The sequence below is a fragment of the Enterobacter cloacae complex sp. IR5402 genome, assembly GCF_049238125.1.
In the GTDB taxonomy this organism is placed as follows: domain Bacteria; phylum Pseudomonadota; class Gammaproteobacteria; order Enterobacterales; family Enterobacteriaceae; genus Enterobacter; species Enterobacter hormaechei_C.
The window spans coordinates 55,767-105,845 of sequence record NZ_JBMKHO010000014.1; the positions used below are offsets into that span (position 1 = coordinate 55,767).

Genomic DNA, 50,079 nt, shown 5'->3' on the forward strand with positions numbered 1-50,079 from the left:
CGGTCGCGATAAACCAGTCAGCCATATTTGCTCCCTTACTGAAAAATCCCGCCGGTCATACTGACGCAGCGTCTTCACGGAACGGCTCAAAGGCCAGCAGGGCGTCAGCCCTGGAGGCCAGCTCGGTACAGTCCCCGCGCTGCGGGTCGATCTCTTCATCTATGGCCTCGTTATACCGCATGCGCAGCCGCCATCCCGTCACGGGAGGTGCGTTCTGTATGGCCAGCACCATCCCTTCCGGCGACAGCAGTTCGCGGAGGGTGTAGCAGGCGCCGATCCGGGTCGAGTCCCGCAGCCACATCACGGGGTACTCGCTGACCAGCTGGTCATACACGCATTCCGGCGTATGGAAGTAATTCCCGTCCGCCCTGCATAAATCACACATAATCCTTCCTTAACTGAGAATTCCGCCTGCAAGCCTTGTGAAGCCATCACCAGAACAGTAAACCATTCGTTTTAAAAATCTTATCGATGAGGCAGGCTTTCCACGGCGGACAGCTGTGTTCATACTGCGGCAGATGGTAATCACCGGTGAGCACCCAGAAATCAGGCTGGCCTGATTGTTCTGCCACCATTCTGCCGTTTCGTTTGAGAATTTTTGGAGATCGCCATTCCTGACGCCGGCGGGCTGTCTCGACTGGGCAGTCCTCATTAAGGCCAGAGTAAAGCCACAGCTCTTGATGGCCATATACATCCTCAAGCTCCCGGACCACATCGTAAAATGATCTAAATGTTGGTTTCCCCATACCTCGCCTCAAAAATAGTATCTGGTTCAATAGTCACTCAGAGTAATGATGACGCGAAGGATAATCACCTGTGCAGTCACTCACCTGAATATTCCCCTGCTTATTTTTCCTGTCGTGAATATCACCAGAATAATAATAAGCAGCCATATAACCACTCCATTAAATTACCGGATGGCCGTTCCGGTCAGATCCGATTTTCTGGCTATCCGCAACTTACCGGAAGTGTAACACGGTCAGAGAATAAGCGAAGCGCTCTTTTCGGCCCCTTCTTATCGGGTACAGGTGAGGGGAGATAACACAATATATAGAAGAAAAAGCAGCTGACGGAGTGGCATATCTTGTATTTTCGTGCCGCTGCGCGCCGGGGCGTTTCCGTAAGATCCGGAACAACCTTTTTTCGGATCTCAGGAGTGGAAGAGAACGATTATTGCAGAATAAGCACAAAAAACAGTGAATTGTTGTTATGAGTAGATTATTGCTATAAGTATCGCAATTTGAATTAATTATTAACAACAAAGCAATTTAACAGCGACCCCATCCGGGGTCACCTTAATTTTGCTCAGCGATGTTCAAACCGGGCCACCAGTGGACCAGTGATTTCCATCTCCATTTCCCAGAGCGTTGTCATCACGCCTTCAAGTGGATTGTCACTACTGCTGTAGAAGGTGTTAAAAAGGGTTCCATCCGGGTACCTGAACAGCCTGAGTTCACCGAAGGATTCCGCGCTGACCATAACCGAAAATTCCTGTTCGGAATTGAGGACAAGGTAAATAAGACAGTTATTGATCCTGAAGGGCAGAGTGCGGCTACCTCTGGCTGAAACATCAACCTGTATGCTAAACGCGTCATGCCTTTCCGGCTGATAAACCAGTTCCCTCAGTTCTTCGCTAAAGCGGGAACCATAGCTCACCAGTATGTAATACTGCTGATCGGCGGACCGTTGCGCGACTTTCATTAACAGTGTTTCGAGGTTTTTGACCTTCATCGTTAATTTAGCCTGTGATTGCCACAGTAAATTATGCAGTCTGTGGTAAATATTTGTCCTAACATCTGATACAGACGGAAAATCTCCGTAGAAATTACTATTAAGTTCTCTGGCAACATAATCTTTGGGAACACTCACAGGAATGTATCTCACCAGCCAGTTGCGATCGCATTCTGAATTTTGAGAAAAAGTGAAGTAGTTAAGCAGAGTATCTTCAGACAATACCCCAGGAAGTTCTTTTGTCAGACGAGTGTCGGTATTCCTGAGACGTTCAAGATCTACTTCGGCAGCAACGATATCTGCCACTTTGCTGCGACTGAAGACCTCAATGTATTTATCCAGAACGTCATTAAAGAAAACCACGTTCGTTGCATAATCCGCGTCTGAAATGATATAGCCTTCATAAGGGACTGAAGGATCACGTTTCAGCCGTTCAAGAACAGAAATTATTCTCACTTTACTGAAATAGGAAAACAACCCTCCCGCAAGGGCGTCATTAGCACGCTGCGTAACCTGCTCAGCAGGTCTGGCGAGCTTTATAGCCAGCAAGGAAAATGCTCCGTAGAGGCTCCCTAAATCCTCATGTACTCCTGTATACGTACGCCCCGGAATGTAAGGCCTTTCATTATATGAGTTCATAACCTCAATGGTTTCTGATAGCCCGCTGTACCAGTTTGTATTCGCATGAAGATTACAGTGCTCAATTCTCAGTATCATATCAATGATATCGACAGAACGTCTGAACGCAGGTGTCAGCGTATCATGAGTGTCTCTTTCTTCATATAATTCAGACGTAATGATATGGTTAACAAGATCAGCTAAATCTATCTTTTCTTGGGGTTCAAAATGCGCAATGAGATAACCTGCCATTAACAGGCGTAAATCAGACAAGGCATTTGCAAACATAATGGATAAGGCCGCATCTTTTTTATATGGACGCCCCCTGAGTAACATTGCCCACTGCGAGTCTGTTTCATCCAGAGACAGATAATCCGGAGTCAGGAAGAAACTGTGCCAGTGGTACTCTTCCTCCCAGTGCCGTGGAAACCGGCTCTGGTTAAACCAGAGACAGAGAACGTCGTGAGCATATCGTACGGAAGAAGCATTATCTGCAACCACTGACGGAATAAGCAGCCTGGCGGTGTTATGCAGATGATACATCAGGCGCCCAGTAGAATCTTCGCTCCCTGGTTTGCCAATGATCGAGCTCATACTCCAGCCCTCCCACAGGCCAATAAAATGGCGTACAAGTTCTTGATGAGTTTGCTCCTGGCTGGCCGAGAGGGTGACACCCTGTCCTGCTTTCCACTCGTTTAACACATGCCATACTCTGAAAAGCGAGAGTAAAAATTGTCTGAAATCGGTAAAATGAGTGCTCTGTGTTTTTCTGTACACATGCAATGGAATGGCCATCGATTCACGGAAATATTCGCCTGAATATTCCGTTGATTTTACGGATTCACGAAAAAACTTTCTCAATTCATAATGGAATGAATCGCTGAAAGTATGGCTAAAACCTGATTCTTTTACTTCATCCAGATAATTTTTATCAACCCCGTAGTTATAACTTCTTTTGATAGAGGTATAGGTATCTGTTAATCGTTCAATCCCTGTTCTGAAGACGCTAATATTTTTATCGTTAAGCGCATCGTAAGCCTCACCAAAGAAATCAAAAGTAATATCATCCAGATCCCTTTTGTTCTTAGGGCGCCCTGTTACAATACAACGGCTAAATAACCACCGCCACAATCCTGAAACAGGCTTGACATTTCTCGATGACAATAAAGTTAGTTCACCAGAACGAACACCAAAGGAGGGCAAAATGATAATTTCCGCATCCTGCCCATCTACCGCCTCTAGCCTTCTTAGCAGAAATAAAAGTGGCCTTATATAAATATCTATAACAACATCACCTTTACTGATATTAGATTTGACATGAAGCATGTCGTCTTTCTCTGAGATTGAGTAAGGCAGTATTTTAATATTACCGAGGTAATCCTCACCTATATTTACCCCCGGATATCGGAGCCAAGCAAGAATATATGCTTTTTGAATATAGTCATCCACTATCTGAGACAAAAAAAACTTATTCATTAGTCGATCGCGCTTGCTCTCATCCAGGACATTCAGACTCGAGACGAAGAACCAGATAGACAGAGTAATATTGAAAAGCATCCACACAAAAGCTGTTACGGCGAAAGAAGTATTAAGATATCCGTCACCTATAGATAACGTCATACCGCCCAACACGATAAATGCAGCCAGTAAAAGACCACTCAGGCCCGCAAACATATATCCGGAATGAAGTTGATACGCGGACTGAATATGGATCCTTGCTGATTTCTTTTGAAACAAAACACTTATAAGCCCCACAACCAGCGGAAAAACAATACCGATTATAGTCAACTGGCTACCCAGTAAATTAGACATCCAGTCTGAAAGCTTGGTAATGCCCTTAAAATGCTGCACAGCGAAAGGTTGCAATACAGGGCGAAAATATTCGACCACGCCAACAGCCCCGAAGGCTGCGGACCATAGAATTAGCATAGCCCGGACGTAATGGGTGGAGCAGGAAACAAGTATTCTCTCCACCGGGTTCCAGCGTAGTTTTTTGTAATCCCGGTTCGACTTCAGGCTCCGTCGGAGTTCAGCTCTCACCTGCCATGAGAGACTTTTTAGAAGTTTTCCAAACATAGATATTCTGCGTGTTCCATAAGAAATTTTATGAATAATAAGCGGTAGTGACCTTTTTTTCTCTGGAAAATGTCACCCGATGCCCTTCGTGCAAAGTTCGTCTCCCTGTTATCCGATTTAGCCAGAAACCGGATCTGCGCGGCGGGAAACACGCAAAGGATATGATAATTGAATCACTCACATAAAATCATACTAAGTGTGATATTTATCATTATTCATGAAATCACTTCTGATATGATATTAACTTAATATCAAATGAATCATACGTGATATGATTTTATCGCAATCTGTTACTCATTATTCCAGGAGCGCAGCATGTCCAGTACCGGGCCGACACTGAATCTCACCTATGACGAATTGCTTGACGAAATCAAAAGCATCCTTCGCGTGCTCAGCCGGCACAGCAGTTCTTCCCGGGATGACTCTTCCACCACGGCTGCCTTTGACAGGGGGAGTTGCAGCGGCGCCATTGCGCTCTGGTATTCACTGGCATTATCAATGAGGGCGCCGGGGCGCGACTGTGAGGAGGATCGCAGACAGCTTCGGCTTCTGGCCGGACTGATCCTCGAAAACCAGGAGCCGCCTGCCGATGGCCGCTGAGAAACACCGCCGCCCATCGCCGCTACAGCGGCGGGTGCTGATTGTGCTGGCCGCCCTCGGTGCGAAACGTCCGGGACCGGTGGCCACGCGGGATATTGAGCGGGTGCTGGAGCAGGGCGGGGACGCCCCGGTGTACGGGCCGAATCTCCGCGCCTCCTGCCGGCGCATGGAAGCTGCGGGCTGGCTGCGCACCCTGCGAGCCCCGAACCTGCAGCTGGCCGTCGAGCTGACGGACGCCGGCCGTGCGCTGGCCGCCCCGCTTCTCGCTGACGAACAGGCGCGCGTCCTGGCGGAGCAGCGCGCGACAACGGTCCGGGTTCTGCCCCTGATCCCGCCCGGCCAGGCAGACGAGGCTCACGACCGGCCGGTGGAGCTGGACGGCATCTGGCACCTGGCGTGCCGGGGCGACTACGTCATCCGCCTCGACGGGACCACCTGTCTCCAGCTGTGGAACACGGCCGGGCAGGTGACGCGTATGACGGGCGATCCCCTTCAGGTGGCGCAGTGGCTCCAGGCCTGCCACGGGGCGGGTATTGCGGTCCGGATGCAGATCAATGAGAGCACCACGCCGGAGGCGGGCACGCTGATCGGTACCGAGCCGGAAGACCTGACCGGCACCTGGTACCGCCAGCTGGACGTCGCGCTTCAGGCACAGGGGATCACCGGTCTGACTGAGGATATTCGCCTTGCCGTGGTGAGCCCTGAGGAAGCCCTCCGGTCGCTGCCGGCACCGGCGCGGCTGCTGCACGTTCTGCGCGAAAGCCCGGAGGCGTTCCCGCTCACGGCTGCCGGGTATGAAGAAGATTCCGGCGCCGCTCTGGACACCCTGCTGGCCAGGGCCGGATTCACGTCGGGACAGGCACAGGAGCTGCGGCTGCACCGCATCCGCTGGGCTCAGATGAGTCAGGAAGACGCTGACCGGCGCGAACTGAACAGCCTGCTGGATGAGCTGGAACGGCGACAGCTGTACTGCAACCGCGAACAACTGACGGAGATTGTGTTTTCGCCGGTCCGTAAACCCGGCGAGCGCTGGACTGACCGTCTGCAGTGGCTCCTGATGACGGACGGATTCGGGTTCCGGAGTCCGCTCTCCCGTGACGCAGGCTCCAGGGCGCTGACGATCCTGGCCGGTTACACGGGGCAGGAGGTGGCGGACCATCTGGCCACGGTTATCGTCTGGAACGATGACAGCGCGGGGATGCCGTCATGAGCACAGGCAACGTCAATCTCATCGTCACCTGCACGCGCCGCAAAACCATAACAGCCGGTCAAACCGTCTTTCCATATGAACACGACGCCGGAAATGCTTATGAAGTCTGGCTGGAAAGGCTGGCCAGGGCGCGGAACGACGGCGCTGCCATAACAGCAGGTGAACTGTATACGGGCCAGCACTGGAGCAGGGCTGCTGCGGCTGCAAAACGTACCGGCGCAGAGCTGTGGGTGATTTCAGCGGGTCTGGGGCTGCTGCACGTATCAGACCCGGTGGTCCCTTATGAGGCAACGTTCTCCTCGATGCCGTTTAGTCACAGCAGACTATGGGAAAGCCTGACAGCTTGCCCGCCTGCTGAACGACGGTATGCTTCCCTGAGGACGCTGATGCAGTCGAGGCCTGACGATCGGTTTGTGGTGGCCGCCTCTCCGGTGTACCTGCGTGCCGTCGATTCAGATCTGTATGCAGGAAGGGAGGCGCTCTGTACCCCGGAACAGCTTGTTGTGGTGACGTCAAAAGGTTACCAGGGAATCCTGAAGGGCAGCGTCATTTATACCAGTGCAGACATGATAAATGCGCTCAACACGAATATGACTGGCCTCAATATCAGCTATGCCACTCAGTTACTTGTTAACGACGTATGTAAATAAGCATCCAGGCAAGACGTAAGACAAACACTCACGACTTATTTTTGGTATACGTAGCTGAGAAACGATATCATAAGATATCAGGGAAATATTGCGTGCTCTGCTTCCCGATAGACTGACCACAATCTTAATAACCATAAATATGTAAATGTAAGGTGCCATTATAAAATGGATTTAGTTTTAGATAATCATACTAAAAGCTATGCAGTACAAAATTACCGGCAAGACATAGACGGTCTCCGCGCTGCCGCTGTCCTGCTTGTTATATTATTCCATGCAGGATTATCGTACTTCCCTTCGGGCTTTATTGGTGTTGATATATTTTTCACCATATCAGGATTCCTGATTACCGGAAAAGTCATCAGTGAAATTGAAAGAGGAACATTCTCACTAACTAATTTTATAAAAGGCAGATTATGGCGATTGCAGCCTGCACTGCTGGTGACAATTCTCGGCGCCATCATTGTAGCGACATACTGCTACATTCCTGACGATTACACCGCATTCGCAAAAAGTGCCAAATACACCACTCTTTTCTTATCAAACCAGTATTTTGATAAGCTTAGTGCAGCATACGCATCTCCTGACTCTGATTACTTCCTGCTTTTGCATACATGGTCTTTAGCAATTGAATGGCAGTGGTATTTTTTCTTTGCGCTTTTCGCGACCATTTTGACACTGCTTGTCAGTAAATTTAAAAGAAAATTTGCGTATAAACCGTTCCTTTATGGCTGGTTGTTACTTACCTTAACTGCAACAATAATTGTTATTCTTATCAGCCTGTACTCGTCCAGTCAGCATTACTACTCATTAAATATGCGCGCTTTTGAGTTTCTGATTGGTGGAAGCGTAGCTTTATTAAAGGACAGAATTCAGATAACCAACAGATGGATAACTAATCCTCTGGCAGTAGTAGCTATCGCTGTACTTATCTGTACTTCAGGTTTAAGCATACCAGTTGAGGCATATCCAAATAGCTGGACACTGCTTGTTTGCCTTGCCTCAGCAATATTACTGATAAACCAGAACACATTCGTAAATCGAACTTTACAATTAGCACCGATAAACTACACAGGTAAAATTTCTTATTCTCTGTACCTCTGGCACTGGCCCATATTTGCAGCGTTCAATTATCTTGAGATCACTCTGTCCGGCAAGACACTGTGCATTGCGCTGGTGATAACTGCAGGACTGGCAGTGCTTACCTATCACGGTATTGAAGAGCGCTTCCGCCGGGTTAAGCTGTCATTTGCAAAGAGTATGATCCTGCTTGTATTGCTCCCCCTTACGGTCTGCACGGGCCTTTACACATTAACCGTGAAAACGAATGGTTTGCCACAGCGCTTCAGCGATGAATACAATCACTCGTTACAGCTGTTGAATTCCGCTTCCGAGAATGCCGCATCGAGGGATGGCTGCCTTAGTGGAAGCCAGGACCTTACGGACTGTCAGTTCGGCGACCATGAAGGTTCGAAGAAAGCCTTTCTGATTGGCGATTCAAATGCTAACCATTTCTGGGGTTTTTATGATGTCTTGGCTAAGAATGCTGGCATAAAAATGTACTCCCTCACCACGTCTTCGTGCCTGGCATTACCGGGAATTTATCAGTATGACTGGTGGAAATATAAAGGCGTCAAATATGAAGAATGTCATGATAACGCTGAGAAATATTATGATAATATAAAATCAAATCACTATGACTATGTTATTTTAGGGCATGTGTGGTCAAATTATTTTTCTGCCCAGTTAATCACTAAAGATGAGGATGAGCGAAGTGAGGCACTCTCAGCCAGTCGATACGAAATGGCGTTACGTACAGCCATACGTACTATCATAGATTCTGGTTCAAAGCCAATAATCATGTTCACCATTGCGAACATGCCACGCAACTATCAAAACTGTATAAATCAGCATGTTATTCATCGACGCCCATTTGACATCAATGAATGTGATATGCAAAACCCGGCAAATACCAACGGGGAAAAAGTCACGCAACTGATGAGTAAAATGAAGGCTGAGTTCCCAACGCTGACCTTTATTGATCCTAAATCAATACAGTGCATTAGTGGTAAATGCATTACAAATATTGATGGCGTAACTGTCTATCGTGACGTGGGACATCTTACCGACTATGCTTCCTATAAATTCGGTCAGCTGTACCTAAATGAATTTGGTAATCCATTAAAGTGAATATGGTGTACTTATAATATCTGATGGTAACTTAAAGGGCACATTGTGCCCTTTTTAACGCACCAGTCCTTCTCTATAAGACACATCCACTATTCACGTCATCGAGATATACTTTGCCGTCTCAAAATGAGACACTCAATATATAAAAAAACCAGAGATATAGACATGTTTCGGACACTGTACATAATTAGTTTGCTCATCGTGACTTATCCGGTAAGTGCGGATATTAACGGCAGGATTGTTCGTGTGCTCGACGGGGATACCGTTGAGATTCTTGGTGAGGGGAACCAGCTGAAGCGTGTTCGTCTTGCCGGTATCGATGCGCCTGAAAAGAACCAACCCTTTGGCCAGCGTTCCAGACAGGAACTCTCATCGATGGTGACACAGCGCATCGTTACCGTCACTGGCGAGGATGAGGATCGTTACGGCCGGCTGCTTGGCACGGTGTGGCTTGGCGCGAAGGATGTGAATGCCGAACAGATCCGTAAGGGACTGGCCTGGGCATATCGGTATCACGGAAAACCTGTCCGGAGCGACTACGCAACACTGGAAGACGAAGCCCGTCGTCAGGCTACAGGTCTCTGGTCAGTCCCTGGACAGACAGAACCCTGGCGCTGGCGAAGCAAGCATCACGAGAGAGGTTCAATTAGCGACGCCCCCTGATTCCGCACGTTGCCGACCGCAGGGGAAACTGGATGCCAGGTGAATGCCTCAGCAGGCACCGCCCCCTGTTTGGCCGTCCTGCCCGCCTCGTCACCACTGAGACTTTCGCGTAGCCATTCGCGCGCGGCATCCGGCGTCAGCACCAGAGGACGACGATCGTGGATATCGATAAGCCCCTTGTCCGCTGCTGCCGTGACAATAACAAAGCCTTCCCCGTCATCCCTCAGACCAAACGGTCGTGCGCCAATGGCAGCCATGAATACGGGCTGACCGTCCCTGCGGTAAATGAAATACGGCTGTTTTTTGTTCCTCTGACGTACCCATTCATACCACCCGTCAGCAAACACAACGGCGCGGCAGCGTTCCCACAGCGGACGAAACATACGTCCCTCAGCTGCGGTTTCAACACGGGCATTAATCAGGGGCGCTTTGTGCCACCACTCTGGGGAATACCCCCACAGAACAGGTTCGAGCTGCAGCTGATCATTGCTTTCACTGAGCAACAGTACCCGGGTCCCCGGCGCCACGTTGTAGCGTCCGATAGGCTCCGGTACTGCAGAAAACCCGGCATCAACCTCACCGGCCAGATAAGCCAGGTATTCAGCGCGGGTCTGTGACTGAGAAAAACGTCCACACATAAGCGTTTCCTGCCGTTAAAGGGTAAGTATAGGAAAAATGGGAAGCATGGATTGTTTAACGGCAACGGCACAACGATCCGGACAGGGAAGGCAAAAGCAGGAAGGAACGGGACGTCTAAATAGTGTATTCTTTTTATCAGGTTAAAGGAGACGTGAATGACAGAGAACAACCAGGAACTTATCGCGGCAGGATTTACCAGTAAGGAAATAGCGAGAATCAAACGTCACCAGGCGACGGGGGACTCGCTGGAAAAGGTGCTGAAGGATCTGGCCGGCTATTTCCTGTCGGTAGCCTGGATCTCCGGCGGGATGGTCATCATCACCCTGCTCACCGCGATTTTTGGCAGCGCCAGCCATGTTATCTCCTGCGTGGTTGCCGTCGTCTTTCTGCTGATTGTGTTGCTTCTGGTGATGCCGGTCAGACTTGGCTATAAATCATGGAAGCTGATGAGATCACATATCAGCGACTCCGGTCATCACGGGTAAGGAGTTCCAGTACCACCTTTGCACTGACCCCCCATCCCAGAACCTTCATCGTCAGTTTGCCCGGAGACATGGTTTCCACCTTGCGGTAATAGTCTCCGGGAAGATAACGGAAAAGACGCCAGGCCTCAGCTTTCCCGGTCAGACCAAACACACCATAAACGCTGGCTGCAAGCGTGGTTGCATTAAAAATCCCCAGCCCGACATCGCGGCTGAAACCCATAAACTCCGCTACGGACATGGCGCCGTCCGCCAGGATCCCCTCTGAAGCAGGTTCATTCAGGAGCTGACGGGCTGCTTCCCGTGATACCGTATTAAGGGCATCACCGACCAGAACGGCACCGGCAAGCATTCCAGCTGGTGTCATGGTGGCGATCATAACACCGCCAAACACAGCCTGTACGCCGGCCAGAACGACCTTAATGCCGGATATGAAGTATCCGACAATTTTATTCTGCTCTGTTACGTACTGTATTTCAGCGTAGATCCGGGCATAACCGGTTTTCAGCATACGCGACTGTTCAAGTAGAAACTCATTTTCAGCCCTGAGGTTCTTCAGGCAGGAAATGCACTCTTCATCATTTCTTGCTCTCCTTGCCGCGTCAAACTGTTGCATGACAACCTGTCTGATTTCATCCACAAATTTCAGACGGGTCAGTGAATCACTGAGGTGCATGGCCGCGACGGTATTTGCGGTATTAACAAGCTTTCGGGCTTCCAGATTGATCATTGTATCAGCCCACTGGCGCCGGCTCTGACCGGGAAAAAGCGCGATATCCATTACATATTCCTTATCTGTCGTCAGGACGAGAAGTCATTAGCCTGCCTGCCTCAAATATTGCAGCTGCACGCCAGGACTTCACGTCTTCAGTTTTCTTACCGTCAACATACCAGTAGAGCCCGTCGGTACTTATTCGCTCAAAAAGAAAAGACATATCCCACACGTGTTCAGGGATTAACGTTCCTTCACCCGCCAGAATACCGGCCGTGATGGAGTGATTACCTCCCCGAACAAAACCAATGCGCCAGGGCAGCCAGAGTTCAACATAATGGTTAGTACGATCCTGCTGCCATACTCTTCCTTTTGCCGTACCAATCCGGGACACATTATCGATATAACGGGAAAGACTCCACGGCCAGGGAAGAACCATATCGGAGGCCAGAGAAAGCGGGTAATCTTCTGGATTAACTTCTCCCGCCTTCATACTGCTATAGTCCTGAACCTCTGTGATGGCATTAAAGAAAAATTCCCCGGGTGTCAAATCCGGACGGGCATCGGTTCCTTCTTCTGCCACCGCGAGCAGGAAATCACTCTGCAAAGGGCGGACCATAGCGCGAATTAAATCCGGCAAAGCCTGGACCGGCAGAGAAGACGCAACCGACAGCAGATGTTCAAAATTATTCTTAGCCGTGGTGAGCCTGCTGTACTTTCTGTTCCCTTTCCAGAACACAATTCTTCTCCCGGTATTCACTCAGCCAGCTATGCCAGTCGTCAGATCCGTACTCGATTTTGTCAATAATAGCCACTGCACTGGTATCAAATATCACGGTAGTTGTACCGTGAAGATAGCTGTCCGTAAATATACCTTCCCAGTCATAAACGCCCTGGATACCACAATTCAGGTAAAGGCGGATCATTTCATCTGAATCTACATGCCTGTCACCCACATAAAGCATACTCCCTTTGTAAGTGCTGTATTGAGGCTCGCGCAGGGCATGCCAGTCCCAGCCTTTACTGAGTTGGCTACTGATGCTGACTGGAAGTCCATCTCTCAGACGTGCCGCGATATCGGGCTGCTCTGCGAGCGGCAACCGGTGATTAGCGATAATCGCCCCGGTGTTCAGTTCACACCGGCAAACCAGTGGCAGTCCGGGATTTCTGTTTTTGAATAACGCATGATTGCTGGCTCCTTTAAAATTATCCGTAAACCAGCAGGCAGCGATGTTTCCGGACTCACCAGTTCCTTTGTATGCCACATCAAACTTATCAAAACGCTGTCTGGTTCCGTGAAAAAGCTGCATTGCCGGCACCTTCAGTCAGACCTTATTGAGTAGGAGGATCACATTGTTCTTAAATGTAGGAGCAGTATGCCGCCTGGCTACATGGAGGCGCCAGCGAATGTTAACTATTAAAATGAAGGCCAGTGGCGCCGTCGCCCGGCAAAGCCGGTAACGCAGCTACCAGATTCTGGTGTGAAAATGCCGAGCAGCGCGCAGGCATTCAATAAGGAGAGCATGAAAAACCTCGGGGCAGCCATCGAATGATGCCATCTACAGGGGTTAAAATAACCACCATCATTTCATAACAATACCTGCTGACTATGAAGATCTACGTCATCAAAATAGCAGTTCATGGAGTCAGTCCGATGGTCTGGCGTCGGCTGAGAATTGCTGCCGACACGTCACTGGCCGCGCTTCACTTCATTTTCCAGATAGTGCAGGGCTGGGGGGACGACCATCTCCATCAATTTCACATTTATGGCAAAGATTACGGTATCTCCTACGAAGGAGGCATCGGTTTTGTCGATAATCCGTTCCGGGTCGTGATTGATGATTTTGCTTTTGATGCTGGCGATCGCTTTACCTATGAATACAATTTCTTTGAGCACTGGCTTCATGACATTCGTGTTGAGGCCATTTATGAAAACTCTACGCTGAAAGCGCCGTTTTGTATAAGCGGCCATGGTATGCCCGGAGCCACAGCTGCGGATGAGTTCGATAAAACCCTGGCGTTTCTTGAAGCTATCGTTAATGCGGATGATGAAACAACGGTCGGCGAGATCCGCCCTTTTGCTGACGACCTGGATGCTGTCAGGTTCAACCGCCACAAAATCAACCGGCAACTGAGCAGGCTCGACCTTGCATCTCCGGTACTGGAGCCTGAAGTTATCTGGCTGGGCCGTCGTCGCTGACTGATGTCTATAAAGGTATACGTTTTCAGCATGCCTCTCAGATCCCCGAAAAAATGTCTATAAACCTCCCTAAATCAGTGTTTATGGATTATTCTTTAAATCTCTATGATGTTTAAAGACCTTCCGGAGGTTTTGCGTGCAATATGCCTACATCAGGGTAAGCTCGGCCGATCAGAATACGGCCCGTCAGGAAGAGGCATTGTCAAAGGCGGGTTTTCAGCCTGATAAAATTTGTGTTGAGCATGCCAGCGCGAAGGACACAAACCGCCCGGGGTTACAGGAACTCCTGGGGCAATTACGCCCTGGTGATACGCTTCTGGTTCATTCCATCGATCGCCTTTGCCGGAATATGTCGGATATGTGCGCTGTCACCACCCGGCTTCGTGACCAGGGCGTTACCCTTATTTTTCTGAAAGAGCAGCTGACGTTCAGCGCCGGCACAAACAATCCGATGCAGGAACTGCAGCTGCACATGATGTCGGCATTCAGCCAGTTTGAACGAGCCTTACTGAAGGAAAGGCAGGCCGACGGCATCGCCGCGAAAAAAGCACGGGGTGAAAAAACAGGGCGCCCCGGCGCCGATATCAAAAAGATCCAGGAAATTGACGCACTCAGAAGCAGAGGGGTCAGGCTCAGGATCGCCTGCGACCATGCGGGCCTTGGCGTTTCCACATATTATAAGCTTCGTCACCAGATGAACAACCAGTAGCCGGGAGATAGTCATCCACCACAGCAGGAGGCAATGATGCAACTGACGCTCCAGATAGTCATCACCGATGAATCAGGCTCCAGTCGAACGGAGGAACTGATGACAATCCAGAAATCAGGGGAGACCCGGAACGACATCGGATTATCGGTGTCAGAATCCAAGCTGTTGCTGAATACGGTCCAGCAGTCGGTGGTCCAGCTGCAGGCAGACGAATATACTCAACACCATATCCGGTGCCCTCACTGCCTTGCTGCGCGCAGAATCAAAGGCAAACAGAAAATACGGTACCGGACGCTGTTTGGCGTTATTCCGGTATCCGGGCTTCGGGTGTACCGGTGCCGTTGTGAAGAGAGTGATACAAAGACAGTCAGTTTGCTCAGCGACTGGGCCGGCGATTATTCTCACCCGGCACTGAAATATATTGAAACCCGCTGGGCCTCGATGATCTCCTATGAAATGACGACTCGTCTGCTGAAAGATATTCTGCCGGTGGGCCACAGCCTGAATGCCTCAACGGTGAGGAATCATTTATGCCAGGTGGCGCAGCGTCTTGACGCTGAGGCTGAAGCTCATTCAGGTTTTCTTTCCGGCTGCCCCCGCGACTGGGGGAACCTGCCCAGGCCAGGAAAACCGCTTGTGGTGGGTATAGATGGTGGTTATGTTCGCGATCGGGATGACAAAAAGCGTAATTTTGAAATTATTGCCGGGAAGTCTTTTTCCGTTGGTGCGCCTGCTGACACCCGCCGCTTCGGTTTTGTTCAGAAGGATGACTGTCATCCGGAACGCAGGCTCATGACCCACCTTTCAGCGCAGGGAATGCAGGCCAACCAGCAGATATTTTTTCTGTCCGACGGCGCGGATAATCTCAGGGACCTCCAGTTCGGTATGTACCCTGAGTCAACGCATGTGCTGGACTGGTTTCATATCACCATGAGGCTGAAGGTGCTCATGCAATATGCCCGGGGACTGCTGGTATCAGATCCAGAGGCGGGGAGTAAAGTTCTGGCACTGCTGGAAAGCATTAAACGATATCTCTGGCATGGCAATGTTGTCGCTGCGCTGGAACATATTGATAATTGCGTTATGTATTGCGATGACCCTGAACTCAGCTATCCTAGCCTGAAATCCCTGCAAAAACATCTGGATGAAATGTATACCTACATCCGGAATAATAAGATGATGATCCCAAACTACGGCGAAATGCGTCGGTACGGAGAGCCGGTATCAACCGCGTTTGTGGAATCCACGATCAATGAAGTGATCGCCAGACGAATGGCCAAAAAGCAGCAGATGCAGTGGAGCAGAAAAGGGGCTCATTATTTGTTACAGACCCGGACCGCCGTTTTGAATAACGAACTGCAGGATAAATTTGTCTGCTGGTATCCGGGTTTTCAAAGTGACGGGAAGGGACCAGCGATGGCAGCATAGCTCACGCTGCCCCAATATTTTTTATGCTCTCGGTCGTATGGAAGCTGGACCGCCTCGGTCGTGATCTTCGTCATCTCATTAATACAGTGCACGACCTGACCGCGAGGGGGACCGGTCTGAAAGTGCTGACCGGTCACGGGGCGACTATCGACACAACAACGGCCGCTGGCAAGCTTGTCTTCGGTATCTTTGCCGCACTGGCGGAGTTTGAGCGCGAACTGATTGCTGAAAGAACGACTGCAGGTCTGGCATCAGCAAGAGCCCGTGGGCGGAACGGCGGCCGACCTTATAAAATGACGCCAGTCAAACTGCGACTGGCAATGGCATCAATGGGACAATCAGAAACAAAGGTCAGTACGCTATGCCAGGAACTTGGGATAACCCGGCAAACTTTGTACAGGCATATTTCCCCTGTTGGTCAACTGCGGGCGGACGGGATCAAGCTGCTCAACCGTGGATAATTTGAACGGACGGAAAAATCTGGGGTTCCGGCGTAGTACCCCTATCACCTCCACATTTTTGCAACAGTGCCTTATAAATGGCAGCCTTATGTTTACTTGCCAAGATGGGCTACCATATGATGTTTTATACTGAGCAATATTAATATTATCTTTAATGGAAAAATTAAGCCCACTAAGTGACCCACTGCTATATGGCTCTATTGTGAAGACGCCTGAGGGTAAAAATTTATACATGGTTGTCCCTATGTCTATTATTGCAAGGTTGACAATATTATTCGTTTTATAAATTTGAGCGTTTAAAATCACACATCAAAGCAATTAGTCAGGATAAACAACAATACCCAGTGCTTCGAGAATCAGTTCTTGCTGCCAGGCTGCAATTTTGATACCTGATGTATCGACTTTGCGGGGATCTAAACCGTCGAGTTCGGCGTGGCATAAATTGGCACCCTGTAGGCTAAATTGCCCCCAGACATCTTCGGAAAAAACACCTCGACTTAAGTCTGACTCTTTCAGTGATGCACCCGCTAGGTTCGTTCCTATCCAGCGATTTTCAAACAACTCACATTTTTCTAAACAAACCCTCTCCATATTGGCATAGGAAAGATTACATCCAGAAATAAATGCTGAGCAAAAGTACATACGATTACTCACTTGATGGGCAAAGTTTGTTCGGGAAAAGTTGGCACCTTTTAAATCACACGCACGGAACTCTATACCGTAGCAATTGGCATTACTGAAGTTTGCCATCGCAAGTTGGCATTGTTGGAAACTTGCATCACGAAGATCTGCGACATCAAAGTGGCAGCCTTCGATATCACCCTGTTCAATGAACTTGCAGTTGACGAATGTCGTATCACGCAAGTTAGCACGTCGAAAGTCGCTGCGAATGAATGTGCAAGCGGTGAAGGTGAGATCACTTAAGTCTTTATGTGAAAAGTTGTGGTGCCGATATGTATGATTGTAGGTTTCCATGAGTACTCCTTGTTGAAAGGAGGGCTAGACTACCATTATACATATGCCAAGACATTAAAATAAAAGCCTGTTACATCAACACATTACAACCCCTCAATTTACCTGTTTTAAGTGGTCAAATTGGCGCGTAGAGCGCCTATCGCTCTTGCATTGGCACGCGGCCCTGTTGAAAAAAGTTATTCGCTTTAGATAGGGTTAGGAGAGCCGTGCTTCGCCGGTAAAAAATCGGACTATCCGACGCAGGGCGGACTCATCGGCGGAGAAGCAAACTTTGACTATATCTCCCTACACTTGGAAGAGGGCTAGACTGGCCCCATAGATCACCAGACACTTCGACTCTCTTAAAATAAGAGGTAGTCTTGGAACTATGTTTAATACCAGTCAGAACGATAAGATGGTTGAAGTGTTATCAGGACCTGAGCGGCGTCGGCGTCGTACACCGCAGGAAAAAATTGCCATTATTCAGCAGACTATGGAGCCCGGTATGACCGTGTCTCATGTCGCGCGCCTGCATGGCATCAATGCAAACCAGATATTCAAATGGCGCAAGCAATATTAAGACGGTTCACTGACGGCTGTTGCATCGGGCGAGGAAGTGGTGCCGGCCTCCGAACTCGCTGCCGCCAATAAGCAAATTCGCGAACTCCAGCGCCTTCTGGGCAAAAAGACGATGGAAGCCGAGATACTCAAAGAGGCCGTGGAGTTCGGCCGGGCAAAAAAATGGATTGCGCATGCGCCCTCGTTGCCTGGGAACGACGAATAAGCGACGTTTGCAGAAGTCTTGGCGTGTCGCGTGCGCAGTTGAGCATTCGGGTTCACCGGCCATCTGACTGACAGGATCGCAGACGGCAGCCCCGTTCTGACGATACCACCGTATTGTCCCGGATAAACATGGCGGTGGCTGACCTGCCGACGTATGGTTATCGCCGTGTGTGGGCGCTGCTGCGACGGGAGTCGGAGCGGGACGGCCTGCCTGTGGTTAATGCAAAGCGGGTGTATCGCATTATGAGAACGCATAATCTGCTTCTTGAACGTAAACCCGCTGATCCTTGCCGTAAGCGGGCCCATAAGGGGCGCGTAGCAGTAGCGGAAAGTAACCGGCGCTGGTGCTCAGATGGCTTTGAGTTCCGCTGTGATAATGGCGAAAAGCTGCGGGTGACCTTCGCGCAGGACTGCTGCGACAGGGAGATCATTGACTGGGCAGCGAGCACCGGAGGCTATGACAAAGAAACGGTGCAGGATGTCATGCTGGGTGCGGTGGAAAAACGCTTCGGAAGGCAGTTGCCAACAGTGCCGGCGTTCGCCCGGTTGCTGGGACTGGAGCCTTGTACGACAGCAGTGCGAAGCCCGGAAAGCAATGGCATAGCAGAAAGCTTCGTGATGACGATAAAACGGGACTACATCAGCATCATGCCGAAACCGGACAGCGAGGCAGCGGTGATGAATCTGGCGGTGGCGTTCAGTCATTACAACGAACATCATCCGCATAGTGCACTGGGATATCGCTCACCACGGGAATATATACGCAGGAAGTTATCGCAACCGTAAGAGAGCAAAAACGTCTGGATATATAGGGTCAAATCCACTGTAAATATATTACCAGTTCTTAATTACTGAATCTCCGATCCCTGCAATATGCTCGTTGAGTTCATTCATAGATGAATGAGTATTTGTAATATACAGGACTACTATACGAGATGGCTTGCCTCCGGGGCCCAACAGTGCAACGATGCCCCGAGATCCGTGATCACCTGCTCCTGTTTTATCCGCTATCATCCAGCCAGCTGGCAGTACAGAGCGGAACAGAGGCCCGCCGACTTTATCTTCCTGCATCCAGCTTATTAATTTTTTTCGAGATTTTTCTGTAAGTACACTTTCGTTTAACAATTTTTGTAGCGTTTGAGCCATCGCTGCCGGAGTGGTGGTATCACGCTCATCGCCAGGCTTCGCCTCATTAAGGCTGGGTTCGTGTCGATCAAGCCTTGTATAACTATCACCAGTGCTACGCAGAAAATGAGTTAATCCCTCCGGCCCGCCAATAGTTGATAGCAATAAATTTGCAGCAGTGTTATCACTGGTGGTAATGGCAGCATTGCATAACTCAGAAACCGTCATTCCATCTGCAATGTGCTGACTGGTTAGTGGAGAATAGTCGTCCAGGTCATGCTTATTATAGGTAATTCGGCGTTCAAGTTGTTCAAGCCCTTTATCAACACGTACTAATATTGCTCCACATAACAAAACTTTGAATGTGCTCATCATAGGAAAACGTTCTTCACGGCGATGACTACTCAGAACCTTCCCGGATAAAAAGTCTATTTCAGTAAAACCAACCCGACCTTTGATATGGTCTTCTGTGCTTTGTATTGTATCAGTAACATTGACTGGTGTAGATAATGCTGGAGTACACATTCCAGCCAGTAAAGAGATTATAATAAGGCGGATCTTTTTCATATTAATATCCTTTTTAAAATTAAGTTAAGTAATAATAGATAAATAATGAGTAAACAGGCTCTGTTCAGCCGGACTGTCGGTGTACCACCGGAGCACGTAAAGCATCCGGTGCAATCTTCAGCCGGGTAAGCACCGGACCGATAATCTGGCCGAAGACAGGCGCCGCCACTGAGCCACCAAAATGCTGTCCCGCTTTGGGATTGTTAATAACCACAACCAGTGCCACTTCAGGACGGCTCGCCGGCGCGACGCCTGCCGTATAGGTAATATGCCCCCCGTCATATTTTCCACCGGCACCTAACTTCTCTGCGGTTCCGGTTTTTATTGCCAGACGGTAGCCCGGTACAGCTGCCCTTACGCCACTTCCGCCGGGTAACACATCACTTTCCATCATTCTGATTACAGCATCGGCAAGCTTCGGGTCCGCCACCTGCTCACCGTACACCGGCGCGGATAACCGTGTAACGGATAACGGATGATAAACGCCACAGGCCCCGAGAGTGGCATAGGCTCTGGCTAACTGGAGCGGGGTTACCCGGAGGCCGTAGCCAAAAGCGAAGGTGGCGCGCTCAATATCAGCCCATCGATGGCGACTGAACGGAAAGTAACCAGTACTTTCACCGGGAAGGCCCAGCCCTGTCGGTTTTCCCAGCCCGAAGGATGAATACGTTTTTACCAGCGCATCCGAAGGCATCGCCAGGGCAATATGTGAAACTCCGGTATCACTGGATTTCTGAAGTATGCCGGTCGGCGTCAGCGCCGGCCAGTATCCCACGTCCCGGATAAGATGGCCGTCAACCCTGAACGGCCTTGTGTCAAGAAGCGTGCTGCTGCTGATAATATGGCGGCGCAGGCCTTCAAGAATGACGAAGGGTTTAACCGTTGAACCCGGCTCAAAGCTGTCATTAATCGCCACGTTACGCATTTCAGCGGAAGTGGCACCGGAAAAACGGTTGGGATTAAACGACGGATAGGATGCCATAGCCAGAATTTCGCCGGTGTTTACGCTGACAAGCACCGCAGCGCCTGACTGGGCGTGATGTTGCTCGACCCCCTCCCTTAACCGGCTGTAAACAATATACTGAAGCACACTGTCAATACTCAGCCTGATCGCCGGTGCAGTTTCCGGAGCGTCATACTGGATCACGCTGATGACGCCCCCCCTGGCGTTTTTGCGTATTTTTTTCACCCCGAAGTCCTTTCTCAGAACGGTGTTAAAGCTCTGCTCAATACCACTCAGCCCTCTATTTTCGGCACCGGTCACACCAATGAGCGAGGCTGATGCCTCACCCAGCGGATAGTAGCGATTTTCATTGTATTTCTGACTTATGCCCGGCAGATGCAGCTGTGACACGGCCCTGGACAATGACAGGGGCGACTTTTTCTTCAGAAACAGGAATTCCTTGTCCGAATTATCTTGAATAGTTCTGCGAAGTTCCTCAGGCGTGATATCCAGCAAGTCGGCCAGAAAAGCCCATCTGGCTTCCGCGAAGTCCGGATGAGCGGCAGCGATGCGTTTTGGATCAGCAATGATGTCACGTGCCGGCACGCTCATGGCGAGAACAACGCCGTAACGATCGGTCAGGGTTCCGCGCTGTGCTGGCAGTGCAAGTGTCCGTACGGATCGACGGTCAGCCGCATTTTCCAGGACAGCGTGGTCAAAAAGCTGAAGTCCGGTGAGCCTGGCAACCAGCACGATAAAGATTAATGCGATACCGGCAAGAAGAATATTATATCTGACGTTGCTGAATCCCTTCTCAGGTGATGACGGGCGAATACTTTGTTTATTTTTCATCGCGGAGTTTTTTATCATTTTCGCTGGAGTCTGCTCCCCTTGCAGCAGGCTGCCTTACAGAGCCTCATGCTGCAGGGGAGCAGAAAAAATCGACGCCAGAAGCGGTATATTCAGTGCAGGTGTAATTCTGCGTGGAACCGGGTTCTGGCGAAAACCGGCCATATTTCCGCTCACAGCGCCCGGTCTTTTGCTGAGTCAGATGCTGCCAGCCGACCCGTTATGAAGCCGGACTGACGCGTTCCCCGTGAGCTGCTTTTAACAGGAGCGGGATAAGGCTGTTCGTTTCACGCGTTAAGGTTGAGAACATATCCAGATCCACTTTTGTCACAGAGACAAAGATCCCCGTTTTCTCGCCGGGCACCAGAACCATATAACTCATAAAACCGCCGCCGCCGCCGGTTTTTTGGATCATTACCGGGGAGTCAACCGAAGGCCGGATAAAGACCCAGCCCATTCCCAGCCCCTGCGCTTTCCCGGCTAAATCCAGACCCGTAATGGATTTAAGTTGCTGTCTCTGTACATACATGGCCTGCTGAACGGCCCTGAGCGCTGGCTTATCAGAATGACGGATATTCAACAGATGCTGCATCCAGCTCGCCATGTCCCTTGCGGTGGAATACATCCCGCCGTTGCCGGCGGCTGCCGTCGTGTCCGTGCAGGGACCGGCAGGATCGATGCCAGAGCCTTCCATGAGCCGCTGACACTGAGCCCCGTCAGGCTGGGTGGTGGTGTCTTTCATACCCAGCGGGCCCGTCACATTTTCCCGCATAAGCTGCAGGTAGGGTTTTTTACCGGCAGCTTCCATAGCATCGGCCAGCAGATCGTATCCGACATTAGAGTACTGCGCCTGTTCCCACGGCGCGGTCAGGGTCGGCTTCTGATTCAGCCAGCGCCAGCGGGCAGGCCTGTCCGGCCAAGTGAACGGAGCTGCGCCGGCAGGAGCCTGGCCCGGGATAAGCCGCGGCAGCCCGCTGGTATGTGTGGCAAGCGAAAGCAGGGTAACGGGATTTCCATGGCTCACCTCAGGGACCGTCATCCCCGGGGGAGCATATTTCTGAAGCGGGTCGGTCAGCCCGAGCGCTCCCTTATCGGCAAGCTTAACCAGCAGCTCTGAGGCCAGAATTTTTGACATAGAGCCGACCCTAAGCAGCGAGTCGGGCGTAGGGCTGGTATGGTTGCCTTTAGCCGTTTCACCATAGGCGTGATACGTCACCTGACCATTCTGAATAATGGCCATGACCATAGCCGGAGGATTAGTGTCATGAAATATCTGTGCAGACTTCTCAGCAATTTGCTGCTCGGTGGTCAGCTGGCCAGCATTGACATAACTGGCGGCCAGCAGAGTGGCCACGGCCAGAAACAGTGATTTTCTCTTCATCCGGAATTACCTTAAAGATGTTTTTTAGCGAGCTGAGTACCGAAAGACTATTGAATGCTTTTGGATGTATTCAAAATGTTGTTTCGCAGGCAAACGCGAATGATACTCAGACAGAAATAAAAAGTTAAAATACGGTTTAATTAATATTCAGTGGCGCAATAAATTAATAACAAATATGGCTCACCGGTCAGGTGAGCGGGATTATGTTGATAATCCGGAATGCTGGCAAACAATAAGAATTTGTATTAATTTAAAGAAAATCTAAAGGATGTGCTATGCGAAAAAACCCTCCCCTGAAAGCCCTCAAATCTTTTGAAGCTGCCGCCAGGCACCTCAGCTTTACCCGGGCCGCGAAAGAGCTGTTCGTTACCCCAGCCGCCGTCAGCCAGCAAATAAGAATTCTTGAGGAGCGTCTGGGTATCACGCTTTTCAGACGACAGTCCCGCAGCCTGGAGCTCACAGAGGAAGCCGCGATCCTCTATGACGGACTGCACGAAGCGTTCCGGACTATAGAAAATATTTATCATCAGTTTGAAGGCGGGGAATATAAGGAAGTCCTGACGCTGGGCTGTGTAGGCACGTTTGCCCTTGGCTGGCTTGAGGCCAGGCTGGGGCGTTTCCAGACGCTTCACCCCCATGTGGATGTCCGTCTGCGTATTAACAATAATATCGTCAATATTGCTGCAGAGGGGCTCGATCTGGCTATCAGGTTTGGTACCGGGATATGGCCCTCAACCAATAATGAAAAAATATTCGACGCGCCGTTTGGCGTGCTGTGCGACCCAGAAATGGCCGGACGGCTTCGTGCACCCCGGGATTTGCTGAACGAAAGGCTGCTTCGTTCTTACCGGATGAATGAATGGGAAGACTGGTTTCGTGAGGCCGGGGAGGACGTCGCCGGCATCAGCGGTACGGTCTATGACTCGTCAGGACTGATGATCCAGACCGTCATACATACCGGCGGCGCGGCGCTGGTTCCCCTGAATATGTTTACACGGGAGCTCACATCCGGGCAGGTTGTGCAGCCCTTCGAAACGGTTGTCAATGCCGGCAGCTACTGGCTGACATATTCAAAATCCAGAATCATACGCCCCGTAGTCAGAACCTTCAGGGCCTGGCTTCTCAACGAAGCTCATAGTGATTAAACTATCGGTCAGACAAGTCTTTTATTGTACCACGGGAGAAAAATCCTTAACGTGCCTCCCCAGAATACACCATCAAACAGTCCGGTGAGCCCACCCATCAGCATGCAAAAACTCGCTGACGCCGCAAGACCGGGCTGCAGGAAGATGGCTGAAGTAAGAATGAATTTTGTACAAAAAGTAATAACAATCATTCCCAGCGTCAGCGGCGTCCCGGCCCTGATAACCCTGCCCGGGTTGCCTGAATCCTGCAGGGGAGGTTGTGATCCCCACATCCAGTAGCCGAGTGCTCCTCCCGCGAGTAATCCTGCGATCATCATGGTGAGACTTACCCCTGCCCTTTCTGTTTCAGTCATAATTCCGTAGCCTCCCCAGACAAGAAACACTACCGGGAGCAAAAAAAGCCGTCCGGTTTTCATTTCCCTGTCATAAAGGGCGGTAAAACCACGACGAAGTAAAAAAGCCAGCAGGAGCCAGACCCAGATCGGTACATGACTGAAAAATTCAGACAGGTTCATGGTTTTTCCTTTCCGTTTATTGATGATTACATTTAGCCGTAGAGAATTGCTCCAGCGTTTTACTTGATTGACCCCAGGTTATTTTCCTTTTTTTGTGCCCGGACGGAGGAGATTATTCAACCTGCGCTGTTGCCATGACTTAAGCCGATCGTGAATAACAAACACCCTCAGCCCCCTGAACATAACAAGGCTGCCCCATATGGCGGTCACAACGAGGGACCAGTAGCTTTCCGGAGTCAGCAGATAGTTGATAACCATCATTGCGGTACATGTCAGAAGAGCCGTTGCGAGTATCCGCCAGAACGTCATTTCCCGGGCAACCTGGGCTCTGGCATCACTGATACGTTCATCCAGCGCGTTGACGGCATCCCCGTCCTCTTCCGAGAGCTCAGATACGCTGACGTCAAAGGCAGAGGCAAGCGCACTCAACGTTTCAAGACCAGGTTTCTGCCCTTTTTCAGTGCGCTGAACCGTTCTGACAGAAAGCGAGGCGACTTCTGCCAGCTGCTCCTGAGACCAGGCCTTCTTCAGGCGAAGGGCTTTCACTTTCTCTGCGACGGTCATCGATAACCTCATGTATGTTTGTAGCGGCTAAGATATTCGCATTTCCTGCCCGCACCGTAAACGACACGGGCCTGACAGAAAGACGACACAAGGGCGACAGACGCTGCCTGAATGACGGGATAAGCCTGTATCACAGACTTACTCTTCAAAAATAACGGTATCTCCGCACGCTACAGGATGCGTATTCCTGAGCCACAGTTTTCCCCATCTTCCGGTGCAGTGGCAGCCCAGAACATGCTCAGGTGCGAGCTCACGCAAAAATGCTTTCAGCCTTATCAGCCTGAGCGGTGACGCTGCCCGCAGATGAAATCCCCCGATAAGGGCGTAGACGCGGTTTTCTCCCGTAATGTTCACGCAGTGGCGAACGGTGTTCTCCAGCCCACGGTGGCCACACCCGGTCATAATGACCAGCCCGCGGGACGAGCGCCAGATAAGTGCGCCTTCGTCAGACACATAATCAGGCGTGGCGTTCCTGTAATCGGTATAACCCCAGGGCTCCGGGCTTTCCACGGGGATTTCACCACTCCAGACAAAACGTCCCGCCACGACGCGCGGGGTTTTGCTGTACTCCACGTCAAGACCGCAAAAACGCTCCACGACCGAAAGTTTCTTAAGAGGAATGACCTTTCCCGGCAGCCTGACAGCGGCATACCTTTCCCGTAATACTCCGGGATGACAGATAATCCTCGTCCCTGGGTCAAGAGACGTTATTCCGCCGCTGTGATCGTAATGCCCGTGTGATAATACAACCGCGTTCAGATCTGTCAGCGGCTCGTTGATTAGCCTGGCGTTGTGAGCAACGGTTTCATCCGGGCCGGAGTCAAACAGTATCCGGCTCTCTCCGTCGTCCAGGAGGATGGAGAGGCCTGCACGGGACTGCATTCCTGCAGCCGCGTGAGGCGACAGATGGTTTTCGACCAGAATGGTCATTTTGAGTGCCACAGGTCAGTTCTCCCTTAGCGGTTAATTACCCCATTGTCCCGACAGCAGCGCTGTTACGTGTTTCAGGGCGGCATTTTTCTCACTGCAGCAGATAAAGAGTTATCAGCATGCCAGCCCGCCACATCATGCTCCCCGATAGCAGCCAGATTTCAGCAGTGACAACGAAAATGAGTGATGCTGTCAGAACGATATCAACCCGGTTAAAAAAATAATTAACCTCTTTAAAATCTGCGCTTATATTCATTACAGAGTACATCCCGCTGCGTGCACCTGCTTAAATAACCCTGAAACGTAAAGGGATTAATGATTATCACGTCACTAAACAGTGATAGTGTATTCATGGAAAGACCCCAAAGGACGAATAATGAAATTACGAAAAAGGGCGCTGGCTGCCGGAATTATCGTACCCGCAATCCTGGCTACACTGCTGTCGTCAGGGATGGCCTGGCGCCAGCTGAGCAGGGACACGTCCGTGACGGCAGACATACTGATGAGCCAGGTCGACCACATCACGTCCATTGCCCGCCATGCAAGCCTGGTAACCGCCAGGCTCGCCACTCAGCCCTGTGAAAGCGTCCTGCAGCAGATGACGGAGAACGGCGCCCTCACGCCCTACATCCGCAGCACCGGGCTTATACGGGATGGTAAAGTAATCTGCTCCTCCGTGACCGGAGCCAGACAGCAAAGTGCCGATGAGATTTTTGGTGTTGCCGTTTCAGTACCCACAGGGAAGATAAACGTTATCGCCACGGAGGGGACCAGCAGCGTGCCCGGGCACGTGGCTGTTATCTACGCTTATGGCGCCGGCAACCGGACGACGGCATTCAGCGTGGTGGATGCCCGATACGTTACGGACCTGATGGACTCCCTGGATGATGAGAATCATTCGGTTCAGCAGCTCAGGTTCAGTGATGGCCCCGTCATTTCCGGGCAGGAGAAAATCTCCCCACGTGTGAAAGTGTTCACAGCTGAGTTCCACTCTGCCGCGAGTCAGGCGCAGCTTCAGGTTCTTACACCGACGCTGTCGCTTCGCCATTACATCCTGCGTAATCTGCTTTTCCTCGGTCCCCTGTCCCTGCTACTGACCCTGGCCATGCTGTACATGTGGCATCGCTGGGATTCTAGAAAGATGTCTCTGGCGGAAGAAATCAGGAAAGGGATGGCAGACGGCGAATTCAGCGTGCATTACCAGCCGGTCTGTGACACCGCGACTGGTGCCTGCTCCGGCGCCGAAGCCCTGATGCGCTGGCAGCGTACTGACGGTAGAAGCATTTCACCGGTGGTGTTTATCCGGGCCGCTGAAGAGGAAGGTCTGATTGTCAGCCTGACGCAGCATCTCTTCAGCCTGATAGAAGACGATGTCAGGGCATGGCAGGTGACTGACCCCTTCCATCTGGGCGTGAATATCGCAGCCCCTCACCTGACGGACCGGTCGTTTACCGCTGACGTACTGAGACTGTGGGTTTCTCTCGATCCCGCTTTTCGACTGGTGCTGGAAATTACCGAGCGCAGCCTGGTTGAGGACACTGAAGCGGCATCAGCGAAACTTCATGAGCTACGCCAGAAAGGCTGTCAGGTGGCCGTGGATGATTTTGGTACGGGCTACTGCTCGCTGAGCCTGCTTCAGAGCCTGCCGGTGGATTACCTGAAAATTGACAAAATATTCATCGACAGCCTGACGTCGGCCGGTGCGGACACGCCGGTACTGGACACCATTTTGGGCCTCAGCAGACGGCTGGGGCTGACCACCATTGCCGAGGGCGTAATGGCCGCACATCAGGCTGAATGGCTGATAAAAAATCAGGTACCTTACGTTCAGGGTTATTATTATGCCAGACCCATGCCGGCTGCCGCGTTTTATCAGTGGTACCGGGAGCAGGGCGTGAGACTGAAAGACGACGTTATTGCGTAAGATCAATATTAACCGGATTTTCGCCTGTTTATGTCATGGCGTTGATGTTACATGTATCTCCTTCTTTATATTTTGAATGAGTGATGTCACACCATTTTCTAACTTCAGCCGAGGTCAGCATGATTATTTCCAGCCTGATAGCGATTGCCACCGTTCTGACAATGGGGGTTATCAGCCCGGGTCCCAGTTTTATCTATGTCGCGCGGAATGCGGTCGTCCACTCCCGACGCCACGGGCTTGTGACCGCTCTCGGTACCGGCGTGGGCGCTGCCATTTTTTCGCTGGCCGCCATGCTCGGCCTGCAGAAGCTGCTGCTCATGGTTCCGGAGCTGTTCATGGTGCTGAAAGTTGCGGGCGGGGCCTATCTGTTATGGCTTGCTGTTAAAATGTTCAGGGACGCAACCCGGCCTCTGTATCTGGCGCTTGACGGCGATAAAAATGACGGCAGGACGCTGATGATGACGTTCCGGGATGGCTTACTGACGCAGCTCAGTAACCCTAAAACAGCAATCATTTTTGCATCGATCTTCAGCGCCCTGCTGCCTGAAAATATCCCGGCCCTTTTTTATGTCGCGATCCCGCTGATGAGTTTCCTGATTGATTTTGGCTGGTACGCGATCGTTTCGCTCTGCCTGTCCTCCGAAAGACCGCGCAGGGCTTATCTTCGTCTGAAAACCTCAGTCGATCGGGCATCATCCGCGGTTCTGGCAGCACTGGGTATGCGGCTGATTTATTCCTCCTTTGTTAAATAACAGGACCAGACTGCTTTACCTGTCAGCAGGGTAAAAAGGCTCATAACTGATGAAAAATTTCACAATGCAGAAAGAATGAACTGCAACCTGTGAGATATTTGCCCTGCTTTCCTCAGATTGTCAGGGCTTTTTTTGCGCGATTTAATCAGATTAAAAAGTATCTGTAAGGAATTGATGTCATGATGAAAAATATTTTAGCTGCATTAACTGTTTTCATATCGTTTTCGGCAATGGCTGAGAAAAGGAATATACACAATGAGTGCTCCTTTAGAGCCGCTACGCTTTCGGATATGGTGGCGCTGTATAAAGAGAGGCAATGCAGCAAAAATCAGGCTAAGCAGTTCATCCATGAGGTGGCGACCGGTGAAACTCAAACTCTCAACAGCTGTATCCCAAAAAGCAGATACAAAAACCCAGACTTCATTGATGGCAATAACTTTGAAAAGTGGTCTGATTCTTTAATTGAGAAAATATGGTCCAATACAATGAAAGGCCCTGACAACTACGGTACTTTTATGGATGCGTGCATGAAAAATCCTGACAAGTATATCGGCGGTCAGTGGCTCTACAAATGACATGTGCAGGTTCAATTCATCGCTGAGGGCACATCGGCTAAACCAGCACCGTATATGGTGTCAGTAACCATTGCTGGCGTAGATAAGGCTGGATGACACAATCCAGTCAGTAAGGGGATGATCATGAGAGGATTTTTTAACAGATTAATAGCAACCTTTTAAAGTTAAGTTTGTGTGATAACAAATAAATTCTGAACAAAAAGGATCTGTTCAGCCGGACGGTCCGGTACAACCTTCATCCGGATAAGTACCGGACCGATAATCCGGTCGAAGACTGGCGCCGCCACTTGAGCCACCAAAATACTGTCGCGCTTTCGGATAGTTATAGCCATAACCAGCACCACCTCAGGAGGGCTCGCCGTGGTGATGCCTGTCGTACAGGCTGGATAAAATAATTTCAGCCCGCTCTTCCGGCCCGCAAAGCGGTAACCTGATGAGGTTATAGCCGCATCTGCCGTAGGCCTCAGCCATTGCATGGTACGTCTGAACCGCTTCCCCGAATGACTGCTTACGCTCCGTATCCTGTACGTAGATGTCTTCCCATGGCGGCGCGATGAACACGGTATGAGCATACCGGAACAGTTCAGTCGCTCTCTTCATATGGGGCGGCACCGGCAGATTACAGAGCGTAAGATAGCCAACTATATCCGGCAGCCCACGGTCAAAGAAAAATGGCGTTTCGCTTTGAGCAGCTTCATGCCACGAGCGTAACTCCCAGTTCAGCATCAGCCCGGCGAAAGCTTCCCTGTCCTTCCAGGGCAGCGCATTTCCGCCGATCGCCACCTGGTTCCGTATGATTGCGCGTCCGGCCTCAGCTGCCGTCGGATAACCTTTTGCGCGCAGGGAATTCAGCAGCGTGCTTTTACCTGACCCCGGTCCGCCGGTAATAATAATTCTTTGGTTTTCAGAATACATAAAAGCGTTCCTTTTCGGAAAAAACAACACACTGATGTTGGATACTTCATAATGAAAAGATGAAGACATCATTATACCGGTGCCCTACAGATAGCCTGCAAGCAACATTTTGCACCACTGATTTCCGTTCCCTGCAGATAAAACGTGTCGTCGTGTCTCACTTAATATATCCACGACGCCCGGGCTTTGCATTACAGGCGCTTCCGCCTGTCGGTTCACCCACGTGACACACTGCACAAAAGAGACATAGCAGCACAGATTGTCAGAACCAGTCCCAGTTGCTGCACCATGCCGGCGAGCCCCAGCATCATTCCCAGTAATAAGTAATAGCTCAAGCCGAATAATGCTCCCGCAGCTCCGGTCTGTTCGCGATAACGGTGCAGCGCCTGGCTCAACACGTTGGGTATCGCTATGCCATAGGCAATTACAGTTCCGGCTACCGGTATAAGTATCCACGCCGAGTGCTGCAACCACCAGGCAGCAACACCGGAAAGCAGAGCCAGTGTACATGCATGACGTACCAGCTGTTCCGGTGTTATACCGGTTGTTAACAGTCTCCGGTTCAGGAGGCTGCCCGAGAGTGAAGCAAGTGCCAGTAATATCCCCGTCCATCCGAATGCCCTGGAGCTCCACCCCAGCAGCCTGAAAAGAAACGGAGCCAGGCTGTAATAACTGAACAACATTGTATTCAGCAGGGCTACGAGTATTGCATTTTTCCAGAGCATACCGTCCCGGATCATGCGGGACGCCAGACCGCTCCCCCGGATTCTGAGCGTGTTCTCTGGCCGCGTTTCCGGCAGTAAAACTGCTGCCAGTATTAGCAATATTATCGCCAGTGATGCCAGAGCAATAAATACGCCGGTATGGCCGTACAGACTTACCAGCCAGCCTCCACTTACCAGACCGAAAACCGGACTCAGTGCAAGCGCCGCTCCCATGACGGAAAAGACGCGGGCCAGTGAGGTTGATTCATAACTGTCCCTCAGCATGGTCTGCACTACAACAGACCCGGCGGCAGCACCCGTGGCTGCCACCATACGGGCCAGCAGTAATACGCTAAAATCGGTGGACACAATTGCCATTACAGATCCCGCTCCGTAACAGATGAGTCCAGCCATGATGGCCGGACGTCGTCCGAACCAGTCACTCAGCCAGCCCCACAATGCCACTCCGGCAGCAAAGGAGAAAAAATAGACTGAAAGCGTCTGAGCAGCACGCTCGCTGCTTACCTGAAAAGATCTGGCGATATCTGGCAACGCAGGGCTGTATATAGTTTCTACCAGTTGTGGAAACATAATAAGCAGCGTCAGCAGCCACAGGGGAGGGCGAATAATACTATTCATAACAATATCCAGAGAAACAGAAAACTGGAGGGCATTATTGCTGAGACGATAATGTCTTATTATAATAATAAGGACTTTAAATACTAAATATCAGACATTTTATGAAAATTAGCCCCGACGATAGTTTCGATCCGGATAGTTTTAGTGAGCCGGTAATCGGAATTGCGTCCGATTTAGGTGTACACGATTCAGGACAACACAGTCACCTTCGTCATCAGCTGCTCTTTTCAGCGTCGGGGAGCATCACAATTGAACTTGAACAAACCCTGTGCCAGCTTCCCCCCCGCCGAGCAGCCTGGATCCCTGCAGGAACAATTCATCGCGCCATGATGCGTGGTGTGCTGGCCTATCGTTCCCTCTACTTTTCAACCACGCTTCCGTTATCTCTACTGCCACTGCAAATAGTCGAGGTTAATCCCCTGTTTTTTGAAGTCATAGAACGAATGGCATTCTGGCCATGGGGAATGCTGGCAGAGCAACAGGCCAGTCTCATTAACGTTTTCTGTGAAGAAATACAGACTGCACGCACAGAAAACTGGACATTACAGCTCCCCTCAGACGCTCGCCTGAACTTATGGCTGGATGGAGTACGTACGGGCGAATTACCCCCACGCCTTGGCCAGTTGTCCCAACAGATTGGTGCATCTGAGCGCACGATAAGCCGGGTCTTTATCAGAGATACCGGAATGAATTATCAGAACTGGCGGCAGCAGTGGAGGCTGCTAAAGGCAATGGAAATGCTGTGTGACGGATGGCAGTTAAGCTATGTGGCGCAACAGCTGGAATTTGTCAGCGACAGTGCATTCATCACGTTTTTTCGACAGCATACAGGTACGACTCCAGCACGTTATTCACTTAAGAATATTGCTGAAAAAAGTCCCCGCTGACGGTGATAAATCAATAAAAAAACAATATCCTAAGTTTTTGTATTTTCTATTAAGGTCGATTTTTGACCTCAACGTACAATAATTTTCGATATCCAAACTGGCCCCAATAAATGCGCCGAAGGCGCATGAAGGCGCCCTCTGTCGCTGAATACTGCACCTCCGTAAATGGCGCCGTAGCCCGGCGCAGCCGGTATCAGTTTTGATAGGTTCCACCAATCCATCACTTCGCCCTGCTAAGCCATAACCCGCAGACAGGCGGCACAGGAAATGATGTGCGCCGTCGGAGTGGTCACGACAAGGCTTCGCCGCAGTCGGGGCGTATCTCCGCGTTAGCGGGCCGTTAGGACCGCTTACGGGCGTGTTGCACAGGGTCTGCCGGAGGTGTGAATTAAAGCGGCTCGGGTTCTAGTTACAACATCCATCATTAAAAGCGATGTTGTTCCGGGCCTTCGGCCCGGGCGGCGGCGCTTTTCAGTGGTGGGTTTTTTGTGGGGAGCTGAGGATCCTAGGAGTAAGTGGTCGACTGTTGCTGTTGTAACGTTCTGAACCCTGCCCGCCATTTTTGGCGGGTGCTAACTCTAGGCGCAAAGCGCCTGAACCGAACCGGCGCGGACTTTGTCCGCTGCAAGGGCGGGCGTTATACACATGTCCACAGGACAGGTGGCGAATAGGTTTTATTTTTAAATGTAAGTAATGACTGAAGTTTAAAAGATAGGAGATCAGAAGTTTAAAAGGATCATCGCGGTTTGTAGAAATTCCTTATTGTGGTTTAAAAAGCATCCATCCAGTAGCTTATCACTTTAGCCTCTTGTGGTTTATGTGGATAACTGGATGAAAACCTAAAAGCGGTGAAATATTGGGCGTTCGGTCACAGAAATATGCGGGCAACAAAAGAAGAATTTTGGTTAAGTTTAGAAAACCCGGCATCAGCAGGACATGTTTGTCATTCAGGTCCCCGACGGGGGCCTGAAACAGGGGCTGAAGAAGGTTAACACGGCAATAAAAGCCGAAAAGTGGGCAGGCGTAAACCGATGCCAGGGCACCAGATTCAAAAAGGCAGCGTATTAGCTGGCGTTAGGTTGTGACCAGCAATGCATCACCAAGTCGTGCGTAATGGCCACGCGAAAGCTTCATTCGCTCCGAGACACGGCGTTCTATCTCTGCCCGAACCGCATCAAGATTACCGAAGAAGCGGCCTTTCCTGATTTCTTTTTGGATTTGCTGGCGAACCAGCAGCTCGATCTCTTTGCGCGTTCGCGGAGCGTCCTTACGCGCCCTGTGACGTTTCATGCCGTGTTCATAGCGTGACTTGTGGTACTGACGGAAGCGTTCACGAACGAATGACCAGGCCGCACTGATAAGTTCATCAGCACCGGCGCGAGGAAGCCCTTTCTTCTCACGCTGCTTATTTTCCCACTCAATACGGCTGCGGCGCGCAGCAGCAACGGCTTCTTCAGACACCCCAAGCACCTGCCACATCAACGGTGTGAAAGTGATGTCTGTGGGGATATTACAGCCAATTTCTTTATCGTATTCGGTGTTATAGGTAATGAGGTTCAGCTGAGCGAGAAACTTCAGGGCACCCGTCAGACGGGTGATCGACAGACGTTTTTTTTCTGTGGCCAGTCCGCAGCGAATGCTCATGGTAGTGAGCGATGAACCAACGCGATTAGCAAGGGGATTAAAATAGTGACACATTGCCTGTACGGATGCTTCCAGTGCCCGTATGCGTAACACTGGCGGGCGCTTTTTGCGCTCACCACGGGCGATCAGCATAGCAACCAGTGCCTGGAACTCTGCACGCTCAGTGAAGCCAACAGCTTTCTCGCGAATTTTTTCACAGAACGGAAGGGTTTTCTTTCCCTTTTCAGGAATGAAAACTGGATTCGGATTTTTTACCTGACGGTAAAGTGTAGTGGTTTCGGAATTCTGCTTACTCACCACTTCCTGCGCTTATGTTGCACAGAAGGAGTAAGTACGGAATCTCTTGTCTTTTTTCGCGCACGGGTTATACTCCCATACAGAAGCAACAACTTCTGCATGATTTGTTAAGGACCCCGTTAATCTCGCGATGCCGCCAAGTATCTAAGATTATCGGGGTTTTTGCTTTTCTGGGCTTTGCTAACTAACCACCCAGAACCTGCCACCTTCTTCGGCGTGACAACCTAATAAATTCATTTAGAACAATAAGTTCTCCGACTTTATCACCACAACAATGCAGGATCAATTTTTAGGATCTATCCGGCAGCAGGATCAAACATCACCTCTGGAGCGATGCGCTTCTGCGTCTCGTTTTAAGCTTTCGAACAGCTCAAGTGGTACAAGATAAAATGCCGGCGCGCTACGGTTCAGAATAGCAATAGCATCACCCTCTGCTGACTCGACAGTCCCTAACGGATCCCTTTTGAACTCCGTGATACCAGCGACTTTCGTGCAATGTATCGGATGTGCCATAACTCCTCCTGATTTACAGATAGCACCTACGAATTATTGTATCGTAGCATACAATCAGACACTTAAAAGCATCATTAACTAATATTATGATCGCAGATCAAATCCAGTTAAGTGTCGCCTTACATGATATAGTACATCAACACACAGAATATATCTCTAAATTTCAAATACATACGGCTCTTAGTGGATGATGTCTAAACTCGTTTCTTCAAAAAAAAATTCCAACTCGCTCCCCAGGTTTTAAACCTGATATCCAACAGCAGAGAACCGATGACAATCAAGAACGGCAATCTGCAGTATGTAGCGGTAAACCAAGCTTTTCTTCGATTATTAAAACTCCCCAACGATTATCCGATTGTAGGAAAAACGTTGGACCAGCTCCCTACCTCCTTAGCTTACCTCTCACAACGAATACATAAGCAGGAGGAACTCGTTATGGAACATGAAGATAAGTTTTCTTCAATCGTTACGCATCCAATAGGTGAGAGCAACTCCATACATGCCCTATGCTTCGAATCTAGACCCTATTACGACGATGACGGGATCTGCTCAGGAACGATGCTTCAAGTTAGGCCTGTTGATATTTTTGGGCCAGACAGCTTGCTATCGGGAGACGTTCCCAAATCGTTGGTATACAGGGTACCGTCTGAGATATTCACAAATGCTGAATGGGAGGCCATCTTCTTAATCTCTCTAAAATACAGCAGGAAAATGATGTCTCGAATATTAGGAACCTCTCTTAAAGCGGTAGAACACAGAATCAGCCGATGCCTGCAGAAAACCGGGACCTCGTCTGGAGCCGAACTATTAGACTTTTGCAAAAAGAATAACTGGGATGCATATGTTCCCCCTCGTTTTTTAAAGCCTCGGTTTCGACTATTCAGAGCTGCTCCTGATGCGTATCTAGTTGACTCATCACTAAGCAGACAGTAGTCTTCAAAGGTCACAGTAAATCCTGTGATCGGGCGTGAGAACCCGTATCTACACGTGCACATAGACACGCACAAGCGTGTTTTTTTGTGTACTGAACCAGCACATCTTCGTAATGGCGGTTCAGGTAGGGCAACCGTAAGGTTGGCCGGTACCGTGTAGGCCGGTTTCTCACCCCTGCCTGGGCTGCCACCAGAGCGTGAGAACTCCTTGGTAGCCGACATAGTATCTACACGGGAGCTTCATCTATGATGTGCAAGAACCTATCAAAAATTTCTATATCCCCCTTAGCAAATGAACATGCCTTTATAGGCCTAGCTGCTAAAGCTCACCCTCATCAGAAATCCTTCGCCCATACCACATGTCGCGACAAGGTCCATGGGGTTTCTCCCCATTAAAGGGGATGCATATTGCGCGTAAATTTACTACGTATAGATTTGCTAGGGGACTTAACGATGATTAATGAAAACACTATTAACGCCCTGCATAGCGTATTTCCTGAGCTTTCCAGAAAACAGTTAGAAATCGTTACTCTGTATGCTCACGGTAATGCATATGAGACAATCGCTGACATTTGCAATATTTCTGTTGAGACAGTCCGCTCGCATCTGAAGCGAAGTACTAAAGCTCTGAACTTAAAAAGTAACGATGCAATGCGTGCAGTTATATTGTCACGCTCATACTTTTTCATGATTTCATTGATGATCACAAATTAATCAAAAAATGCACCCTTGAGGGTGCATTTTTAGGATTCAGCCTATTTACACTTTACTTCATTATACAGAGAAACAAAAATACGCACAGTTCCTTAAGTATTGCCGCCAATTTTACTTAAGGGACTAACCTACAAGAGCATCCTGAGCCATGAAGGCGCTCGAACTACAGCATGCAAACTTAAGTGTTTGTTAGTAAGACTGTTTCGCCTTCATGGTTGAGTATGTTCGACCCCATTGAACTTGAATTATCCTTTCATGGATCAATTCTGCGCGAAGCGTTCAAAAATGAATATTGAGACTGTATGTAACCAACAATGGTATCTTGCTCTCTATATTACCGGGGGCAAAAACCGCGAGAACTTATTCGACTGGCTACACGACAGGAGAATAACTCCATGGACACCTTTATCCTTAACGCAAATACGGCGTGCGGATGCCCCGCATGTTTTCAGAAAAAGGATCTCGGCCGTTTTCCCAGGATATTTCTTCCTTAAGGCAGATTTCGAATCACAGAAAATAGATATGATTCGGGCGCACTCTGCATTCTGCGACTTTGTGAAATTCGGCAGTAAAATTGCCCCTGTGAATACAAGGGTAGTCGAAGCATTAATGAAGAAATACCCCGACCCGACTCATCACCCTGCTGCAAGAGCTGAACTCGAAGCGGCATCAGATATCTGGCTGACAAAAAGCCAATACAAACGCCTTACGCAGTTAGATAAAACGGATCATCCCATATCCCGGACTGCAATGCTGTTCGATATGATCACCCATGCTGATGCGTGGGGATTTTAAAATGTACTTAACCGAGCCTCTTAAGCTGGTTCAAACCAGTTTTACACCATCCCTTTAGTTTCCCCCGTTCACGGGGGCTTTTTTTCACCGTTTTCCGGCAATGACGTCTGGGCTGGCCCTGCCCAATGAACACCCTCTGTTCCTGTAGCCAGCCTGCTTTCAGGCTTCTTTCATTCTGGCGGAATGAAGGTACAGACGTCATTGCCAGAAACCGGAACCAGAGAGAGACAAACCATGCAATCCACCCAGGAACAGGTCAGCCATCTCTTGTGGTGCATTCTCGTAGCCTTACGTACGGCAGTCGAAAACCATCACATAACCTCAGAGCGTGGCAAACGTAGATTCATCACAGAATGGCTAAGCGGAGCACGAAGAATACCAACATTCAAAGGGATGAGTAGCGAGTTTATGACTATCCGGCAGTTGCTCGAAAACGAACGAAATCGTCCCATTGATGACGTCCTGACTGCGCTCTGGACCAACGCTGTTTCAACCGGGAACTGTGATCTGTTTCGTTTTCGGGCAGTTCTTAATTCACTTCTCGGCCTTGGCTGGAAGCACTGCCTTTGCCCCTGGCCTGAGCAGGTTGTAACTGAAATCATGGAACGCCAGCGAAATCGTAAGAACCACATCCTACAGTTCACCCGTATGGAAGAAGCATTTACCGCGACAGGCTCAATGGCTTCCCCCGTCACGCTTCAACTCCTCCTGAAAAAAAATGAAGATGATGAGGTAGAAAAGTCTTTCTATCTCGATCGTTTCTCTGTTGTCCGTGGCCGCGATATCTCACTACCCAAAGCCACTCTTCGCACACTCTATATCGGACATCACACACTGCCGGAGTCAGCATGGGGTGCCCGTGAAGGCGTCCGCTACGGAGATGTATGGCGCCCTGACCTTCATTAATCTTTTTGCCGAGGCTTAATCATGAAAACGCATACATTGGGCGTGCTATGTTCCCTGCTGGCGTTATATGGCTGCAACGGAGCTACTACTTCAAACCAGGCTCATCACCGTAATGAAATCGGGCAGTATCAGAAAAACGAAACTGCATACATTCCTGTCAGAGCCAGTATTTACGAGCTTTCCACTCCCGTAACGCCTGAACTAAAGGAATTGCTTGAACAGCCAGGTGCAAAAATATCTTTAAGACCGGTCAGCGCTTCACTGGGAGACGAACTCACGGAACTGGTCGCTAAAGGGGACGTCAGACTGCTCTACGATATGTCAGGAGTCACAACCAACAACAAGGCATTACTTTTCTCTGTTTCAAATTACTCCGCTCAACAACACGCAACGACAGGGGAGAAGAAGAAAGAAAATGTCGTGGATGATCTCTCATTAGTGATAACGCCGGCTCTTTCCGCAGACTCTGCATTAATGCAGATGACCGTAGAGCTTTCCCGGACCACTGGCAGCTCAAAAAATGAATATTCCCGTTACGCTATCAACTTCCGACAACTTCTCAGATTAAAAGGTGGACAGAAGCTCAGTGTTGCTCTTCCCCTCAATGACGAAACGAACCGCCTCATTATCATCTCTCAAAAAACATAACCGTCCCGACTCGTCACTTCCTGCTCCCTTTCATACCTGTATTTCACTAACAACTAACTCCGGAGTAAAAAACATGAAACATATTACCCTTGCCGTATTGCCGCTTATCCTGAGCGCCTGCTCATCCTCACAGCCCGATCAGCGTATTGACATTACTCACGGCAAACCAGCCTCTGTCCAAAAAGTGGTTTCTCTCAGGATGGATGCGCCGCTCAGCCAACCTGTTACTTTCGACAACTCAGACAGCGTACGCTATGTAAATTCGGTCACTACGGAAGATGGGAAAATCGTCAGTAAGGAATACCGCACTCTCTCTTATGGAACCACGGTCAGGGCTGTCGTCAGCGATGCAGGGGATGACAAACAACTCGTTTCACTGGCGGTACGACACGCCTGCCATCCCGAATTATCAAAACTCTCAGCTGGCTCAGCCGAGGAAGGGATAGACCTGCCCTCGCAAAATTACATAACTCAACAGCAAAAAATTCTGATAGCGCGCGGAGACGATGTTCTGATCAGCGGTATCGGTTTTGACGCGAACTGTGCTTTTCCACGTATTACCGTTCACCCCACCGAATAACCCCGGGGATCATCATGAAAAAACTTGCCCTGCCCCTGTTAATACCGTCGCTGTTAAGCAGTTGCGCGGGATTTAATAACCGTAACATTGCTCCTGACACACCTGCGCTCGTGTTTGTCGACGGCCAGATCAGCGATAGTGCCGATATCATTACACAGACACAGCGGCGAATTGCGCCTCCGGCGGCCACTCCCGTTCCCGTACGCCAGCCGACATCTGTAGCGGTAACATCGCAGACCTCCCCGCTGCCGCAACCAACAATGATGGCCTCCTCCGCAAAACAAGTCAGCTCAGTGAGCCCCATCATGAATCCAGCGCTGCCGGCACTCACATTTACCGGCACACCAGGTCCCGTTGCCGTTCTGTCATTATCACAGGTGCGTAACCTCACTTTCGAACAGTGGGTCAGGCGCATCATTCCGACTGGCTGGACGCTGAACTATGAGAATGCCCTGCGACCTGTACTGAATACCCGTATCGTCTCGGTCGACACCAATGACCAGTGGACCAGGGTGCTCAACCGTCTGCTGACAGAGCAATCCATCCAGGGTCAGCTGGACTGGGATCGTCATGCCGTCACATTGCAGCGAAAGGGGCAAACCGCTCAGATGACCGTCCCTGCACTGTCCACTGGAAACCTCCCTGCGCCGCCACAGGCGTCTGGCGCGCCGAGAAATCCGTTCAGCGGACCGGAGGTGACCCAACCCATACCGACGGCAGCGGTTAAAACCAGCACATCCTCTGTAACAACAAAACCGATGAAGGCACCAACAGCGGTAGTTAAAGCACAACCAGCCACCGGGGAACCAGTCGCACCTGTGGTTCAGGGTAAAACCTGGCTGGCGCCATCGGGAACGACTCTTCGGGAAATGTTGATGAAATGGGCGCAGGATACCCGCTGTGAATCAGGCGCATCATCGCACTGGACGGTTATCTGGCCAGTATCCGTGACGGATTATCGGCTTGACGCACCACTGACCTTCCGCGGCTCATTTGAAACCATGCTCGGTCAGATGTTCGACCTTTACCGTTCAGCACAGAAACCGCTTTATGCTGAAGCTTCCCGCATGCAGTGCGTGGTATCTGTCACAGACACTCCGGCAGGTCGGTGATGGGCTGGGTCATACTGGCAATCAGCATGATATTTTTCCTGATTGTCGGTGATATAGATTCGCAACAAAATCAGACCAGCCGGACTGCAATACAGACGCAGAGCGGCCAGCTTTATGCCTCCCAGATCCTGACTATCGCCAACCGCGTTAACGACTGGCGTTACAAAACTGGCCAAACGAATGGCACAGTTCCAGTTGACCAGCTGGGTCTTCCCTTTACTCCCGACGCCCGGATCCAGTACCGGTTACTTCAGAGTAGATTGTGGGTCTGGATGCCGGAACAAGCTGGACTCGTTGATGCCTTACGGGCACAGAGTCGCGGTTCGGCACTCATCGGCACCATGAGAAGCGGCCAGTTAATCTGGCTTTCCGGTCTGGCCACCGGGCTCACGGCTCCACAGGGCGTTCCTGAAGGCGCTGTGGTTTACCTCAACTAATCCGGATTTCCCCCATGAAGAAAACCCTTTTGCGGCGCCTGCTGATGGCGTCCTGCTTTGCCATGCTCGCAGGTTGTACCTTCTCTGAAATCAACAAAATGCAGACTAAGGCACAATCTGACGCCACGGTAGCCCGCGCACAGGCACAGCTCCCGCGAACACAACATCAACAACCACTGACCTGGACGGAGCGTCAGTGGATTAATCCGAGTCCTATCCCGGTCGCCGTTCGTGAACGGAACCACCAGGCTCCGTCATGTAATATCACCCAGGCAAAAAATACTATTACGCTACAGGAACTGGCACAACGCATCACCGCGCTGTGTGGAACCCCCGTTATTTTTACTCCTGACGCCCTTGATATCAGCCAGAGCAGCGTCAGTACCGGCGTCACACGCCAGATGAGTGGCACACTACCACCACCTGATGACAGCGGTCGGACGCCACTGGCCAGTCTGGGGGGCGTAACTTCTTTGCCGACTGGAGGAACCAGCCAGCCCCTGAACCTTACCGGACTGATGTGGCAGGGAGACCTGGGCGGACTTCTGGATCTGATGGCCAGCCGTAGCGGTCTCTACTGGCGAATGGATAATGGAACTATCGTGTTCTATCTGATGGAAACCCGGACCTATTCGCTGGCCATGCTGAACACTAAAACGTCCAGCACGTCGAGCGTCAGCTCAGGGACGACCAGCAGTATGGGAGCCACCAGTGGTACAGATAACTCCGCCTCCGGCGAATCCACAACCTCCCAGAGCACAACCACGGGGCAGGAATACGATTTGTATGCTGATCTGCGAAAAGCTGTGGAGTCGATGCTGACCCCGAACAAAGGTCGCTACTGGCTGTCCTCCTCCAGCTCATCACTGATTGTGACAGACACGCCGTCAGTACAGGCCGCTGTGGCCCGTTATGTGAACGAGCAAAATCTCATCATGAACAGACAGGTAGCCCTGAATGTTGAAGTCCTGAGCGTCGGTAACTCACGAAACGAAGATTTCCGGATTGACTGGAACCTGGTGTACAAGTCACTGCACTCTGCTGGCGCCACGCTTAACAACGCGACAGGGGATCTCACTGGTGGTATTTCTGCCGGCGCGTCCATTCTTGATACCGCTACTGGTAATGCCGCGAAGTTTGCTGGCTCCAGCCTTCTGCTGAAAGCATTGTCAGAACAGGGCGATGTCAGCGTCGTCACTTCTCAGTCCAGTACCGTGACTAACCTGACGCCCGTGCCTATTCAGATGGCAGATCAGACGGTCTATGTAGCGCAGTCGGCTACAACGACAACCACCGATGTCGGCGCCACCACAACGCTGACGCCTGGGATGATCACCACCGGTTTCAACATGACCCTGTTACCGTTGATTCAGGAAACAGGTAACGTTCAGCTACAGGTAAACTTCAACCTGTCAGATCCACCGACCATCCGTAACTTCACGTCAAAAGACGGGAACTCTTACATCGAGATGCCATATACCAAACTGCGCTCTCTGAGCCAGAAGGCAAATCTCCGGGCCGGGCAATCGCTGATCCTCACTGGTTTTGATCAGAACAATACCTCCGTCAATAAATCCGGCACCTTTACGCCAGGGAACCCGCTCCTGGGCGGAAGTCAGTCAGGTAAAAACGAACGGACCACTCTGGTCATCGTGATCACACCGACATTCCCGCAAAGTTCCGGAGGCTGAAATGAAGGATGAGGATTACCTGTTTACAATCCGGGATGGAAAATCCCGCAGCCGTTACTGGCTGGCGGGGATGGACTGGGCGCCAACGGAAAGACAAAAATTTCGGCTGCCGCCATTTCAACCAATAAAATCACGTTCCGGAAGAACAGACGGCATCGGCGTCCACACCTCAACAGGACAGTTCAATAAACGGGACACAGGGCAATCAGTCGCTGGGAGTGGCAGATTGCCCGTCCGTCATCGCCGTCACCAGCTCTTTTCGCTGGCACTCGCGTTCTGTGCCAGCACACGAAATGGATACGGCATTTATCGGTTGAGTAGTACCGACTTCGTGTTTCTGGCCAGTATTAATGGTGTGCCTGCCGTCACTGCCGATAAAACAGGGAGTGCGGACAAAATGCAGGGGCTGCTGACACTGTTCCTGAGCATGAACGAACCGCCCCCAGAAGGCTGGGTCTGTCTGGCATCAGTGGAAAACCCCCTTGATGCTAACAGCCTCTTTGCCGGACTATCTGCACGCAGGCGACAGCAATGCCGTGTGCATGTAGATGGACTCCGGAGGCAGCGCTGGTTACTGGCTTGCGCGATACTGCTGCTCAGCACAGGCGCCATTGCCTGGTGGCAGACGGCCACACCACCGGAGGAACCGGTACTCACCGCTGAAGAAATACAGGCCAGGGCGCGCGCAATGTTCGCCAGTCAGGCAAAACCTAAGGTTTTGCCTCATCCCTGGGCACGCGAGGTAACAGCCCAGGCTCTGATTGATGATTGTCAGAGAAAGACCGATCCGGCGCTACATGTTCTGGGGAGCTGGAAACTGGCATCCGGGACCTGTTCTCCTGACGGTATAACCCTTTTGTACCAGATTATGCCCGGTGGCACAGTCGAGGGGTTTCTCGCTCGCAGTCAGGAAGTCTTCGGTGTCACGCCAGTATTCAATCTTAAGGAGGGGGGGCGGGAAGCCCGAATTTCATTACCGCCCCCGGACAGACCACTCAGGGATGAAGCAGTGCCTGACAGTTCATTGCAGCTCATCCGCATCCTATCCTGGTTCCAGCGTCAGCAAATCACACTCAACATCACCGATGTAGCCATGCCTCCAGTCCTGCCGGGGTCGAACGGAGAACCGCCTCCTGTGCAGGACTGGCAGGAATACGCGTTTAGTTTTTCCGCGCCCCTCCCCGCCATCATCTTATTCGACGGTCTGGATGAAACTGGTATCCGACTTACCCGTTTAACATTCGAGCTGAACGGAAGTGCGTTCAGCTATACCACTGAAGGTAAAATTTATGCGTCAGCAAAGTAAATTTCTTCGGCAGGCGACACTCTGGCTCCTGCTGCCAATATTCGGGCCTTTACCCGTTCAGGCCTCTCAGTCCACGAACCAGCAGGTATCACCGCCAGCAGGGAACGTGATACCCGGTGTGACAAAGGGACAGCTTGAACAGCTGCATATCCGAAACGTCATTCTTCAGGCAGAAGTTCAGGGCGCGCAACTGCAGCGCCAGCTTGAGGAAAATCAATCCAGCGTCGGCACTCCTGCCACCGCTCTTCCCGGTGCCTCCTTCGGCGATACTTCACTGCCTGGCCAGCCTGCACGTCCGGTTACTGTGAGTAATCGCCCTGTCGTGCTGGAGATTAACGGCCGCGATAAAAACCTCCGCGCCACACTACAACTGCAATCAGGACTGTCATTGGTCGTATCACCCGGAAGCCGTATTCCAGGAATGGAGAGCACAGTCAAAAGCATTACCTTAGCCGGAGTCACACTCAGCGATGGCACACTGCTTGCCTTTGGGGACTAACCATGAGCGCTATTACTGCAGAATCTCTTCTGCTGTTTGATGACGGTGACAGGAAAGAAATCCTCATTGATACCAACCAGCGAGTCGACCCAGGTGTACAGGCCGCGCTGATGGACTTAATGAACAAACATCCGGGGATCAAACATCGGTTTGTCACTCTCTCAGACTTACGAGAGGCGCGAAAAAAGCAGGAAGCTCAACCTCAGGCCAGCGATAAGACAGGATTAACTCTGGCAGACCTGGATGGAGACAGCAGCCAAAGTGAACAACGGATCCTGAACTATTTTTCAGTGGCCAAAAAGCTCGGTTCCTCAGATATTCACTTTCTCATTTCAGATTCACTCTTCCAGGTCAAAATGCGCGTCCACGGCTATTTGCATGTGGTGGATGAACGTCGGCGGGAGGAAGGTATATCCCTCTGTGCCACCTGTATTCTCTCGATGTCGGATGTGTCAGAAACCAGCTTCTACCCACACCGGGAACAGGATGCACGACTCTCCCCGGCAATGATGCGGAAAATAGGTCTGTTTGGTGCCCGCTACAGTCACCGCCCAACTGGCGATGGGCTGATTGCGGTTATGCGACTTATTCCGGATGACGGTAACAACGTACCTGACTTCCTGCAACTGGGTTATCTACCCGAACAAATCAAGCTGCTTAAACGCATGATTGACCGACCTGAAGGTAAGATCATCCTCTCGGGGCCAACTGGTTCCGGTAAATCCACCACGCTCCGTACCGCCTGCCGTGAATATCTGGATACCAACCCCGGGCAACACCTTCTGACCATCGAAGACCCACTTGAGGGGCAGGTCGTGGGAGCTGTTCAGACGCCAATCATCTGCGACAAATCAGATGAGGAAGCAGTACGTATCGCCTGGGGAAAAGCTATCTCGTCAGCGCTGCGACTGGATCCGGACGCCATTATGGAGGGTGAAATGCGTGACCTTGTCTCGATGCTGGCCACCATTTATGCCGCCCAGACCGGACACCTGGTGATGACAACCCTGCACACAAACTCAGCACTCGGCATCCCGGAGCGTATGGTTACGCTCGGTGTTAACGAAAATCTGTTGTGTGATGCCCAGCTTTTAATCGGATTAATCAGTCAGCGTCTGGTACCCACACTATGTCCGGAATGCCGTATATCCTGGCAGGATAAGGTCAACACCTTAAGTGACGAGGAAAAGAACTGGCTGGAGAAATACTGCAATATTGAAGGCGTCTGCTCGACCGACAGGCTCTATTTCCATAACCCGGACGGGTGTGAAGCATGCACACAGGTAGTGGAGATCAACGGCCAGGTGCGTGGCAAAGTCGGTCAGGGTATCAGGGGACGTACCGTCATTGCCGAGGTTATCGAGACCAATAACCGTCTTTTTAAGCTGCTGAAAACTGACGGCAAGGTTGCGGCTCGCCAGTTCTGGATAAACAACATGCAGGGGATCAGCCGTGTCCGGCACGTTCTGCATAAAATCAACGAGGGGCTGGTCGACCCGCTGATGGCCAACCGGATCATTCCACTCGATGAAGATGAACGTCTGGAGGTGGATGATGCGTGAAATGCACTTCCTGAAACGACTCCGATATAACCTGGTCCGTAAGACGTTCAGCGGTCAGTATCGTGTTCAGTTCTATGATGCGCTGCGGTTTCTGATTGAAAACCGACAGAAACTAAAGCCTTCACTGGAGAAAATGCGCAATGCATGGACGAACTTCGGCCAGAACTGGCATCCCTACGTTGAGCTGACGGACGACTGTATTGATGCGTTAAGGGAAAACAGCGGCGAAAAAACGCTGGAGCGCACCCTCACCCGGTGGCTACCTGCCGCAGAAGCTTCCGTTATAAGCGCCGGCATACGCAGTGAGTCACTTCCACGCTCACTAAGATACGCCTGTGCCCTGACCCACGCGGGTAAGCGTATTCGCGCAGCTGTATGGCAGATGGCCATCTATCCGATTGGTTTTGCCATCATGTTGTCCAGTTCCATCTATGTACTGAATGCCGAACTACTTCCTACGCTGACAGAAATCAGCCCGCCAGAGAACTGGACCGGGGCGCTAGGGTTTCTTTACGGGATCTCAGTGTATTTCAGTGAGTATGGAGTGATAACCGGCATCGCCGCCACCGCTTTAATTATCTGGACGGTCTGGTCACTCCCGCGCTGGCATCGCCCTGACAGGCTTCGTCGTATATTCGACGGGCTGATGCCATGGTCGGTTTATAAGGATATTCAGGGCGCGACCTTCCTGTTGAATATCGGTGCACTGCTACAGTCCGGCGTAAGAACCAAAGACGCGCTGGAGATCCTGCTGGAAACGGCATCCCCCTGGCTTGCTGTGCGTATTGATGCGATTACCGAACATGTGCGTGAAGGTAAACATTTCGGACTGGCCCTGAAGGACTGTGGTTACGATTTTCCGTCGCAGGAAGCGGCCAACTTCCTCTCCCTTTTGCAGGGTGATGGAGACGATGAAATCATCATTAACTACGGACAGCGCTGGCTTGAACAAACCCTGGAGCGCGTAGCAAAGCGCGCTGTTGTAATCCGCGGACTCATGTTCCTGGCAATGATCCTGATGCTTCTGCTTCTGGTCCTTGTCGTTATGGATATTAATGCCCTTAACAGCTCGTCGGGCTCTTTTTAAATGAGGAAACATCATGCAATTTAATTCTGAACCAACTTCTCAGCCATACAAACCAACTAAGGCGCTTTCGCAACACCGCGGCTGGGGCTTCCTGGAGCAGGGCAGCATCGCGCTAATCGTACTGGTCGTCATCGGGATCGTCCTGGCGGGATACTTCGCCCTCAAAAATAACGTCAACGTAGGTAAGGAGTCGTCGAACATTCAGTCGCTCATCACAAGCACCCAGAACATGATGAAAGGAGGAGATGGATACACATTCACTTCCGGTGCCAAAATGATGGGCTCGCTTATCCAGATGAAACTTCAGCCTAAAAGTATGACTGTACGTGGTACCCCCTCTTCCGGCACCGCCACGCTTTATAATGGATGGGGTGGAGCCGTGACACTGTCACCTGTCACAGTCTCCGGGTTCTCAAATGGATTCTCTTTGACCTACGAAATGGTTCCTCAGGGTGCCTGCGTCTCGCTCGTCACAGCACTCAGTCGCGCCAAAATTGCTGATGCGATCACCATCAACTCCACGGCGCACAGTGATGGGGTTGTGACAACTGAAGAAGCCAGCGCGCAATGCACAGCTGACAATGGCAGCACAGGTACCAACAAGCTGATCTTCACGATGAACAGCTAAGGAGACAACATGCGGAGAGAACGCATTCTCTCCTGCCGCCTGGTAATGACGCTGCTCATTCTGTCCTTTTCCTCCGGCCCATTGATGGCCAGCACGAACTCCCCGCCTGCGACTTTTGATGCCTGCTTTAACAATGCCGGTGCCCGATACCAGATCGAGCCACTGCTGCTTAAGGCAGTGGCCAAAGGGGAGTCTTCGTTCCGTCCATGGGTCACAAACACCAACCGGGATAAAAAGGGTAATCCGGTCAGCACGGACTATGGGTTGATGCAGATTAACTCAACCCATGTTCCTAAGCTCGTCCGGATGGGTGTCATCCAGGGGGCAGAAGACCTGCTGAAGCGCCCCTGTCTGAACATTCAGATAGGGGCGTGGATCCTGGCCAGCCACTTTCAGGTATGTGGTGTGACCTGGAATTGCCTCGGGTCTTACAACGCTGGATTCCGTAAGGATCGGCACGAAACCCGTGAGCAATATGCCAACCGTATCTGGGGGTTCTATCTGGAGCTGAAAGGTCTTCGAGTCTGTCGACAGGTGAAAGGAAAGCGAATATGCGAACCATCATAGTTACGAGTCTGACGACAGCATGGAGTCTGCCGTTACTACTGGGGTTCGCAATCATTGGCAGAGTCCTGATGTGCCGCGTGCTCGAATTTCTGGAGGAGCACCCGATAAACGTTAAGGAACAGAAAACAACCTTGACGGCAGGGATTTGGTTCTTCGCTACTTTCAGTATGATCGCTGCCCTTGCACCGGTTCCTGTTGCTGATCGGGCAGCTGCCATAGTGATGATGGCCTTCCTTCTTCAGGCCGGGAGCACAGACGCAGTCAGTGGATATCTGCCACGAACCTTCACAGTACGGCTGTTACTTGGGGGATTGCTCTGGGGAGCAGCATCAGACGTTTCAGTTGAAAGTATATCTACACAACTGGCGGAGATCGCAGCAACAGTCAGTCTGATGGCACTACTGAGTGTCCTGGTAAACCGGGGCACTCAGCGTCTGGGTCAGGGGGATTTATGGCTGATAACTGGCCTGACTGCCTGGATGGGTGGGAAAGATGCTGCACTGGTCACTCTGTTTGGAGCAGCAGCCTTTGTTCTCTGGCTGCTAACCTGGAATGTATCGGGGAAAAAAGAGGGACCGCTGGGACCCTGGCTTTGTCTTAGCGGGAGTATTTTCCAGCTCACTCTTCTGTATCAACCTGTATGGATATCGATTCTATGAAAAAGCATGATCGTGGCTGGGCAAATCTTGATGTCGCTCTGTCGCTCCTTGTTGTGATGGCAATGGCCGTCTTTGGACTCACTAAATACAAGGACTGGCAACAGGAGAAAAACTGGCAGGTTGAAGCAGCCCATATCAGTACCTACGCAGCAGCTGCGCGTGGCTACGTCGGGCGAAACTATGCCACGCTGTTAAGTGCAACCAGCACTACCGCGCCGACAGTGATCACCACAGCCATGCTTAAAAATACCGGTTTTCTGCCGTCCGGTTTTACCGAAACAAACAGCCTGGGTCAGCGTATGAACACGTACCTGGTCAGAAACGGGCAAAACACGGAATTGTTGCAGGGAATGGTGGTATCAAGCGGTGGAAGTGTATATCCGGCCAAAGCATTGAGGCTGATATCGAGGGACATCAAAACCGGATTCGGAGGATACATCGATGACGGTAAAACTGCCACCGGTGCCTTGCGGACTTGGAAAATCCCGCTGAGTAGCTACGGAGCTACTTCCGGAAATGGACATATCGTCGTGCTCCTCTCAACAGATGAGTTATCTGGTGCACAGGAGGATAACGACAGGTTGTACCGTTTTCAGGTTAATGGCCGCCCCGACCTGAATAAAATGCACACAGCAATAGACATGGGGGGAAATAATCTGAACAGCGTCGGTACCATTAATGGTAAGACAGGAACATTCAGCGGAAATGTGAGTGGTTTAAATGGTATTTTTTCCCAGAATATTACAGCGGGAGCACAGGTAAAAGGAGCTACAGTCCGTGCTGACAGTGACATCAGCGCCGGACGCAATATTACGGCAACAAACGAGGTCTCTGGTGCCACAGTTAAAGCAACAGGCAACCTTTCAGCTGGCGGTGTTTTGCAACTGGGTCAGGTAAACGTTGCAGGTATAGCCTGTTATCCGAATGGGCTGATAAGCCGTGATGCCAGTGGTGGCGTACTTTCCTGTCAATCCGGTGTGTGGA

At 50.8% G+C, this 50,079-nt stretch carries 50 protein-coding genes and 2 pseudogenes (1 of these 52 cut by a window edge); 33 read left to right on the top strand and 19 right to left on the bottom strand.

What is annotated here, in order from left to right:
* The 4 genes from ACOTXL_RS19230 to ACOTXL_RS19245 all read right to left on the bottom strand — a co-directional run.
* Window positions 1-25: the 5' portion of a hypothetical protein gene (locus ACOTXL_RS19230; protein WP_022650040.1), read on the bottom strand. Its footprint begins 641 nt before the window's first position; the window shows 25 of its 666 coding nt (coding positions 1-25); it begins with the start codon at window positions 23-25; the stop codon falls past the left edge of the window.
* 30 nt (window positions 26-55) lie between these two features.
* On the bottom strand, window positions 56-385 hold the full coding sequence (locus ACOTXL_RS19235) for a hypothetical protein (protein WP_022650041.1): 330 nt from the start codon (window positions 383-385) through the stop codon (window positions 56-58).
* 46 nt (window positions 386-431) lie between these two features.
* Entirely contained in the window at window positions 432-746 is a 315-nt protein-coding gene (locus tag ACOTXL_RS19240) for a hypothetical protein (protein WP_022650042.1), read from the bottom strand.
* Between the two features lie 559 nt (window positions 747-1,305).
* On the bottom strand, window positions 1,306-4,425 hold the full coding sequence (locus tag ACOTXL_RS19245) for a hypothetical protein (protein WP_012477567.1): 3,120 nt from the start codon (window positions 4,423-4,425) through the stop codon (window positions 1,306-1,308).
* Between the two features lie 315 nt (window positions 4,426-4,740).
* Here ACOTXL_RS19245 and ACOTXL_RS19250 point away from each other — a divergent pair, with 315 nt between their 5' ends.
* The 5 genes from ACOTXL_RS19250 (at window position 4,741) to ACOTXL_RS19270 (ending at window position 9,735) form a co-directional block, all read left to right on the top strand.
* Window positions 4,741-5,025, top strand: coding sequence for a hypothetical protein (locus tag ACOTXL_RS19250; protein ID WP_022650043.1), 285 nt, complete (start codon window positions 4,741-4,743; stop codon window positions 5,023-5,025).
* Entirely contained in the window at window positions 5,015-6,235 is a 1,221-nt protein-coding gene (locus ACOTXL_RS19255) for a hypothetical protein (protein ID WP_012477568.1), read from the top strand. The genes ACOTXL_RS19250 and ACOTXL_RS19255 overlap by 11 nt, the downstream gene beginning before the upstream one ends.
* The gene (locus tag ACOTXL_RS19260) at window positions 6,232-6,885 is read left to right on the top strand and encodes a DUF6884 domain-containing protein (RefSeq protein ID WP_032635083.1); all 654 of its coding nucleotides are present in this window, start codon (window positions 6,232-6,234) and stop codon (window positions 6,883-6,885) included. Before ACOTXL_RS19255 ends, ACOTXL_RS19260 begins: the two co-directional genes overlap by 4 nt.
* A 165-nt stretch (window positions 6,886-7,050) precedes the next feature.
* Window positions 7,051-9,072: an acyltransferase family protein gene (locus ACOTXL_RS19265; protein ID WP_012477570.1), complete on the top strand. Its 2,022-nt coding sequence runs from the start codon at window positions 7,051-7,053 to the stop codon at window positions 9,070-9,072.
* Between the two features lie 165 nt (window positions 9,073-9,237).
* Window positions 9,238-9,735, top strand: coding sequence for a thermonuclease family protein (locus ACOTXL_RS19270; protein ID WP_022650044.1), 498 nt, complete (start codon window positions 9,238-9,240; stop codon window positions 9,733-9,735).
* Here ACOTXL_RS19270 and ACOTXL_RS19275 read toward each other — a convergent pair.
* Window positions 9,702-10,373 carry an SOS response-associated peptidase gene (locus tag ACOTXL_RS19275; RefSeq protein WP_012477572.1) on the bottom strand — a complete coding sequence of 224 codons (672 nt, stop codon included), beginning with the start codon at window positions 10,371-10,373 and terminating at the stop codon, window positions 9,702-9,704. The genes ACOTXL_RS19270 and ACOTXL_RS19275 overlap by 34 nt on opposite strands.
* A 156-nt stretch (window positions 10,374-10,529) precedes the next feature.
* On the opposite strand from ACOTXL_RS19275, the gene ACOTXL_RS19280 reads away from it, so the two are divergent.
* Window positions 10,530-10,859, top strand: coding sequence for a hypothetical protein (locus ACOTXL_RS19280; protein WP_012477573.1), 330 nt, complete (start codon window positions 10,530-10,532; stop codon window positions 10,857-10,859).
* On the opposite strand, the gene ACOTXL_RS19285 is transcribed toward ACOTXL_RS19280, so the two are convergent.
* From ACOTXL_RS19285 to ACOTXL_RS19295, 3 genes are read right to left on the bottom strand one after another with little or no spacing between them, the layout of a single operon-like run.
* Window positions 10,834-11,637, bottom strand: coding sequence for a DUF4225 domain-containing protein (locus ACOTXL_RS19285; RefSeq protein ID WP_022650045.1), 804 nt, complete (start codon window positions 11,635-11,637; stop codon window positions 10,834-10,836). The two genes, ACOTXL_RS19280 and ACOTXL_RS19285, sit on opposite strands and share 26 nt — an antisense overlap.
* Before the next feature lie 10 nt (window positions 11,638-11,647).
* Window positions 11,648-12,307, bottom strand: a complete 660-nt coding sequence (locus ACOTXL_RS19290; RefSeq protein ID WP_022650046.1) for a DUF6710 family protein — start codon at window positions 12,305-12,307, stop codon at window positions 11,648-11,650.
* Entirely contained in the window at window positions 12,261-12,878 is a 618-nt protein-coding gene (locus ACOTXL_RS19295) for a hypothetical protein (protein WP_022650047.1), read from the bottom strand. The genes ACOTXL_RS19290 and ACOTXL_RS19295 overlap by 47 nt, the downstream gene beginning before the upstream one ends.
* Window positions 12,879-13,177: 299 nt before the next feature.
* On the opposite strand from ACOTXL_RS19295, the gene ACOTXL_RS19300 reads away from it, so the two are divergent.
* The 4 genes and pseudogenes from ACOTXL_RS19300 to ACOTXL_RS19315 all read left to right on the top strand — a co-directional run.
* Entirely contained in the window at window positions 13,178-13,768 is a 591-nt protein-coding gene (locus ACOTXL_RS19300) for a plasmid pRiA4b ORF-3 family protein (RefSeq protein ID WP_012477564.1), read from the top strand.
* A 136-nt stretch (window positions 13,769-13,904) separates the two neighbouring features.
* The gene (locus tag ACOTXL_RS19305) at window positions 13,905-14,477 is read left to right on the top strand and encodes a recombinase family protein (RefSeq protein ID WP_001493762.1); all 573 of its coding nucleotides are present in this window, start codon (window positions 13,905-13,907) and stop codon (window positions 14,475-14,477) included.
* Window positions 14,478-14,513: 36 nt separating this feature from the next.
* Entirely contained in the window at window positions 14,514-15,905 is a 1,392-nt protein-coding gene (locus tag ACOTXL_RS19310; RefSeq protein WP_001493761.1) for an ISKra4-like element ISKpn19 family transposase, read from the top strand.
* 32 nt (window positions 15,906-15,937) lie between these two features.
* Window positions 15,938-16,366 (top strand): annotated as a pseudogene (locus tag ACOTXL_RS19315) (recombinase family protein); the annotation flags it as partial.
* A gap of 318 nt (window positions 16,367-16,684) precedes the next feature.
* Here the strand turns inward: ACOTXL_RS19315 and ACOTXL_RS19320 are convergent.
* Complete coding sequence (locus ACOTXL_RS19320) at window positions 16,685-17,341, bottom strand: quinolone resistance pentapeptide repeat protein QnrS1 (RefSeq protein ID WP_001516695.1); 657 nt, start codon at window positions 17,339-17,341, stop codon at window positions 16,685-16,687.
* Window positions 17,342-17,735: 394 nt separating this feature from the next.
* On the opposite strand from ACOTXL_RS19320, the pseudogene ACOTXL_RS19325 reads away from it, so the two are divergent.
* Window positions 17,736-18,889 (top strand): annotated as a pseudogene (locus ACOTXL_RS19325) (IS3 family transposase).
* 48 nt (window positions 18,890-18,937) lie between these two features.
* Here the strand turns inward: ACOTXL_RS19325 and ACOTXL_RS19330 are convergent.
* From ACOTXL_RS19330 to ampH, 3 genes are all read right to left on the bottom strand, one after another.
* Entirely contained in the window at window positions 18,938-19,795 is an 858-nt protein-coding gene (locus ACOTXL_RS19330; protein WP_012477595.1) for a class A beta-lactamase LAP-2, read from the bottom strand.
* A 64-nt stretch (window positions 19,796-19,859) separates the two neighbouring features.
* Window positions 19,860-21,590, bottom strand: a complete 1,731-nt coding sequence (locus ACOTXL_RS19335; RefSeq protein ID WP_032623598.1) for a penicillin-binding transpeptidase domain-containing protein — start codon at window positions 21,588-21,590, stop codon at window positions 19,860-19,862.
* A gap of 217 nt (window positions 21,591-21,807) precedes the next feature.
* Window positions 21,808-22,968: a D-alanyl-D-alanine-carboxypeptidase/endopeptidase AmpH gene (gene ampH / locus ACOTXL_RS19340; protein WP_032635084.1), complete on the bottom strand. Its 1,161-nt coding sequence runs from the start codon at window positions 22,966-22,968 to the stop codon at window positions 21,808-21,810.
* 275 nt (window positions 22,969-23,243) lie between these two features.
* On the opposite strand from ampH, the gene ACOTXL_RS19345 reads away from it, so the two are divergent.
* Window positions 23,244-24,113, top strand: a complete 870-nt coding sequence (locus tag ACOTXL_RS19345; protein ID WP_022650051.1) for a LysR family transcriptional regulator — start codon at window positions 23,244-23,246, stop codon at window positions 24,111-24,113.
* Window positions 24,114-24,121: 8 nt separating this feature from the next.
* Here the strand turns inward: ACOTXL_RS19345 and ACOTXL_RS19350 are convergent, their stop codons facing one another.
* The 3 genes from ACOTXL_RS19350 to ACOTXL_RS19360 form a co-directional block, all read right to left on the bottom strand.
* Window positions 24,122-24,628 carry a DUF6622 family protein gene (locus tag ACOTXL_RS19350; protein ID WP_022650052.1) on the bottom strand — a complete coding sequence of 169 codons (507 nt, stop codon included), beginning with the start codon at window positions 24,626-24,628 and terminating at the stop codon, window positions 24,122-24,124.
* 78 nt (window positions 24,629-24,706) lie between these two features.
* Window positions 24,707-25,192, bottom strand: a complete 486-nt coding sequence (locus ACOTXL_RS19355) for a helix-turn-helix domain-containing protein (RefSeq protein WP_022650053.1) — start codon at window positions 25,190-25,192, stop codon at window positions 24,707-24,709.
* Between the two features lie 138 nt (window positions 25,193-25,330).
* Window positions 25,331-26,134, bottom strand: coding sequence for an MBL fold metallo-hydrolase (locus ACOTXL_RS19360; protein ID WP_022650054.1), 804 nt, complete (start codon window positions 26,132-26,134; stop codon window positions 25,331-25,333).
* A 364-nt stretch (window positions 26,135-26,498) separates the two neighbouring features.
* On the opposite strand from ACOTXL_RS19360, the gene ACOTXL_RS19365 reads away from it, so the two are divergent.
* The 3 genes from ACOTXL_RS19365 (at window position 26,499) to ACOTXL_RS19375 (ending at window position 29,373) form a co-directional block, all read left to right on the top strand.
* Window positions 26,499-28,046, top strand: coding sequence for an EAL domain-containing protein (locus tag ACOTXL_RS19365; protein WP_022650055.1), 1,548 nt, complete (start codon window positions 26,499-26,501; stop codon window positions 28,044-28,046).
* A 119-nt stretch (window positions 28,047-28,165) separates the two neighbouring features.
* A complete protein-coding gene (locus ACOTXL_RS19370) occupies window positions 28,166-28,798 on the top strand; it encodes a LysE family translocator (protein WP_022650056.1) in 633 nt (210 codons plus the stop codon).
* Between the two features lie 179 nt (window positions 28,799-28,977).
* Window positions 28,978-29,373, top strand: a complete 396-nt coding sequence (locus ACOTXL_RS19375; RefSeq protein ID WP_022650057.1) for a hypothetical protein — start codon at window positions 28,978-28,980, stop codon at window positions 29,371-29,373.
* Window positions 29,374-29,537: 164 nt separating this feature from the next.
* Here ACOTXL_RS19375 and ACOTXL_RS19380 read toward each other — a convergent pair whose 3' ends face one another.
* From ACOTXL_RS19380 to ACOTXL_RS19390, 3 genes are all read right to left on the bottom strand, one after another.
* Window positions 29,538-29,705, bottom strand: a complete 168-nt coding sequence (locus tag ACOTXL_RS19380; protein WP_154591405.1) for a hypothetical protein — start codon at window positions 29,703-29,705, stop codon at window positions 29,538-29,540.
* A gap of 13 nt (window positions 29,706-29,718) precedes the next feature.
* Window positions 29,719-30,288 (bottom strand): AAA family ATPase, encoded by a 570-nt coding sequence (locus tag ACOTXL_RS19385; protein ID WP_022650058.1) that lies wholly within the window; start codon window positions 30,286-30,288, stop codon window positions 29,719-29,721.
* A gap of 215 nt (window positions 30,289-30,503) precedes the next feature.
* Window positions 30,504-31,631, bottom strand: coding sequence for a multidrug effflux MFS transporter (locus ACOTXL_RS19390; protein ID WP_022650059.1), 1,128 nt, complete (start codon window positions 31,629-31,631; stop codon window positions 30,504-30,506).
* Window positions 31,632-31,732: 101 nt separating this feature from the next.
* Between ACOTXL_RS19390 and ACOTXL_RS19395 the strand changes: the two genes are divergently transcribed.
* Window positions 31,733-32,518, top strand: a complete 786-nt coding sequence (locus ACOTXL_RS19395; protein ID WP_022650060.1) for an AraC family transcriptional regulator — start codon at window positions 31,733-31,735, stop codon at window positions 32,516-32,518.
* A gap of 1,074 nt (window positions 32,519-33,592) precedes the next feature.
* Here the strand turns inward: ACOTXL_RS19395 and repA are convergent.
* On the bottom strand, window positions 33,593-34,459 hold the full coding sequence (repA, locus tag ACOTXL_RS19400; RefSeq protein ID WP_022650061.1) for a plasmid replication initiator RepA: 867 nt from the start codon (window positions 34,457-34,459) through the stop codon (window positions 33,593-33,595).
* A gap of 762 nt (window positions 34,460-35,221) precedes the next feature.
* Here repA and ACOTXL_RS19405 point away from each other — a divergent pair.
* From ACOTXL_RS19405 to pilV, 17 genes are all read left to right on the top strand, one after another.
* Window positions 35,222-35,905 (top strand): helix-turn-helix transcriptional regulator, encoded by a 684-nt coding sequence (locus ACOTXL_RS19405; RefSeq protein ID WP_265937801.1) that lies wholly within the window; start codon window positions 35,222-35,224, stop codon window positions 35,903-35,905.
* Between the two features lie 452 nt (window positions 35,906-36,357).
* Window positions 36,358-36,618 (top strand): helix-turn-helix transcriptional regulator, encoded by a 261-nt coding sequence (locus ACOTXL_RS19410; protein ID WP_022650064.1) that lies wholly within the window; start codon window positions 36,358-36,360, stop codon window positions 36,616-36,618.
* 285 nt (window positions 36,619-36,903) lie between these two features.
* Complete coding sequence (locus tag ACOTXL_RS19415) at window positions 36,904-37,413, top strand: transcription termination/antitermination NusG family protein (RefSeq protein ID WP_032623570.1); 510 nt, start codon at window positions 36,904-36,906, stop codon at window positions 37,411-37,413.
* A gap of 234 nt (window positions 37,414-37,647) precedes the next feature.
* Window positions 37,648-38,319, top strand: a complete 672-nt coding sequence (locus ACOTXL_RS19420) for a hypothetical protein (RefSeq protein WP_022650066.1) — start codon at window positions 37,648-37,650, stop codon at window positions 38,317-38,319.
* A gap of 21 nt (window positions 38,320-38,340) precedes the next feature.
* The gene (locus tag ACOTXL_RS19425) at window positions 38,341-38,967 is read left to right on the top strand and encodes a hypothetical protein (protein ID WP_022650067.1); all 627 of its coding nucleotides are present in this window, start codon (window positions 38,341-38,343) and stop codon (window positions 38,965-38,967) included.
* Window positions 38,968-39,040: 73 nt separating this feature from the next.
* Complete coding sequence (locus tag ACOTXL_RS19430) at window positions 39,041-39,547, top strand: hypothetical protein (RefSeq protein ID WP_022650068.1); 507 nt, start codon at window positions 39,041-39,043, stop codon at window positions 39,545-39,547.
* Window positions 39,548-39,561: 14 nt separating this feature from the next.
* A complete protein-coding gene (locus ACOTXL_RS19435) occupies window positions 39,562-40,659 on the top strand; it encodes a toxin co-regulated pilus biosynthesis Q family protein (RefSeq protein WP_032623573.1) in 1,098 nt (365 codons plus the stop codon).
* Window positions 40,659-41,096 (top strand): type IV pilus biogenesis protein PilM, encoded by a 438-nt coding sequence (gene pilM, locus ACOTXL_RS19440; protein ID WP_022649971.1) that lies wholly within the window; start codon window positions 40,659-40,661, stop codon window positions 41,094-41,096. The genes ACOTXL_RS19435 and pilM overlap by 1 nt, the downstream gene beginning before the upstream one ends.
* A 14-nt stretch (window positions 41,097-41,110) precedes the next feature.
* On the top strand, window positions 41,111-42,787 hold the full coding sequence (locus ACOTXL_RS19445; RefSeq protein ID WP_022649972.1) for a PilN family type IVB pilus formation outer membrane protein: 1,677 nt from the start codon (window positions 41,111-41,113) through the stop codon (window positions 42,785-42,787).
* A gap of 1 nt (window position 42,788) precedes the next feature.
* The gene (pilO2, locus tag ACOTXL_RS19450; protein ID WP_022649973.1) at window positions 42,789-44,093 is read left to right on the top strand and encodes a type 4b pilus protein PilO2; all 1,305 of its coding nucleotides are present in this window, start codon (window positions 42,789-42,791) and stop codon (window positions 44,091-44,093) included.
* Window positions 44,077-44,592 carry a type IV pilus biogenesis protein PilP gene (gene pilP / locus ACOTXL_RS19455; RefSeq protein WP_022649974.1) on the top strand — a complete coding sequence of 172 codons (516 nt, stop codon included), beginning with the start codon at window positions 44,077-44,079 and terminating at the stop codon, window positions 44,590-44,592. Before pilO2 ends, pilP begins: the two co-directional genes overlap by 17 nt.
* A 2-nt stretch (window positions 44,593-44,594) precedes the next feature.
* Complete coding sequence (locus ACOTXL_RS19460; protein WP_022649975.1) at window positions 44,595-46,154, top strand: GspE/PulE family protein; 1,560 nt, start codon at window positions 44,595-44,597, stop codon at window positions 46,152-46,154.
* Entirely contained in the window at window positions 46,147-47,241 is a 1,095-nt protein-coding gene (locus ACOTXL_RS19465) for a type II secretion system F family protein (protein ID WP_032623575.1), read from the top strand. The genes ACOTXL_RS19460 and ACOTXL_RS19465 overlap by 8 nt, the downstream gene beginning before the upstream one ends.
* Window positions 47,242-47,254: 13 nt before the next feature.
* On the top strand, window positions 47,255-47,869 hold the full coding sequence (locus ACOTXL_RS19470) for a type 4 pilus major pilin (RefSeq protein WP_022649977.1): 615 nt from the start codon (window positions 47,255-47,257) through the stop codon (window positions 47,867-47,869).
* A gap of 84 nt (window positions 47,870-47,953) precedes the next feature.
* On the top strand, window positions 47,954-48,436 hold the full coding sequence (locus ACOTXL_RS19475; protein ID WP_045261878.1) for a lytic transglycosylase domain-containing protein: 483 nt from the start codon (window positions 47,954-47,956) through the stop codon (window positions 48,434-48,436).
* Window positions 48,421-49,095 (top strand): prepilin peptidase, encoded by a 675-nt coding sequence (locus ACOTXL_RS19480; RefSeq protein ID WP_022649979.1) that lies wholly within the window; start codon window positions 48,421-48,423, stop codon window positions 49,093-49,095. Before ACOTXL_RS19475 ends, ACOTXL_RS19480 begins: the two co-directional genes overlap by 16 nt.
* A partial coding sequence (pilV, locus tag ACOTXL_RS19485) for a shufflon system plasmid conjugative transfer pilus tip adhesin PilV (RefSeq protein ID WP_032635085.1) occupies window positions 49,092-50,079 on the top strand: 988 nt, incomplete at its 3' end. The genes ACOTXL_RS19480 and pilV, both read left to right, overlap by 4 nt.

Coding starts and splice junctions, on each gene's coding strand:
- ACOTXL_RS19235 (WP_022650041.1), bottom strand. CDS start 385: ATGTGTGATTTATGCAGGGCGGACGGGAATTACTTCCATACGCCGGAA.
- ACOTXL_RS19240 (WP_022650042.1), bottom strand. CDS start 746: ATGGGGAAACCAACATTTAGATCATTTTACGATGTGGTCCGGGAGCTT.
- ACOTXL_RS19245 (WP_012477567.1), bottom strand. CDS start 4,425: ATGTTTGGAAAACTTCTAAAAAGTCTCTCATGGCAGGTGAGAGCTGAA.
- ACOTXL_RS19250 (WP_022650043.1), top strand. CDS start 4,741: ATGTCCAGTACCGGGCCGACACTGAATCTCACCTATGACGAATTGCTT.
- ACOTXL_RS19255 (WP_012477568.1), top strand. CDS start 5,015: ATGGCCGCTGAGAAACACCGCCGCCCATCGCCGCTACAGCGGCGGGTG.
- ACOTXL_RS19260 (WP_032635083.1), top strand. CDS start 6,232: ATGAGCACAGGCAACGTCAATCTCATCGTCACCTGCACGCGCCGCAAA.
- ACOTXL_RS19265 (WP_012477570.1), top strand. CDS start 7,051: ATGGATTTAGTTTTAGATAATCATACTAAAAGCTATGCAGTACAAAAT.
- ACOTXL_RS19270 (WP_022650044.1), top strand. CDS start 9,238: ATGTTTCGGACACTGTACATAATTAGTTTGCTCATCGTGACTTATCCG.
- ACOTXL_RS19275 (WP_012477572.1), bottom strand. CDS start 10,373: ATGTGTGGACGTTTTTCTCAGTCACAGACCCGCGCTGAATACCTGGCT.
- ACOTXL_RS19280 (WP_012477573.1), top strand. CDS start 10,530: ATGACAGAGAACAACCAGGAACTTATCGCGGCAGGATTTACCAGTAAG.
- ACOTXL_RS19285 (WP_022650045.1), bottom strand. CDS start 11,637: ATGGATATCGCGCTTTTTCCCGGTCAGAGCCGGCGCCAGTGGGCTGAT.
- ACOTXL_RS19295 (WP_022650047.1), bottom strand. CDS start 12,878: ATGCAGCTTTTTCACGGAACCAGACAGCGTTTTGATAAGTTTGATGTG.
- ACOTXL_RS19300 (WP_012477564.1), top strand. CDS start 13,178: ATGAAGATCTACGTCATCAAAATAGCAGTTCATGGAGTCAGTCCGATG.
- ACOTXL_RS19310 (WP_001493761.1), top strand. CDS start 14,514: ATGCAACTGACGCTCCAGATAGTCATCACCGATGAATCAGGCTCCAGT.
- ACOTXL_RS19320 (WP_001516695.1), bottom strand. CDS start 17,341: ATGGAAACCTACAATCATACATATCGGCACCACAACTTTTCACATAAA.
- ACOTXL_RS19330 (WP_012477595.1), bottom strand. CDS start 19,795: ATGAAAAAGATCCGCCTTATTATAATCTCTTTACTGGCTGGAATGTGT.
- ACOTXL_RS19335 (WP_032623598.1), bottom strand. CDS start 21,590: ATGAAAAATAAACAAAGTATTCGCCCGTCATCACCTGAGAAGGGATTC.
- ampH (WP_032635084.1), bottom strand. CDS start 22,968: ATGAAGAGAAAATCACTGTTTCTGGCCGTGGCCACTCTGCTGGCCGCC.
- ACOTXL_RS19345 (WP_022650051.1), top strand. CDS start 23,244: ATGCGAAAAAACCCTCCCCTGAAAGCCCTCAAATCTTTTGAAGCTGCC.
- ACOTXL_RS19350 (WP_022650052.1), bottom strand. CDS start 24,628: ATGAACCTGTCTGAATTTTTCAGTCATGTACCGATCTGGGTCTGGCTC.
- ACOTXL_RS19355 (WP_022650053.1), bottom strand. CDS start 25,192: ATGACCGTCGCAGAGAAAGTGAAAGCCCTTCGCCTGAAGAAGGCCTGG.
- ACOTXL_RS19365 (WP_022650055.1), top strand. CDS start 26,499: ATGAAATTACGAAAAAGGGCGCTGGCTGCCGGAATTATCGTACCCGCA.
- ACOTXL_RS19370 (WP_022650056.1), top strand. CDS start 28,166: ATGATTATTTCCAGCCTGATAGCGATTGCCACCGTTCTGACAATGGGG.
- ACOTXL_RS19375 (WP_022650057.1), top strand. CDS start 28,978: ATGATGAAAAATATTTTAGCTGCATTAACTGTTTTCATATCGTTTTCG.
- ACOTXL_RS19380 (WP_154591405.1), bottom strand. CDS start 29,705: ATGGCTATAACTATCCGAAAGCGCGACAGTATTTTGGTGGCTCAAGTG.
- ACOTXL_RS19385 (WP_022650058.1), bottom strand. CDS start 30,288: ATGTATTCTGAAAACCAAAGAATTATTATTACCGGCGGACCGGGGTCA.
- ACOTXL_RS19390 (WP_022650059.1), bottom strand. CDS start 31,631: ATGAATAGTATTATTCGCCCTCCCCTGTGGCTGCTGACGCTGCTTATT.
- ACOTXL_RS19395 (WP_022650060.1), top strand. CDS start 31,733: ATGAAAATTAGCCCCGACGATAGTTTCGATCCGGATAGTTTTAGTGAG.
- ACOTXL_RS19410 (WP_022650064.1), top strand. CDS start 36,358: ATGATTAATGAAAACACTATTAACGCCCTGCATAGCGTATTTCCTGAG.
- ACOTXL_RS19415 (WP_032623570.1), top strand. CDS start 36,904: ATGAATATTGAGACTGTATGTAACCAACAATGGTATCTTGCTCTCTAT.
- ACOTXL_RS19420 (WP_022650066.1), top strand. CDS start 37,648: ATGCAATCCACCCAGGAACAGGTCAGCCATCTCTTGTGGTGCATTCTC.
- ACOTXL_RS19425 (WP_022650067.1), top strand. CDS start 38,341: ATGAAAACGCATACATTGGGCGTGCTATGTTCCCTGCTGGCGTTATAT.
- ACOTXL_RS19430 (WP_022650068.1), top strand. CDS start 39,041: ATGAAACATATTACCCTTGCCGTATTGCCGCTTATCCTGAGCGCCTGC.
- ACOTXL_RS19435 (WP_032623573.1), top strand. CDS start 39,562: ATGAAAAAACTTGCCCTGCCCCTGTTAATACCGTCGCTGTTAAGCAGT.
- pilM (WP_022649971.1), top strand. CDS start 40,659: ATGGGCTGGGTCATACTGGCAATCAGCATGATATTTTTCCTGATTGTC.
- ACOTXL_RS19445 (WP_022649972.1), top strand. CDS start 41,111: ATGAAGAAAACCCTTTTGCGGCGCCTGCTGATGGCGTCCTGCTTTGCC.
- pilO2 (WP_022649973.1), top strand. CDS start 42,789: ATGAAGGATGAGGATTACCTGTTTACAATCCGGGATGGAAAATCCCGC.
- pilP (WP_022649974.1), top strand. CDS start 44,077: ATGCGTCAGCAAAGTAAATTTCTTCGGCAGGCGACACTCTGGCTCCTG.
- ACOTXL_RS19460 (WP_022649975.1), top strand. CDS start 44,595: ATGAGCGCTATTACTGCAGAATCTCTTCTGCTGTTTGATGACGGTGAC.
- ACOTXL_RS19465 (WP_032623575.1), top strand. CDS start 46,147: ATGCGTGAAATGCACTTCCTGAAACGACTCCGATATAACCTGGTCCGT.
- ACOTXL_RS19470 (WP_022649977.1), top strand. CDS start 47,255: ATGCAATTTAATTCTGAACCAACTTCTCAGCCATACAAACCAACTAAG.
- ACOTXL_RS19475 (WP_045261878.1), top strand. CDS start 47,954: ATGGCCAGCACGAACTCCCCGCCTGCGACTTTTGATGCCTGCTTTAAC.
- ACOTXL_RS19480 (WP_022649979.1), top strand. CDS start 48,421: ATGCGAACCATCATAGTTACGAGTCTGACGACAGCATGGAGTCTGCCG.